The organism is Xanthomonas hortorum pv. cynarae (assembly GCF_002939985.1).
Taxonomy (GTDB): domain Bacteria; phylum Pseudomonadota; class Gammaproteobacteria; order Xanthomonadales; family Xanthomonadaceae; genus Xanthomonas; species Xanthomonas hortorum_D.
Map to the genome: position 1 here is coordinate 57,672 of NZ_MDFM01000010.1, position 57,671 is coordinate 115,342.

The window sequence follows — 57,671 nt, forward strand, 5'->3', positions numbered from 1 at the left end:
CGACCCCATGCCGGTGGTTGAATAGCCAAGGGGGTCTCCATGCTGCTTGCGTGCAATTGCTAGCTGCCTTAAGCGTCGACCCACGAAAAGCAGTCGCGCTCACAACATGAGAAATGCGAAAGCATGAGGCGTGCATCTCAACGAAATATCTTCACGCTGTGGGACACTCGGGGCATCTCCGGACTGGCACCGAGACATGGGAAATGACCGACTGAAGGCCGCCCTGGACCCGTGGATGCGCGTGGAGACGTGGCACACCTTTCATCCGCTCGACGAGCAACGGTTCCATCGAGCCCTGGCCGCCGCCTTCGAGGTGGTGGGTTTACCCGCTGAGAGCTTGGAGTTTGAGACCGCAATGCTGGCGCTCGCGCGCAAGCACCACGGTGAAGTGATGCTGCATCACATTGACGCGATCGATGCTTATGCGCAGCTTGCCGAGGACATCAGCTTCTACCTCTACAACACGCGAGCATGACCGCCGCCGCGAAATGTCTCCGTTTCCCCGCATGGCGACCGCCGCATGCTCCAAATGCTCCTAAGCCCGGGAACAACTCAAGAACTTGTCGTCTGCCACACTGGCGATAGCAAAGAGAGCTAGGATATTTCGGCACATCGAGCGAGCTCCCACTCTAGGAGATACAGCCCTCGCTGCTCGCTCTTGAACAATGCGTGTGTTAAGACGTTCTTGGTAGATCTTCAATCAGCAGCCGCTCAACGCTGCCAAAGACCATTAGACCTCGACAACCCTATTTTATTCATTGGAATTAACATGAAACTAGAGAGTGCCATCGAACTAAGAAACGAACTTATTTCTCAGTTTAAGCTTGAACCAAAACTCACTAGTTCACCATCCATGGGCTTGGGCTTCCGCACTCGACGCCAGGTAGCGCCCCCTAGGATCGCAATAGGAATCTCACCAACAGATGTGCAAAAAGATGATTATTTAATAGCTGTTCGCGATCAACAGCAGGACGCCAGTGCAAGAGAAATAATCGATCAGATCACTTCACGCTGTCTGGGTGAGGTTGATTACCGTCAGATGAGTATCCTTACCCCACGAAGCGTCAACACAGGCTTGATGAGGCCGCTGGTCATTGGAGCGAGCATATCAAATGTGAATGTAACTTCAGGAACCATTGGCCTATTTGTCAAGCGCCCAAACAGCTCGGAGCGTTACCTACTGTCCAACTCTCACGTTTTGGTGGATGATAGCTCTGGTTCTAATCTTGTCATACAGCCCGGATCGAGTGAAAATTTGCCTGGAAACAACCGAGTTGCGACCCTTACCAAATGGATCGCCGTTACCGTTGGCTCGGTTAACTATGTTGACGCGGCGATTGCAGAGATCGATCCGTCGATCAAAGATAGCGGCAACATCCTAGCCTCGGGCCAGCCAATTCAAGGCTTGGCGAAAGTTCAAGGCCCTGGTATTCAGGTATCAAAGAATGGCCGAACTACTGGCTTAACACACGGATTAACCCGAGGATTCGGCCTGGGCAATATTTCAGTAGAGTGGGATAATGGCGTAGCAAGCTTTAGCGATGTTTTCGAAGCTTATTCTGCTAATGGCAATTTCTCAGCAAGCGGGGATAGTGGCTCACTCATCTACGACAAGCAAAACAGAGGAGTAGGACTATTATTTGCGGGCGGTGAAGAATTGAATACAGGGCTCGATATCACTTATGCGATCCCCTTGACAACCGTGCTCAAGGCACTAAACGTAGTGATTTAGGAAATCACCATGATTAACAATATCCTTGACGACCAAATAAAGCGAGTTGAGCAGCTGAAAAATATCGCCCAATCAGAAATTTCCAGACTGGCGCGCGTTAATGGCGTTGGAATAACCTGGCATAATGAGCAAAACTGCTATGCACTTCAAATCAACCTATTTGATAATATTGCTGCAGAGCTACCGAGAGAATTTAGAGGAGTGCCGATTATTTATCACATCATGGGTCCGATCACACTTCGTCGCAGTGAATAGCCGAACCACCCAATTACAAATCAAACAACGCAACGTCTAGGCGATGCTGCGGGCAACCAATTGGTCGTAGCCTAGCGATTTTCTAAGCTGATACATAAAATTATATAGAAGCAAGCAAGGAGTGCCCAAGTTTTCGGGCATCCCTTGCTCTGGCATTTGCAAAACTCAGCCTGGGAAAGCCGGGAACTTCTCATCCGGATGCTTGGCTTTCCATTCCTTGTAAGACGCACTGCCCTGCCAAATGGTGAAGGCCTTAGGCGGGCGACCACGCCCTGACCATGTCTCTTGGTTGTGGGGCAACCAATACTTGGGCGCTACTTCCTTTCTCGTAGAAGCAGCCTTCTTCGGCTTAGCCACACCAGCACCGATCAGAGCCGCAATCTCCGACTTCTGCTTTGCATTGAAATGCTCGGTGTATTGGTCGAGCAGCTTGATGATCTCCGAATAGGCTTCGGACGACTGCTGCTGGCGTAGCTGAGCTTCCTGCTCTTCCAACTTCCGAATTTCTGCTGCCAATTTCTCTTTAGCAGCCGCAAGGGCACTCAAAGACGCGGTTGTCATTCAGGACTATTCCAATCGGTTGATGGTTGATTAGCAAATTATTCGGGAGAAATTTATCGCAGCAAAGCTGTGTCTGGTCAAGTCAGCAAGCTCAACCCTTTGGCTTTAGTAGCATGTTTCCGCAACAGCCTAAGGAACTGGCCGAATAGGCCTAAACGATACAGCTTTCATGCCCCCGTCTGCCCTCAGGCATTTGCGAAGAAGCTCGACGTTCAAGCCGTAATGCAACGACTTCAAGCCAGGAGAGTGCTTGCTCAAGCCGTTGAGCTTTTCTGCGACGGTGAAATCACGGCTATACGTCGCGTGGTGCTCGTCGTCCAATTCATGACCCACGATTTGCGCACGCAACTCCGAAGGGCACCCAGCCCCTTGCAACTCCTGGATCACCGACTTACGAAGTGAATGGAAGCCGCGCTTGGCCTTCGGCCACTCTTTTCCGATCTCGGCAAGATGGCGACTGAACGCCTTGGTGATCCAATTGCCTGCTCCATTCTTGGCGTCTGCCCTCGCTTGGGGGAACAGTCGCTTGTGTCCAGCCGCCTTACAGGTATCGACCCACTCCATAAAACCTAGGGCCAAAAGATCCGGATGCAGCGGCACCGTGCGCAAACTCACTTCTGTCTTGACCTTCTGGTGTTCACCTTCATCCGAAATCCGGATGCACGGAATCTTGCCCTCTTTGAACACATCAGCCACCAACAGCTGCCCGACTTCTGATGCTCGCGCGCCTGTATAGAGACCAATCAAGGCTGCCCATCGGGCATTAGCCGAGAGTCGTTCGAAGTTGACTGGCGAGAAGATCGTTTTGATTTGCTCACGGTCATAGGCTTTGAACCCAAGCTTGCGCCTGGCACGCTTCTCTCGCACGGAGTAGCTCACATGCCCGGATGCGGGGTTGTCGCCTTTGGGGTAGTAGCCAGAGGCAATCGCCCAATCAAAGAAGCCGCCCTTCCCGCCCACATAGCTTTGCTTGTTTGTGAGTGTTGGTGTCGAAGCACCCTTCTCCCGCATGTGCTGATACCAGCGAGCCAAATCAGGTCGCGTGATCGTGTGGAGCTTGGTCTTTGCCCCCAAAAAAGCGACCAGCGAATCAACAGCCGCCATCTTGATCGTATAGGTCTTGGGGAGGGTGCGACTCTTGATGGTTGCCAACCAAGCCTCGCGCGCCTTCGACAAAACAATGACCTCGGCCACCTGCGGCAGAGAAGCTTTCGGTTGAACGATATGACCAGGGTCAAGAGCGCCGATGGCGGCGACTTCTGCCGCATTGGCCCATGTCTGACTCTTGCGGAAGAGCCGAAGATCTTCGTCGTTGTCGATCTGCCAGCGCTCACTGATCGTGCCATCCGGTGCTTGCGTGCGATGCAAGGTGAGCTCACGAAGCGAAGCTCCATGGCCTAGGCGCTCGACCAAGGCTTCCATGTCTTTCTTGCCCAGCTTATCCACACGTCGATCCCTCAACACGTCGAAGGCCTGAGCATAGCCTGCGGCAAGCAGCAATGCGCGCAGACGCGCACTGGCAAGCTCGCTGGTGTGGAGGGTTCGCTTGATGACCTTTTGGTCGAGCACACGTTGCAGATCGACAGGCACGCGCTGACGAAAAGCCCAGTGACCCGTTGGAGAGCGAGTGAGGTGATGAGGGATACGCATCGGGGAGATGTGTCCCGATTTGTGTCCTGCCGAAGACCTTCATCAAGCTAGAAATAATTGTTAAAAATCAACAACTTATTTCCAACTTGGCGGAGAGAGTGGGATTCGAACCCACGGAAGGTTTGACCCTTCGCCGGTTTTCAAGACCGGTGCCTTCAACCGCTCGGCCATCTCTCCGATGCTGCTTTGATTCTGCTCTGCGTGGTCACCGATGGCATCGGTGTATCACACAGGCGCCACGCGCTTTGCGGGTGACGCTGATGCTGACCACCACTTGTGCGGTGTCAACCACCCCCGGGATCGCTCCCGGGCGCGCATTCTCGCATGCCCGGGCGCGCTTTGCTTGTTTACACCGCACTGCTTTTGGCTGGCGCAGCCTGCTGCACCGTCACTCGCGGCAGGCCACTGCATGTTACCGGCCGGCCGCGAGCACCCGAACAAGGATGCAACCTGCCGAACGTTGAAGCGAGCTGACTACCGAGAACGAGCAACTGCCGAATGGCTTGTCAGCCGGCCTCGGCGACCAGGCACAGCCTCAGCCGGCTTCAGCCACAGCCAGCCGCGGTGCAGTGCCGGCCGCACGCTTGAGCTTTTCCGCCAATTCGGCACAGTTGCCGCCGCAATCCAGACGCGAGCGTTCGATCTCGCGCGGCAGGTGTTCGGCCAGGAAGTCGATGAACACGCGCACCGCCGGCAGCAGGCCGCGGCGCGAGGCGAACACCGCGTGGCAGATGCCTTGCGGCAGCGACCAGTGCGGCAGTACCACTTCCAGCTCGCCGCTGCGCACCGCTTGGGCGCACACGGTCTCCGGCAACATGGTGATGCCGAAGCCATCGCGCGCCATCGACTGCAGCAGCGGGAAATCGAAACCGGCCAGACGCGGCTGCAGGTCTACGCGGCGCATCTCGCCGTTGGGGCCGTGCAGTTCCCAGCGCTGATGCGCTTCGTCTTCGCTGGTGCTCATGGTGGTGTGGTTGGCCAGCTCGCTCGGGTCTTTGGGGCGGCCGGCGCGGTCCAGGTACTTGGGGCTGGCCACCAGCAACTCCTGCACCTGACCGAAGCTGCGCATCACCAGGCTGCCGTCGTCGTCCAGCCGCGAGCGCACGCGCAGTGCGATGTCATAGCCCTCGTTGATGACGTCGACGCGACGATTGCTGATGTTGAGCTGCAGCCGCACCTTGGGATATTTGGTTAGAAATTCGGGCAACAACTTGGGCAATTGAATCTGCGCCAGCGAGACCGGAACGCTCACACGCACAAGGCCACGCGGCTCGGCGCTGAGACGATCCACCACCTCGCGCGCGGCCTGGGCTTCGGCCAGCATGGTCTGGGCATGGCGATGCACGCTGGTGCCGACGTCGGTCACCGCAAAGCGGCGCGTGGAACGCTGCAACAAGCGCACGCCCAGGTCGGTTTCGAGCTGGCTGATGCGGCGGCTCAGGCGCGATTTGGGAATCCCGAGCGCACGCTCGGCCGCAGCGAAGCCGCCGTGGTCCACCACCATCGCGAAGTAGTACAGGTCATTCAGGTCGTGCATGGCGCAGGTATCCATGGATAGAACGATAAGTGATATTTAAGCACCTTTATCCCAACAGGGCAACGACCTCACTCGCATCGGGTTTCCGGTTTGGCGGGGTTCCGGGATATGGAATGCTGCGCGCCGAGGACCTCTCGTCTTGCCGCGAAAGCGCGCAGCGCACCGGCGTTGGCGCCAACTGGGCCGCGCCCGCAGGATTCGCAAGGTGGTCTGCCCAGACGAAGCGCATGAGGTCGTCACGTGGAAACGCAAACGGAGCCACTGACGGCCCCGTTTTCTTCAATGTCTTTGGAAGCGGCCAGGTCGCGTACACCTGTCAGCTGCACGGTCGTACCGGCAGCGGCACTTGGAGTACTAGCAAAACGTAGCGAGCACTCGTCGGTGAGTACGGACATCCCGCTCAAAAGTGGCGTGCACGCGTGGCGCTCGCTGCTTCCGAGCAGCGGCCGCGCCCACCTGGCGATGAGCGCAGCCCGCTTTCATCAGCTTCTGTCAGCCGCGCTTAGCCGATCCGCTCGATCCCGCCCATATACGGGCGCAGCACCTCGGGCACATCGATCGAGCCATCGGCGTTCTGGTAGTTCTCCATCACCGCGATCATTGCGCGGCCCACGGCGGTACCCGAGCCGTTGAGCGTGTGCATCAGCTCCGGCTTGCCGCTAGTCGGATTGCGCCAACGCGCCTGCATGCGCCGGGCCTGGAAATCGCCGCAATTGGAACACGACGAAATCTCGCGATAGGTGTCCTGCGAAGGCAGCCACACTTCCAGATCGTAGGTCTTGATCGCAGCAAACCCCATATCGCCGGTGCACAGCAGCACCTTGCGATACGGCAGGCCGAGTTTTTCCAGCACCACCTCGGCGCAGCGCGTCATGCGCTGATGCTCGGCATCGCTGTCTTCCGGCGCGCAGGCGGTGACCAGCTCCACTTTTTCGAACTGGTGCTGGCGGATCATGCCGCGCGTGTCGCGGCCGCCGCTGCCGGCTTCGGCGCGAAAACACATCGAATGCGCGGTCATGCGCAACGGCAAGCGCTCGGCATCAACGATTTCGTCGCGCACGATGTTGGTCAACGGCACCTCAGACGTGGGGATCAGATAGTAAGCAGGCTCAGGATCTATCTGACCAGTGCGCCAATGAGCAACTTCACCAGTTTCTTCGTCAGTTTGAGAGTCATATTCGTCTTCGTAAATCCTGAAGAGATCATCCTCAAATTTTGGCAACTGCCCGGTCCCGTGCATCGACTCGGCGTTGACCAGCAGCGGCACGTTAGTTTCCTCGTAACCATGCTCGCCCACATGCAGATCGAGCATGAATTGCGCAAGCGCGCGATGCAGACGCGCGATCGGTCCGCGCAACACTGTGAAACGGGCGCCAGACAACTTGGCTGCGGTTTCGCCATCCAGCCAACCGTTGGGCGCACCAAGTTCCACATGATCCTTGACCGCGAAATCGAACTGGCGCGGCTTGCCCCAGCGCGATTGCTCGACGTTATCTGCCTCACTTTTTCCAAGAGGCACGTCTGCATGCGGCAGGTTGGGAATCACCGCGTACAGCTTCTCCAGTTTTACCTGAATATCTTTCAGGTGGACTTGAGACTGCAAAAGCTCGTCAGCGAACCCAGCCACTTCCGCCATTAGCGCGGTGACATCCTCACCCTTGGCCTTGGCCTGCCCGATCGCCTTGGACTTGGAATTGCGCAGGCTCTGCAGTTCCTGCGTACGCACTTGCATACGCTTGCGTTCGCTCTCCAGCGACTCCAGCTTCGCAGTGTCCAGGGCGAAACTGCGCGTGCTGCGCAGGCGCTCGGCAAGGTCGGCGGGATGTTGGCGAAGCAGGGCCGGATCTAGCATCGGAAGTCTGTGTGAGTCAGTAGGAAGCGCGAGATTATCGCCTGTTCCGCCACCTGCTGCGATCGATTCACCGCCGCTATGCCAGAATTGACCCGATCCTTCAGGTGAGCCCTATGCCCGCGCCCCGCCCTGCGTCCGATCGCCAGATCGTTCTACGTCTGCCCCGCCACACTCTGAAAATTGCCGGTATCGCCTTCGTTGCCGGGCTGCTGTTGTTCCTGTTGGTGTGGGCCACCGGCCGCAAGGACGACTTTTACAAGGCCTCGCCGGCCCAGCCGAGCGCAGGTGCGCCAGCCACTGACGATATCCAGCCGCTACCCGCGCCGCTGCCGGCCCAGGACGGCGCCAGCGACATGCCGCAGGCCAAGCCGCCCGAAGAAACCCCGACCCTGGTGGACACTGCGCCGCCTGCCACACCCGCGCCGATGCCCTTGCCCGAAGACGCAGGTCCCGGAGCGCCTGGCACCACAGCACCCACAAATACTACGGCAGCCGCAGGCGGCGATCGCCCGGTACCGATGCAGGGCCAGATGCCGCCGCCGCGCTATCCCTCGGCCGCGTTGCGTCGTGGCGATGCCGGCGATGTGGTGGTGCGGGTGGCCGTGGACGCAGCGGGCAAGCCCGGCGGCGTGACACTGGTGCAGCGCAGCGGTTCGCGCGATCTCGACCGCGCGGCGATGGAAGCGGTGCGTCAGTGGCGCTTCCACCCGGCGCAGCGCAATGGCCAGCCGATTGCCGGCAGTGTGGATATCCCGTTCGAGTTCAAGCCTGCGCAGTAAGACCTGCGGACAGAACCGTCGCAGATGGTCCTCAGATGGCCACGCGCAAAGCGTTGACGCATCAGCGCATGCATCGGTATCTCGTCCACCGGGCGCAACACTCCGGCAGCCGCACGGGTGATTTGCCAGTTCGACAAAGCTGAACGCCTGCCGAGTTTTAGCCCTTCATTGGTGCCCTGCCTTAGCTCCCCCTCAGGCAGCGCCGACCAGACTGGCCGTGTCATCCCACAGATGCGCCAGGAGGCCGGCCATGTCCTTCACCTCGAATCCTTCTTCACACCAGACGCAATCGCTGCCGCAACAGGCCGCGCACGTGCGTGAGCGTGTGCGCGAAGACGATGCAGATGGCGCATCGCCGTGGTTGTGGGCAACCCTGCTGGCGGTGCTGGTGGTGGTACCGACCTGGTGGTGGACGCGGCATGGCGACGAATCGTTTGCGCAGGACATGCGCCCGTTGCCGGCGGCAAGCCGCCAGATCCTGCCGACCTCCGAAGGCCCGCGTGCGATGACCATGATTGCGCATCAGCCGGCGCGTACACCGGTCAGCAGCGAAGAAGCCAAGCCGCTGCCGGGCAACGCGATGCCGCGCTATCCAGCCGACATTGCGCAAGCCGGTATCGAAGGCAGCCGCACCGCGCGTCTGCAACTGGATGTGCAGGGCCAAGTGAGCGATGTCACCATCGTCGATCGCAGCGGCAGCGACGACCCGCGTCTGGATGCTGCGGTGATGGAGAGCCTGGGGCAATGGCGCTTTGAACCTGCAACGCGCGACGGCCACGCGGTCGTCAGCAGCGTGCAGGTGCCGGTCGAATTTACCTCCGAACGTTGAGCCCGAAGCCGGCGCCCTGCGCCAAGCTATCGAAACCTGGAAACGAGGTCGCGACATTGGCGACATCGTTCACCTGCACGATGCCGGTCGAAAGCTGACCGGCAATGGCGAACGCCATCGCAATGCGGTGATCGCCGTGGCTTTCGATCACGCCGCTACCGATGCTGCCGCCGTGAATGGTCGCACCATCAGGCGTCTCGTCGACTTGCACGCCAAGCGTGCGTAGCCCGGTGGCCATTGCCGCCAGACGATCGGATTCCTTAACCCGCAACTCGGCCGCCCCAGTCACAATCGTCTGCCCGTTCGCCGCCGCCGCAGCCACGAACAAGGCCGGGAATTCGTCGATCATGTCCGGCACCAGCGCTTCGGGAATTTGCCCGCCCTGCAGCGGTGCGTAGCGTACGCGCAGATCGGCCACTGGCTCGCCGCCATGTTCGGCGTGGTTTTCTTCGACGATATTCGCGCCCATCAGCCGCAATGCAGCGAGCAGCCCGGTACGACGCGGATTCAAGCCCACCGCACGCAGCACCACGTCCGAGCCTGGAATGATGCTGGCGGCAACGATGAAGAACGCTGCCGAGGAAAAATCCGCCGGCACCGCGATATCGGTCGCACCCAGGCGCTGACCACCGCGCAGACGCGCCTTGCCTGGCGAGAAATCGATCTCCACGCCGAATGCAGACAACATGCGCTCGGTGTAATCGCGCGTTGGGTGCGGCTCGGTCACCGAGGTGTCGCCCTGCGCGTACAAACCCGCAAGCAGCACGGCAGATTTGACCTGTGCGCTGGCGACCGGCGAGACGAAGTCGATGCCATGCAAGGCTTGCCCGCCATGCACGCGCAATGGCGGCGTGCCGTCTTCTTCGGTGTCGATGCGTGCGCCCATCTGCGCCAGCGGACCGGTCACGCGCCGCATCGGGCGCTTGGACAAGGAGTCGTCGCCCACCAGCACGCTGTCGAAGCGCTGTGCGGCCAGCAGGCCGGCGAGCAGGCGCATGCCGGTGCCGGCGTTACCGCAGTCCAGCGCCTCGCTCGGCGGCTGCAGGCCATCCACACCCACGCCATGCACGATGCGCTGCGATGCCGACGGCGTTTCGATGCGCACGCCGAGCTTGGCGAAAATGGCCGCAGTGGAGCGCGTGTCTTCGCCTTCGAGAAAGCCATCGATCTGCGAGATGCCATCGGCCAAGGCGGCGAACATCACCGCGCGATGCGAGACCGATTTGTCGCCGGGAATGGCCAGGCTGCCCTGCAGTGCGCTGCCCTGCTGCGCGATCCAATGTTGCGTATTGCTGCTCATGCGTGTGATCCGATTGCTGCGGCACCGCCATGCACGGCAATGCGCTTTGAAGAATGGTGTGATAGCGCCGTCACCTTGCAGATGGCGGCGCGTCAGCTGTTACCGGCTTAGAGGAAAAGCGCTTACGGAATCGCCACCGGATACGAGCCCAGCACCTTGATCTGCGCCGAGTGCGCTTCCAGTTCGGCCAGCGCCTGCTTCATCGCCTCGTCTTCCACGTGGCCGGCCAGGTCGATGAAGAAGCCGTACTCCCACTTGGCCTGATGCGAGGGCCGCGACTCGATGCGATTCATGCTGATGCCATGCCGCGCGAACGGGCTGAGCACGTCGAACAATGCGCCCGGCTTGTCGTGGATGAACACCAGCACCGAGGTGCGGTCGTGCCCGGACGAGGGAAAGATCTGCCGGCCGATCACCAGAAAGCGCGTGGTGTTGTCGTCGTCGTCTTCGATCGACTTCATGATGACTTTCTTCAAGCCATACACGTGCGCCGCGCTCTCGCCGCCGATCGCGGCGGCATCTTCGGCATTGCGGGCGCGGCGCGCACCTTCGGCATTGCTGGAGACCGCAAGCTTCTCGACCTTGGGCAGGTGCGAACGCAACCAGCCGGCCGTCTGCGCGAACGACTGCGAATGTGCGTAGATGCGCTCGATGTCCTCGATCCGGCCGGTGCGCGAGAGCAGGTACTGATGCACGCGCAGCTCGACTTCGCCGCAGATCTTCAGGTTGGAGGTCAGGAACATGTCCAGCGTGACCTGGATGGTGCCCTGCCCGGAATTTTCCACCGGCACCACGCCGAAATCGGCGTTGCCGGCTTCCACTTCCTGGAAGACTTCTTCGATGGTCGCCATCGGCAAGCCCACTGCCGAGCGACCGAAATGCTTGAGCACCGCCTGTTGGCTGAAGGTCCCTTCCGGGCCGAGATAACCGATCTTCAACGGTTCCTGCTGGGCCAGGCACGCAGACATGATTTCGCGATACACGTGCACCAGCACTTCGTCGCTGAGCGGGCCTTCGTTGCGGTCCACCACCATGCGCAGCACCTGCGCCTCGCGCTCGGGCCGGTAGTAATCCACCGCTGCGGCGAGCTTGCCCTTGGCCTTGCCGACCTGATGGGCGAAGTTGGCGCGCTCGGCGATCAGCTCCTGGATGGTGCGGTCGATCTGGTCGATCTTGGCGCGCACGTCGGCCAGCACCGGCGCGGCGACCGCCGGCTTTGCAAGCTTGCCTGCAACTTTTTCCGCAGATTTCTCTACCGATTTACTCGCCGGCTTGGTCTTGCCGCCAGTCGCGGTGGTGGGCTTGTTGGACTTGGGAGCCATCGCTGGGCATTCCTTGAATAACGGCGCATGCGCCTGCGCGGCAGCTGCCGCGGTCGAAGAGAAGACTCAGCCGTGCCGCTGCTGGAAGTCATGCATGAAGCTCACCAGCGCCTGCGCGCCTGCCACCGGCATCGCGTTGTAGAGCGAGGCACGCAAGCCACCGACGGCCTTGTGCCCCTTCAACGCCAGCAGGCCGGCCGCCTTGGATTCGCTGACGAACAACGCGTCCAGCTGCTCATCGGGCAGAAAGAACGGGATGTTCATGCGCGAACGCACGGCGGGCTTGATCAGGTTGCGATAGAAGCCGCCGGAGCCATCGATGGCGCCGTACACCAGCGCGGCTTTCTCCGCATTGCGGCGCGCGAACTCGGCCACCCCGCCCTGCTCCAGCATCCACTTCACGTTGAGGCCGAGCAGATACCAGTTCCAGGTCGGCGGCGTGTTGAGCATCGAATCGCGGGCCGCATGCGAGGCGTAGTTGAAGATATCCGCGCGCGGCTGGCCGGCACGTTCGAGCAGGTCGCGCCGCACGATCAGCACCGAGATGCCGACCGGCCCCAGATTTTTCTGCGCACCGGCGTAGATCAACCCGTAGCGCGAGATGTCCAGCGGCTCGGAGGCGATCGACGAACTGAAGTCGGCGAACAACGGCAACGTGCCCACGTCCGGGGTGTCGCGAAACTCCACGCCATGGATGGTCTCGTTGGCGGTGATGTGCACATAGGCCGAGTGCGGCGACAAGGTCCAGCTGGCAACCGGCGGGATATCGGTGAAGCCTTCCGCCTGGCCGTCGGCAGCGATCCGTGCATCCACATAAGGCGCGGCCTGCTTGATCGCGGTCTTGCCCCAGTGCCCGCTGATCACATAATCGGCGGCCTGACCGGGCGCGGCGAAATTCAGCGGTAGCAGCGCCTGAATGGTGGTGGCGCCACCGGCAGTGAACAGCACTGCGTAGTCGTCGGGAATCGACAACAGGGTGCGCAGATCGGCTTCGGCCGCGGCCGCCACGGCCATGAAATCGGCGCTGCGGTGGCTGATTTCCACGATCGAGGCGCCGACGCCGTTCCACTCGACCATCTCCGCCTGCGCCTGCCGCAGGACCGATTCCGGCAATGTCGCAGGGCCGGCACTGAAATTGAACGCGCGTGTCATGGCACACCTTGTCGAGCTAGCCTTCTAGTATGCCGCAGCGCATCGGCCTTGGCAGCGTTGCAGAAAAGTTGCAGCTGCATCCTTCTCACCGACGCCGACGTATGGTTTTGCAGCGTCCATGGGCAGCACCGTCGCCGTGGTCCGTTATTCTCATCTGCAGCCACTGTCAGGAGCGAGCCATGTCCCTTCGCGATGTCTTGAAGACGCCGTCCAGCGAGATCACCGATGAGGCCGTTTACCGCGACCGGCGCCGGCTGCTGCAGCTGTTCGCGCTGACCCCGGCGCTGGGCGTGGCCGGGTGCGCCGAGGCCGACCCGACGCCTCCGCCCAAGACCGTGGTGACCCCGGCGCAAGCGCGCAGCGGCTTCCGTACCGCCGAGGAACTGACCCGGCTGGAAGACGTCACCAGCTACAACAATTTCTACGAATTCGGCACCGACAAGACCGACCCTTCGAAGGCCGCCAAGACCTTGAAGCTGTCGCCGTGGTCGGTGAAGGTCAGCGGCGAGTGCGAAAAGCCGGGCAGCCTGTCACTGGACGAATTGCTCAAGGGCATCCCTGCAGAAGAACGCATCTACCGGCTGCGCTGCGTGGAAGGCTGGTCGATGGTGATTCCGTGGACCGGCGTACCGCTGGGCGAGGTGCTCAAGCGCTTTGCGCCGACCTCCAAGGCCAAGTACGTGGCGTTCACCACGTTGGCCGACCCGCAGCAGATGCCCGGCGTGCGTTACCGCTCGATCAACTGGCCGTATCGCGAAGGCCTGCGCATCGACGAAGCGATGCACCCGCTGACCCTGCTGGCCACCGGCCTGTACGGCAAGCCGCTGCCGCAGCAGAACGGCGCGCCGTTGCGGCTGGTGGTGCCGTGGAAATACGGCTTCAAGAGCATCAAGTCGATCGTGGAAATCCGCTTCGTCGAGAAGATGCCCGAGACCGCGTGGCACGATCTGCAGCCGTCCGAATATGGATTCTTTTCCAACGTCAATCCGGCGGTGGACCATCCGCGCTGGAGCCAGAAGACCGAGCGCCGTATCGCCGGCACCGCCAGCAAGTTGTTCGCCGAGCGCATCGCGACCAAGCCGTTCAACGGCTATGCGGATCAGGTCGCTTCGTTGTACGCGGGGATGGATTTGAAGAAGTGGTTCTAGGCAACAAACGATCTGATATCGACCTATCGTAGGAGCGCACCCGGGCGCGACGGGCTTTCCTGGTAATGCCCGTCGCGCCCAGGTGCGCTCCTACGATGCAGGCATGGCACCCGCGCGGCATCGCTTCCTTTTCTGAGATCGCATGGCCAAGACATCCACCTCCCTCATCGCTGCCAAAACGCTGCTGCATGCGGCCGCGTTGGCGCCGATCGCATTGCTCGGCTGGCAGTTCTGGCAGGTGTGGCAAACCGGCAGCGATGCGCTGGGCGCCGATCCGGTCGCCGAGATCGAGCACCGCGCCGGGCTATGGGCGCTGCGCTTCCTGTTGATCACCTTGGCAGTCACGCCACTGCGCCAGCTCACCGGCCAGGCGGTACTGATCCGCTTCCGCCGCATGCTCGGGCTGTACGCATTCTTCTACGCCAGCGTGCATCTGGCGGCCTACCTGACATTGGATCTGCGCGGCTTCTGGACGCAGATCTTCGAAGAGATTATCAAGCGTCCTTACATCACCGTCGGCTTCACGGCCTGGTTGTTGCTGCTGCCGTTGGCGATCACCTCCACCCAGGGCTGGATGCGTCGGCTCAAGCGCAACTGGGGCCGCCTGCACATGCTGATCTACCCGATCGGGTTGTTGGCGGTGCTGCATTTCTGGTGGCTGGTGAAATCCGATATCCGCGAGCCGGCGCTGTACGCCGGGATTCTTGCCGTCCTGCTGGGCTGGCGGGTCTGGAAAAAACTCAGCGCGCGCCGAACCACAGCAAGGCGCTCAGCGCCGCCGCCAGCAGCACCGCGCTGAGCAGCAGCCACGGCCAGCGCGCGACCTTGACCGGCGCACGCGTCGGTTCGGTGGTGGCGCGCGGCGGTGGCAACGGCTCGGTGTCGGGGATATCCCAGGTGGTGCCGTGATGGGTACGCGGTACCTCGACGACAAACCGGTGGCGGGCATCGAATACGACCTGGTCGCCGGCCTGCAGCCAGCCGTCGCGCACCTGCACGCCATTGATCCAGCTGCCTTCTTCCGAACCCAGATCGCGGATCAGCACGCGGTCGCCGTGGCGTTCCAGGCGCGCATGCTGGGCCGCAAAGGCCGGGTCGTCGATAACGATGTCTGCGGCCGGGTCGCTGCCGACCAGCCGTGAGCGATCCAGCGTGAAGCTGCGCCCGTGATGACGACCACCCAGCCCGCGCAACAACAGACAGACCTCGCTCAGGCCGGCGTCGTCCTCTGGCACGTCGTTGGCCGGCGCGCTCGACGGCGCACTGCGCAGCAGCATCTCAACGCCGTCGGCGTAGATCGCATCGCCGGGACGCAGCAGTGCCATGCGGCGTACCGGGCGTCCGTTGACATGGATGCCGCGGATTCCGTTGGCCACCTGCAGCCACAGGCCGCGCTGGTCCAGACAGAACTGCGCCAACAACAATGCGCCCTGCGCATCGTCCACCACCCGCACGCTGCCGGAGGCATGACGTACGATCCGGTGGACGCCGGGCTTGAGAGAATGATCCGGCTGCTGCCGGTGAGTGAAATGAACTTGCAGATCGCGCACCCGCCGTAGCCTAGCAGGTCTGCCCCTTGCAGCGGCCAACAACGTGACCGGCGTCCGCCCAACAGGCGCAGTGTTTGCGCGTCGTTCCTGGTCCGCTGCAAGCATGCGCACTTGGAGCCTGGCCCGCGCATGCGCACAATGCGCGCTCCTTTCGTCTCACCTATCCACGCCATGTCCAGCATCGATATCCGCCACGACCATTCCTTGACGCTGGCCCAGGCCCGCGAAGCGATCGACGAGGCGGCACGCAAACTGACCGATCGCTACGGCATCGCTTCGCACTGGGAAGGCGACACCTTGCGCATCGCGCGTGCCGGTGTGGACGGGGCGATCGCCTTGCTGCCGCAGCAGGTGCATGTCACCGCCGAGCTTGGCTTTCTGTTGTCGGCGGTGCAGCCGATGGTGGAATCGGAAATCCGGCGTTTGCTGAGCGAAAAACTCGCCTGAGCAGGCCGGTCTGATCGTCCTTGCCCCAAGCGGGCCAAGCCTGGGGCCTGCGAACTTGAGCAGGCCGCGCTGAAAGTGCCGGCCCTTCAGCGCCAAGTCACCCGCATCGCGCTGGATGCGCGGATGCTTGAAAACGCGTCTCGCGCACACATGACCTAGATAGACGCCAGCAGGCAATGCTTCACCTGCCCGATGCAGCGTCGGCACTAGGGTGAAAGCAACGTCGCTTTAGCAACCTACAGGAGCATCGCATGACGACCGGATACGATCAGAACGGCAACCGCAACAACGCGGCCCATGGGTTCCAGGCGCAGGCAGAGCAGATTTCGCGCCGGCTTGGCGAATCGGCACAGACGGTGTGGCTGGCCGGGCTCGGCGCGCTGGGTCGCGTCCAGACCGAGGGCGGCAAATTGTTCGATTCCCTGGTTCGCGAGGGCGCGGCCTATGAGCGCACGGGCCAGCAGAAGGCCAGCGAAAGCGTCGATGAACTGCGCGAAGAGGTGGAAACCCAGTTCGAGCAGGCACGCGACACCGCCGTGCGTGGCTGGGACCGGCTGGGCAAGGCCTTCGACGAACGCGTCAAGGGCGTGCTGCGCACCCTCAACATCCCCGAGCAGGACGAGCTGGAAAACCTGCGTCGAGAAGTGGAATCGTTGAAGGCCCAGGTGCGCGCCAATACCGCCGCCACCAAGCGCGCCAACCGTACCGCCAATCAAGCGGCCCAGGCTGCCAGCAGCGACACGGCCGGCACTGGATCAACCACGCCAGGCAGTACCTCGACCGGAAACACCGCTGCGTTCGACGGCGAATAAGCGGCACCCGGACAATGTTGCAAAGCAGCATGATTTTCCACACAATCGAGAAGGACCCGCCAGTCCTGTAACACGAAGTCCGTTTGCTCCCCTCCCCTCACGGCTTCGGACTGGCGGGTCTTTCGCTATCTGGATCACGGCTCGTGAGTTCGCCGCGCGCGATCCATTGACGAATCTGCCGCGAGGGATTCTTCTAGGCGCACCATTTCGTTATACGCGCCATAACTTCGTTTGATGCTGATGCCTTCCTGGATTTTGGCGCTGTTGGCCGCCCTCTTGCTGTGGCTGGCGGTGTGCGCTTATGTCTGGCTGGTGCCGCGTCGCGCCGACGAAACCACCGAGGGCGTGCGCGCCCTGGCCGCGATGCATTGGCGTGATTTTTCCGCCCTGGTGCTGCGCGTGCTGCAGGACCAACGCGGTTGGCAACCGACCCGGTTGCCGCAGGACGGCCTGCCCACCGCCGATTTCATGATGCAGACCGACCACGGCACCCGCCTGGTTGCGTGCAAGCACGGGCGCGGTTATCGCATCGGCGTGGCGGCGGTCAACGAGTTGGGCGCGATGGCGCGGCTGGCCGGTGCCGGCGGCGGCGTGATGGTGACCGAAGGCCGCATGGAGCGCGAAGGCATCGCGGCCGCCGACAAGCAATCAATCGAAGTGCTGGACGGCACGCGCCTGTGGCCACTGCTCAAACCCTACCTGCCCGGCGACATGGAAACCGGCGTGGTCGGCATGGCAAGGCGCCGCGCGATCCGCCACAGCGTCATTGCCGGTGTGGCGTTGGCAACCTTGGCGCTGGTCGCTGTGCTGGCACTGCAGCCGGCGCTGCCGGAAGCGGCGCTGACGCAGACTGCAATTACACCGCCCCCACCGGTTGCCGCATCTGTGCGTGCTGCGCCTTCCGCTGCCCCGGCTGCTGCTACGTCGCAGGCAGCGCCGACAACTGCATCGGCCCCGGCAGCCATGCCATTCGCAAGCGGGAAGGAACCGGATGCAGCGACCATGCAAGGCTATCAACGCGAGGTTTCCAAAGCGCTCGCCCAGACGCCCGGTCTACTCCGCGGGATCTGGATCACTCAGGCAACGTTGGCGGTGGACCGCACGGTCGAAGACGCTGCCGCATGGCCGCTGATCTGCCGCGAACTGGAGCGCTACCCGTACCTGCGCACCGTGCGCGTGCAACTCAACCCGCGCACAGGTCTGGACGAACCGGTGCGTTGGCGTCAGTGCACGACGATTTGAGTGGGTGATTGGCGCGTTGGTCAGCCGCTGCGAATCTCAGCGCATTCCTGGCGCAAACCGCGCCACTAGATCGTACGAGCCGCCAAGAAACCACTGACGCACGTAGGTGACCGGTTGATCGCCGCGCCAGGTGTGGCGATCGATCACCAGACATGCGGCGCCATCGTCCACCTGCAGGCGTTGCGCCTGCGCGGCGTCGGCATTGACCGCGCTGATGCGATGTTCGGCGCGCGTCCATGGCACGTTGCGCAACAACCAACTGCCCGGCGCCACATCGGTGAACGATTGCAATAACGCCTCCGGCACCGTGGTGGTATCGATCACGCGTTGCTCCAGCGCGAACGGGCTGCCATCGGCAAGGTGCACGCTTTCCAGCGCCAGGACCTTGCCGGTGCTGCCCAGGGCGCGTTCCTGCGGCACGCGCTGACGCAGGTTGCGCAGTCGCCGCGACAACAACGAAAACCGATAGGCATGGCCGCGCGCGGTCATCTCCACTTCGATATCCGGGATCGACAGCGCCACCTGTTCCAGATGCGGATGCGGCCGCGCCACGAACGAGCCGGTGCGGCGGCGACGTTCGATCATGCCGGCGTCGGCGAGCAGCCCGAGCACCTTGTTGACCGTCATGCGCGAACAGCCGTACTGCGTCATCAACTCGTGTTCGGGCGGCACGCGGTGACCGGGCGGCCAGTCGCCGCTGTGGATGCGTTGTTCCAGATCCTGACGGATGCGTTGATGCAGGGTGCCGGGCGCGGCAATGGGGTGGGCGGTCAAAGCAGGTCTCCGGTCAGACCCGCATTGTGCGCGCATCCGCTCAGTTGCTCAGCAGCGATCGCAAAACGCCGGCAAAACGCGTGGCAATGCGCGCGCGATCCACATGCTGCCCGTCGCGCACCACCTGTTGCCCGGCGCGCCAGACAGTGCGCACGGCGCTGCCGCGTGCGGCGAACAGCCAACTGTCGAGCAAGGCATCGTCGCTGCGCGCCAGCAGCGCCGGATGGGTGAGATACAGCTCAAACAGATCGGCCGAGGCGCCGACACGAATGCCGCTGTGCGCAATACCCAAGGCCTGCGCCGCGCCATCGCCGGCCTGACCGAACAACCAGCGCCCACTGGAAACGCCACCTTGTGCCAGCACATTGCGCGCCTGCAATTGCAGGCGCTGGCCGTATTCGAGCAGGCGCAGTTCTTCGGCCGCATCGATCAAGACATTCGAATCCGAACCCACGCCGAAACGCCCGCCCGCAGCGGCGAATGCCTGCATCGGGAACAGCCCGTCGCCCAGATTCGCCTCGGTGATCGGGCACAGCCCGACCACCGCACCGCTATCGACGATCGCCTGCAGTTCGCCCGCATCCACATGCGTGGCGTGCACCAGACACCAGCGCGCATCCACAGACGCGTTAGCCTGCAGCCACTGCACCGGGCGCATGCCCGACCAGGCCAGACACGCATCCACCTCGCGCTGCTGCTCGGCGATATGGATGTGGATCGGGCCAGTAGTGAGCGGCACCAACGCAGCCAGTTGTTCTGGCGTGACCGCGCGCAGGCTGTGCGGCGCCAGCCCGAGCACCGCATCGGGCAAGGCCTTGAGGCTGCGCGTGCAGTCGTCCAGCAAGCGTGCGAAGCCATCGATGTCGTGGATCAAGCGACGCTGCGCTGTACTCGGCGCGACACCGCCGAAATCCGAATGCGCATAGAACACCGGCAGCAGCGTCAGCCCGATGCCGGTGTTGGCGGCGGCGGCGGCGATGCGCTCGGACATTTCGCCGGCCTGCGCATACGCAGCGCCGCTGGGGCTGTGGTGCAGATAATGAAATTCGCCGACGCGGGTGAAGCCGCTTTCGAGCATTTCCACATAGGCCTGTTCGGCGATCGCCTGCAGGCTGTCCGGGTTTAGCCGGTCGACGAAGCGATACATCAACTCGCGCCAGCTCCAGAAACTGTCGCCGCTGCGCCCGCCCACTTCGGTCAGGCCGGCCATGCCGCGCTGGAACGCGTGGCTGTGCAGGTTGCCCAACCCGGGCAGCAGCACCTCGACACGGGTATCGGTGGCGGCCACTGCAGTATCGGTCTGCACCGAGGCGATGCGCCCCTGCGCCAGCGCGATCCGCACACCGCTGGCCCAGCCATCGGGCAAAAGCGCCCGCGCCGCCCACAACGCCTGCACCTGTTGGTCTGCCACTGGACACCCTCGATTGCCGGTTCTATTGTATATACATATCAGACACCACGAGCCTGCGCCATGCATTGCGACGTCCTCTGGCACAACGCGCAACTGATGACACTGGACGCCGCCGATGGCGGCCTGGGCATCGTGGACGATGGCGTTGTTGCCTGCCAGGAAGGCCGCATCACCTATGCCGGCCCGGCCACACAGGCCCCGGCGCTGGAGCCGGACACCGCGCACGATTGCCAGCGCCGCTGGATCGGCCCCGGCCTGATCGATTGCCACACCCATCTGGTGTACGCGGGCAATCGCGCCAACGAATTCGAGCAACGCCTGCGCGGTGCCAGTTATGCCGAGATTGCCGCAGCCGGCGGCGGCATCGTGGCCACGGTGCGCGCAACCCGCGCTGCCGACGATGCAGCGTTACTGGCCGCCAGCCTGCCACGCCTGGACGCGATGCTTGCCGAAGGCGTGACCACGCTGGAAATCAAATCCGGCTACGGGCTCACGCTGGAGGACGAAACCAAACAGCTGCGCGTGGCACGCCAGCTCGCCGCGCTGCGCAAGGTCGAAGTGGTGCCGACGTTTCTGGGCGCCCATGCGGTGCCACCGGGCAGCGATGCGCAGACCTATATCGACGCGGTCTGCACGCAGATGATTCCGGCCATTGCCGGGCAAGGTCTTGCCGAGGCGGTGGACGTGTTCTGCGAGCACCTGGCGTTCTCGCCCGCGCAGGCCGAACAGGTGTTCGTCGCCGCACAAGCACACGGCTTGGGCATCAAGATTCATGCCGAACAACTGAGCAACCAGCACGGCGCAGCGTTGGCCGCACGCTATGGCGCGCTGTCGGCCGATCACATCGAATATCTGGACAGCGACGGCGTTGCCGCGATGGCCAGCGCCGGCACGGTGGCGGTGCTGTTGCCGGGCGCGTTCTATTTCACCCGCGACACCCAGCTGCCGCCGATCGCTGCGTTGCGCGCCGCCGGCGTGCCGCTGGCCCTGGCCACCGACTGCAATCCAGGCACCTCGCCGCTGACCAGTCCGTTGTTGGCGATGAATATGGCCGCCACCTTGTTCCGCATGACCGTGAACGAATGCATCGCCGGTTTTACCCGCGAGGCGGCACGTGCGCTCGGACGCAGCGAGCGGCTTGGCCGGCTGCGCGCCGGCATGCACTGCGACCTGGCGATCTGGAACATCGACGCGCCGGCCGATCTGGTCTACCGCATGGGCTTCAACCCACTTCATGCCCGCGTCTGGCGCGGGCATTCCTGCTGAATCCGGAGTCGTCATGAGTTCTGTTGTCTTGCAGCCCGGCCAGGTCACCCTGGCGCAATGGCGTGCGTTGTATCGCGGCGCCGAGGTCGTGTTGGACGACACTTGCGCAGCCGCCGTACTGCGCAGCGCGCAGACGGTGGAGGCCATCGTCGCGCGCGGCGAGCCGGTCTACGGCGTCAATACCGGCTTCGGCAAACTGGCCAGCGTGCGCATCGAGCGCGAGGACCTGCAGACCCTGCAACGCAATATCGTGCTGTCGCATGCGGCCGGTGTCGGCGAACCCACACCGGTGCCGGTGGTGCGGCTGATGATGGCGCTCAAGCTCACCAGCCTGGCCCAAGGCGCCTCCGGCGTTCAGCCGGACACGTTGGCGTTGCTGGACGCGATGTTGCGCCGTGGCATCACGCCGGTGGTGCCGTGCCAGGGCTCGGTCGGCGCCTCCGGCGATCTGGCGCCGCTCTCGCATCTGGCGGCGGTGATGATCGGCGTTGGCGAGGCCTTCGTCGGCGAGCAACGCTTACCTGCCGCCGAGGCGCTCGCACAGGCGCAGTTGCAGCCGCGCGTGCTCGTCGCAAAGGAAGGCCTGGCGCTGCTCAACGGTACCCAGTTTTCCACTGCCTGCGCATTGGCCGGTTTGTTCGAGATCGAAACCGTGCTGCAGGCCGCGCTGGTCACTGGCGCCTTGTCGGTGGAAGCGGCAAAGGGCTCGGATACGCCGTTCGACGCGCGCATCCATGCCCTGCGCGGGCAGCCTGGGCAGATTGCCACCGCTGCAGCGCTGCGCGCGCTGATGGCCGATTCGAGCATTCGCGAATCGCACCGGCTCGGCGATGTACGCGTGCAGGATCCGTACTGTCTGCGCTGCCAGCCGCAGGTGATGGGTGCGGCGCTGGACATCATGCGTCAGGCCGCGCGCACGCTGGAGATCGAGGCCAATGGCGTGTCCGATAATCCGTTGGTGTTCAGCGAGACCGGCGAGGCCTTGTCGGGCGGCAACTTCCACGCCGAACCGGTGGCCTTTGCGGCCGACATGCTGGCGATGGCGGTCTGCGAAATCGGCTCGATCAGCGAACGCCGCACCGCGATGCTGGTCGACCCGGCCTTGTCCGGCCTGCCTGCATTTCTCACCCCGCGCCCGGGCTTGAATTCGGGCTTCATGATTCCGCAGGTCACCGCTGCCGCCTTGGTGTCGGAGAACAAGCAGCGCGCGTATCCGGCCAGTGTCGATTCGATTCCGACCTCGGCCAATCAGGAAGATCATGTGTCGATGGCAGCGCACGGCGCACGTCGCTTGTTGGCGATGGCAGAGAACGCCACGCATGTGATTGGCATCGAGCTGTTGGCTGCGGTGCAGGGCTGCGACTTCCATGCGCCGCTACGCTCAAGCGCCGCGTTGGAAGCCGCACGCGCACTGCTGCGCGCGCACGTACCCACGCTGCAGGACGACCGCTACTTCCATCCCGACATGCTGGCTGCCAGCGCGTTGGTACGCTCGGGCGCACTGGCGCATGCGGTGGCGATGGCATTGCCGGGCGTGGAGCAGGACGCATGAATCGGCAGGCCGACAAGACCCAATCGCGCTATCAAGACGTCTCGGCGATTGCACTGATGCAAGGCACGCAACGATGAGCGCCCTGCCATGGCTCGAAGTTCACCGCGGCGATGCGCCACTGATCGTCAGCTTCCCGCATACCGGTACCGAGCTGCCGGACGACGTGGCCGATCGATTCGTGTCGCCGTGGCTGGCGCGCCGCGATGCCGATTGGTGGGTGCATCAGCTGTACGACTTCGCGCAATCGCTCGGTGCCACCACCGTGCGCACCGCGATCTCGCGCTCGGTGATAGACGTCAACCGCGACCCGAGCGGCGCATCGTTGTATCCGGGCCAGAACACCACCGGCCTGTGCCCGCTGACCACCTTCGACAATCAGCCGTTGTACGCAGACGGTGACGCACCTGATCAGGCGCAGATCGAGCGACGCCGCACGCGCTGGTTCGATCCTTATCACGCTGCGCTCGACACCGAGATTGCGCGCCTGCACGCGCAACACCCAAAGATCGTGGTCTATGACGCGCATTCGATCCGCTCGCATATTCCACATCTGTTCGACGGTGAGTTGCCGCAGTTCAACATCGGCAGCAATGACGACCGCAGTTGCGATCCAGACCTGGTCGATGCGGTGGAACGGCTTTGCCGCAGCAGTGGCTCCAGCACCGTGCGCAACGGGCGTTTCAAGGGCGGCTGGATCACCCGCCACTACGCGCAGCCCGAGCGCGGTGTGCATACGCTGCAGATGGAGCTGGCCTGCCGCGGTTACATGCGCGAGCCCGACGACATCACGCCAGACACCTGGCCCACGCCGTGGCATCCCGCGCACGCAGTGGCATTACGCGCCGTACTGCGGCACGTGCTGCTGACCTGCCTGCACTTCGCCAACGCAACACCCCCCTCCTCCGACACCACGCCGCCTGCGGCGCACCGTTGATTGCAAGGAACCCGGCATGACCCGTCACGATGCAACCCGCGTCATCCGCGCCGCCACCGGCACCACGCTCACCGCCAAGAGCTGGCTCACCGAAGCGCCGCTGCGCATGCTGATGAACAACCTGGACCCGGACGTGGCCGAGCGCCCGCAGGAACTGGTGGTGTACGGCGGCATCGGCCGCGCCGCGCGCGATTGGGAATCCTTCGATGCGATCGTCGCCGCACTCACCCGCCTGGACGACGACCAGACCTTGCTGGTGCAATCCGGCAAGCCGGTCGGCGTGTTTCGCACCCATCCCGATGCGCCGCGCGTGCTGATCGCCAACTCCAACCTGGTGCCGCGCTGGGCCACCTGGGATCACTTCAACGAACTCGATAAAAAAGGTCTGGCGATGTATGGCCAGATGACCGCCGGCAGCTGGATCTACATCGGTGCGCAAGGCATCGTGCAAGGCACCTACGAAACGTTCGTGGAGATGGGCCGCCAGCATTACGGCGGCAACCTGGCCGGCAAGTGGCTGTTCACCGGCGGCCTCGGCGGCATGGGTGGCGCGCAGCCGCTGGCCGCAGTGATGGCCGGCGCCTCGTGCCTGGCGGTGGAATGCCGCCGTTCCAGCATCGACATGCGCCTGCGCACCGGCTATCTGGACACCTGGACCGACTCGCTGGACGAGGCGCTGCGCCTGATCGAGGAATCGTGCACGGCGAAGAAGCCGCTGTCGGTCGGCCTGCTCGGTAACGTGGCCGATGTGCTCGACGAGCTGCTGCTACGCGGGATCAAGCCGGACCTGCTGACCGACCAGACCTCCGCGCACGACCCGGTCAACGGCTACCTGCCGCAGGGTTGGAGCGTGGAAGAATGGGACGCAAAGCGCGTGAGCGCGCCCAAGGAAGTGGAAGCAGCCGCGCGCGAGTCGATGGCCAGCCACATCCGCGCCATGCTCACCTTCCACGCGCTGGGCGTGCCCACCGTGGATTACGGCAACAACCTGCGCCAGATGGCACTGGAAGAAGGCGTCGACAACGCGTTCGACTTCCCCGGCTTCGTGCCCGCCTACATCCGGCCACTGTTCTGTCGCGGCGTCGGCCCGTTCCGCTGGGTCGCGCTCAGTGGCGATCCGGAAGACATCGCCAAAACCGATGCCAAGGTCAAGGAACTCATTCCCGACGATGCGCATCTGCATCGCTGGCTCGACATGGCCGCCGAAAAGATCGCCTTTCAGGGCCTGCCTGCGCGCATCTGTTGGGTCGGTCTGGGCGACCGGCATCGACTGGGTCTGGCCTTCAACGCGATGGTGCGCAGCGGCGAATTGAAGGCGCCGGTGGTCATCGGCCGTGACCATCTGGATTCCGGCAGCGTCGCCTCGCCCAACCGCGAAACCGAAGCCATGGCCGATGGCTCCGATGCGGTCTCCGACTGGCCGCTGCTCAACGCCCTGCTCAACACTGCCAGCGGCGCCACCTGGGTGTCGCTGCACCACGGCGGCGGCGTCGGCATGGGGTTCTCGCAGCACGCCGGCATGGTGATCGTCTGCGACGGCAGCGAAGCGGCCGACAAGCGGATCGAACGCGTGCTGTGGAACGACCCGGCCACCGGCGTGATGCGCCACGCCGATGCCGGCTATGCCATCGCCACCGACTGCGCGAAGGAAAAAGGGCTGGATTTGCCGGGAATTCTTGGCTGAGTTCGCCCTCCGACAGCGCGCTATACCGCACGCCGTCGGCAGGCTGTGTGCACTGCTCGCAACCATGCACACCGACCATCCCGACTGGTCCTTGCCCGCCCACCGTCGCGGGACCTTACGCGGCATGGATGCCGCGTAAGAGCCTACACGGACGTACTTGCGGCGTGTCCCGCGGTGGTGGACGGGCAAGGGCCCACCAGCCAAGCTGCAGACATCAGCTCTACAACTGATCTATCCGCCACACTATTCAACCACTCCAGGGACAACCGAGATTTCGGTCGCGGCGGCGGTTAAACGCAGTCAAAAGCTTAGGTCAAAAGCTGGGTCAGTCGAGGGCGCGATGTCCTCACCAGACAGTTTGCTGGTTGCTTTGAGAATAGCTACGCACACCGACCATCCCGACTGGTCCTTGCCCGCCCACCGTTGCGGGACCTTACGCGGCATGGATGCCGCGTAAGAGCTTACAAGGACGTACTTGCAGCGTGTCCCGCGATGGTGGGCGGGCAAGGACACCACAGCCAAGCCACAAATCAACCGCTCTACACGCGTTTTGTTAGCCGCTTTAATCGGCTTTGGTTTCCATCCCTATCTGCTTGCAGGCCGATGCAGCAGCCGCCAGCAATGCGCTGTCATCGAGCAGCGGCACCGCCCCGCTTGCCGGGTAAGAAGCTGCGATCGCCTTCGCCGCGCGATCGGCATCCGCCTGGATATACCACTGCGACGCCATCGGCAACGCACGTCCACGTACCGCGTGTTCAAATCGATACTGCCCCCAGTAAATCGCCAATGGCTCTTCCAGCGTGTTGAGCGGGTTGCGCAAGGTGGCCGCACTCGGACACAGCCGCAAGAAGTTGGCAGCGAGCATGCGTTTGCGCGCGGATGGCTGCCCCGCAGACAAGTAATGACTCAACTCGTGCAACAGGATCGGTGCCCAGTCCATCGATGCCGTGCCGCTGGGCGCATCGTGCTGCGAATAGAGCAGCATCGTGCGTCCACGCACTTTGGCCTGGGTGGTATCCATCTCCGGCCACCACACGAATCGTGCCTCGAATACCGGAGGTTCCGGCACCGCAAAGAAATCACGCATCTGCGATGCCAACCGGGAAACGGCGGGGTTGGACAGCTCCTCGCTCAGCACGCGCATCTGTTGCTCGAAACGGGGTGCAACTGCGATCAAACGACTGGCACGCGGAACGAAGCGCGCAAAATACGCGCGCAACAGTCTCTGGTCATCTGCCGACTGTTCTGCAATGGCGGCGTTCGCTGAGACCTCGAAGTTTTCGCTCCCCAGGAAATGCCGGGAGAACGGATCCGCCTCACGGGTGGCGTCTGGCGCGAAAACACGGTCGACCAACTCCAGATCGTCGTCTTTTGCCAGCCCCGAGGTGCGGCGGCGGAAATCCGCATAGGCGGCAAGCGCGGCAAGGTCCGCCTGATCCAGCCCGCCATGGGCTTCCATGTAGCTGCGGTAGACGGGCACCGTAAAGCCCGGCAACCAGTCCGACAGGTTATCCAGCAGGTTGAACAGATCCGTCGCTTCGCTGTAGCCCACCTGGACGTGCGTCGATGACGTCGATGGCGGTGTGGGTGGCGCGGCATGCGCAGTGGCGCACAACAACATCCAGATCAGTGCGACTGCGCGCATGTTCCGCAGTTTGGTCGGCCAGCAATCACTCCATGTGCGCATGCGGAACTCTGGGCTGGCGAGTACGTTGATTCGAGCATGCAGGGATACCGCTCGCAACGTGTCTTTCGTCAGGGGTGCGCAGACCTGCACGCTGGCGGCCTGCTTTGACGGCAAAACCACCGTAGCCCGTCACATTCTCGACAATTGCCCTCAAGACTGCCGGGATCAGGCCGACAAGGTATGCAACGTTTCGAGGAGCCTCCATGGGCATCCTGATCTACCTGGTGCCTGCATTCGCACTCTGGGCGCTCATCGCCACCGGGCTGGCGTTCGTGCGTGGCCGGCAGCTGCGTGCCGAGTCCGGCCAGCTTGCGGGCACCCAGGACAGTCTTGCCCGCTACCAGGCTGCGCTGTCGCAATTGAAGGCACGCGCGGCCGCCAGCACGCTGGAGCTGGAATCGCTGCAGCGCAGCTACGCGGTGCTCAAACAGTCACTGGAGCAGCAGGAACAGAACGCGGCCGAGCAACAGGCGACCACGGCCCAGGTGATTCCGATGGTGATGGTGCAGCAACTGGACATCGCCAACGAAATCGGCACCTTGTTTGCGCATGTGGCACGCGTTGCGCGCAGCCTGCGTCGCTATAGCGCTTACAGCCGCGGCCACAATGCCCCCGAACCGAACACCGCCCGCTACGACCTGCACTGGTTGGCGGACTGCTTGCACAGCTTCGACCAGATCGGCCACGCGCTGGTGCGTGGTAATGTCGCCGCGTTGATCACGGCCTGCCAGGACCTGCTGTCGATGTACGACCACTATTTGAAAGACGGCTCCGGCTACAACAGCCGCGACACCTTTCAGCGTCTGAGCAGCGATGTGCCACTGTCCGATGCCACCGACGCCATCCGCTCGATCATCGTCAAGGCCACGCTGGCGCAGGACGCGCAGGATGCGGTGATGGAAGAAGCAGTTGCGGCGAATGTGGCTTGATTCGGGATTCGGGATTCGGGATTCGGGATTCGGGATTCGCAAGAGCGCGGGCGCGGTGTTCTGTTAGATCAACACGTAGATGCATGGCTGTCTGACAGCGTATCGATGAGCATCGTTGGCTGAAACGTACATTGCGACTACTCATAAAAAAAGCGCACCACTTACGGTGCGCTTTTTTTGTTTCAAGCCTTAGGAACGGCTAACGAACTCTGGCGAGCAGGTTCGAGAACGGCTCAAATCAAGGCGTTTTCTGCGGCAACGCATACGCCACCACCGCATCGCCCGCAGGCGTTTCCATGAAGTGGTGGCCGCCGGCCATGATCACCAGATACTCGCGGCCGCCGTAGGCATACACCATCGGGTTGGCCTGACCACCGGCCGGCAACTTGGCGTGCCACAGCTCCTTGCCGGTAGACAGATCGATGGCGCGGATCAGGTCGTCGGTGGCTGCGGCAATGGGATCAACCCGCTTGCCGTCACTACCGAACCGCCGTTGTTCGGCGTGCCGATCTCGATCGGCAACCCCGAGCGGATACCGAACGGCCCATTGCCGCGCGCACTGCCGAACGGACGGTCCCATAGCGTCTTGCCGCTGGCCAGATCGATCGCGCGGATGCCGCCATAAGGAGGCTCCTTGCACAGCAACTTGGTGAACGGCAAGCGCCAGCCGGCATTGACGTTGATCGCGTAGGGCGTGCCAGCCTGCGGGTCGCCGGCACCTTCCGCACCGCCCGCATCGCTACGCACTTCGTCGCGCGGTGCCCAGCCCAGTTTGTCGGCCTCGGCTGCGACCCCAGATCGTAATCCCAGGCATCGATATGCGTGGTCTGGAAATTCCACACCGGCTTGCCGGTGGTGACATCCAGCGCCACCAGCGAGGTCGCATTGCGATTCTCCTGCGGCGTACGCGAGCTGCTCCAGTAATCGGCGGTGGAATTGCCCATCGGCAGATAGACATAGCCCAACTGTTCGTCGGCCGCGGCGGTGGTCCACATATTCGGCGTGCCACGCGTCCAGCTCTGGCCCGCCGGCGGTGCGCCGTTCCAGTCCGGATGGGTCATGTCCCAGGCCCAGCGCAACTTGCCGGTCACCGCATCGAAGCCTTCGATCACACCGGACGGCTCGTAACGCTTCTGCCCATCCAGCACCTGATGCCCGGTGACCACCACCCCGCGCACAATCGCCGGTGGCGAATTGATCGACACATAGCCCGACGGGGTCTCGCCCATTCCCACGGTGATGTCGACCTGGCCGTTGTTGCCGAAGTCCGCGCACGGCGTGCCGCTGCGTGCATCCAGTGCGATCAGGCGACCATCCAGCGTGCCTTCGATGATGCGCGTGCGGCACATTGCCGAAGCATCCGATGCCACCGCTCCTGCGCCATCGTTGGCTGCCGCCGGCATCTCGTAATACGACACGCCGCGGCAGGCGGCCGTGTACGGAATCGCCTCGTCCTTGACCTTGGGATCGTAGCGCCAACGCTGCTTGCCGCTGGATGCATCCAGCGCGATCACCTGATTGCGCGCAGTGCACACATACAGGCTGTCGCCCACTTTCAACGGCGTGGTTTCCGCGCCCCAGCGCTTGCTTGGCAGGTCGCCGGTGTGAAAGAGCCAGGCCTGCTTCAACTGCGCAACGTTATCGCGATTGATCTGCCGCAGCGGCGAATAACGCAGCCCGGGCTGGCTGCGCCCATACGCGGCCCAGTCGTCATCGACAGGCGCATTTGCCGGCTGTGCGCCAGAAGACGCAAGCGACGCTGGAACGTTGCGATTGACCAGGCTCGCGGCAACACCGGCCGCATGCGCCAACGCGCCATCGGCTTCGGTCACCCCAACGGCACGAACGCCAGCGCGAAGGCCACCACAAACACCGCCGCCAGTACGCCGGCCACGCTGCGCGACAGCGCGCGCGACACCGGGCGCTCCAACTTGGGCAGCAGCAGCGCCAGCACGAACGCCAGGCCGACGATCAAGCCCGCACGCGGCACCCAACGCCAGTAATCACTGCCCGACTCCCACCATGTCCACAGCAACGACGCCACCACCACTGCAGCAAACCACCACGCGCCCGCATTGCGACCGCGAAACAGCAGCACGCCGGCAACCAGCATGGCCGCGCCCGCAGGCGCGTAGTACCAGGAGCCGCCCAGCGCGGCCAACCACACGCCGCCTGCAAGCAGCACAGCGCCGAGCACTCCAATCACGCCTCCCAATGTCGCCAGCGCCCAATGGCCGCGACGGGAAGGAGATGCACGATCGTCATCAGTTGTTCCTCTTCGATTCTGCGGCGACGCAACGCCGCCGCACCGCCAACCACCTTCGACCCGCAACGGTGAAAGAGCCGCGTTCTTTGCGGCCCTCGTCGAAAAAAACTGCGTTGCAGTTGCAGATGTCACCGCGTGCAATAAAAAACGCCGGCTGTACGCCGGCGTTTTTCTTCAACTGCGTTACTCGCTATGCGTGATCACGCTTCGGTCGGCGGCAACTCGCTGGTGCTTGGCGCCGGTGCGACGGCTGCGTCGTCCACCACGTCTTCCACTTCATCCAGCGAGGCATCCAGACGTTCCACCGCCTGCAGCTTTTCGCCCTTGGACAGACGGATCAGCGTCACGCCCTGCGTGTTGCGACCCACGCGCGAGATCTCCGAACCGCGGGTGCGCACCAGCGTACCGCCGTCGGAAATCAGCAGCACTTCGTCGGTGCCGCCCAGCAACACTGCACGCACCAACTTGCCGTTGCGCTCGGTGGTCTGGATGCCGATCACGCCCTGCGTACCACGTCCCTTGCGCGGATACTCGGCCAGCGGGGTGCGCTTGCCGTAGCCGTTCTCGGTGGCGGTGAGGATATAGGCCGTGTCGTCGTTTTCGGCGACCTCGATCACTGCCGCATCGGCCACGTCCGTGGTCTCCACGACGTCCTCTACGCTCTCTTCCTCGACATCGCTTTCGACGCCCGCAGCACGCTCGGCCACGATCAGGCTGACCACCTCTTCGCCCTTGGTCAGACGGATACCGCGCACGCCGGTGGCGGTACGGCCCATCGAACGCACGGTGGATTCGCCAAAGCGCACGGTCTTGCCGTTGGAGGCGAACAACAGCACGTCGCGGTCGCCATCGGTCAAGGCCACACCGACCAGCGCATCGCCCTCATCGAGGTTGATGGCGATCTTGCCGCGCGCCAGGCGGAACGCGAATTCGCTCAGCGGAGTCTTCTTGACCGTGCCGTTGCGCGTGGCGAAGAACACATAGCGGTTATCGGCGTATTCGCGCACCGGCAGCACCGCCTGCACGCGCTCGCCTGGTTCCAGCGGAATCCAGTTGATGATCGGACGGCCGCGCGCATTGGAGCCGGCCTCCGGCAACTGATACACCGGCAGCCAGAACACCTTGCCGCTGCTGGTGAAGGTCAGCAGCGTGTCGTGCGTGTTGACCAGCCACAGCTGATCGATGAAGTCCTCTTCCTTGGTCGCCGCGGCAGAACGACCACGGCCGCCACGGCGCTGCGCACGATACGCGCTCACCGGCTGGCGCTTGGCATAACCGGCGTGCGACAGCGTCACCACCACGTCTTCCGGCGAAATCAGATCGAGAATATCCAGATCTTCTTCGCTGTGGCGGATTTCGGTGCGGCGTTCGTCGCCGTACTCTTCGCGGATATTGATCAGCTCGTCGCGTATAACCTGCAGCAGCACGTCGGGATTTTCCAGGATGCGGATCAGGCCCTGGATGACCTCGAGCAACTGCTTGTACTCGTCGGTCAGCTTTTCCTGCTCCAACCCGGTCAGGCGATGCAGACGCATTTCCAGGATCTGCGAGGCCTGCACTTCGGTGAGCTGGTAAAAGCCCTTGATCAGGCCCACGCCCGGCGGCAGATCTTCCGGCTTGGAGGCTTCGGCACCGGCTGCGCCCAGCAAGGCGCCGACCAAGCCCGGTTCCCAGGTCTTGGCCAGCATGCGCTCGCGCGCTTCCTGCGGATTGGCCGAGGTCTTGATCAGCTCGATCATCTCGTCGATGTTGGCCAACGCGACGGTCAGGCCTTCCAGCACATGCGCACGCGCACGCGCCTTGCGCAGTTCAAAGATGGTGCGGCGGGTGACCACTTCGCGGCGGTGGCGGATGAATGCCTGCAGCATCTGCTTGAGGTTCATCAACTGCGGGCGGCCGTCGATCAGCGCCACCATGTTGATGCCGAACACCGACTCCATCTGGGTCTGTTGATACAGGTTGTTGAGCACAACCTCGGCCGACTCGCCGCGCTTGACCTCGATGTAGATGCGCATGCCGTCCTTGTCGGACTCATCGCGCAGCTCGCTGATGCCCTCGAGCTTCTTTTCCTTGACCAGCTCGGCGATCTTCTCGATCAACCGCGCCTTGTTCACCTGATACGGGATCTCGGTGACGATGATCGCTTCACGGCCGTTGTCGGCCACTTCCACGTCGGCCTTGGCGCGCATGCGCACCCGGCCACGGCCGGTGCGGTAGCCGGCGGCAATGCCGGCGGTGCCGTTGATGATGCCGGCAGTGGGGAAATCCGGGCCCGGGATGTACTCCATCAGGCCTTCGACATCCAGCTCCGGCGTGTCGATCAAGGCGATGCAGGCGTTGATCGCTTCGGTCAGATTGTGCGGCGGGATGTTGGTGGCCATGCCCACCGCGATACCGGCCGAGCCATTGACCAGCAGGCTCGGGAACCGGGTCGGCATGACCGTCGGTTCCAGTTCCTTTTCGTCGTAATTGGGCTGGAAATCGACGGTTTCCTTGTCGATGTCGGCCATCAGCTCATGCGCCAGACGCGACATGCGCGACTCGGTGTAACGCATCGCCGCGGCAGAGTCGCCATCGACCGAACCGAAGTTACCCTGGCCGTCGACCATCATGTAGCGCAGCGAGAACGGCTGCGCCATGCGCACCAACGTGTCGTATACCGACTGGTCGCCGTGCGGATGATATTTACCGATGACGTCGCCGACGATACGCGCCGACTTGAAGTACGCCTTGTTGCTGTGCGCGCCCAGCACGTGCATGGCAAACAGCACGCGGCGATGCACAGGTTTGAGGCCATCACGGGCATCGGGGAGTGCGCGGCCCACGATCACGCTCATCGCGTAATCGAGATAGCTCTTGCGCATCTCGTCTTCCAGATTGACCTGGATGATTTCCTTGGCGGTTTCTGCCATTCGGGTTCCGTAATTTTGAGGTGGCGGGCGAGCCGGAAAGCCGCGTCGGGAGCACCCTGCAACAGGCTGCCGGCCCCACGCTCCCGCCGATCGATTCAAGCCCCGGATTGTACCACGAAGGGGCAGCCCGATGCCGCCGGTTTACCAGCCAGAAACAAGCACTTGCAGGACGTTTGCGTGGTGTTGGCAGCGTTATCGCACCGCGCCGGGCTCAGGCGCCGAATGCGGCCTGCATCTGCGCCAGGTCGGGCTGCGCAATCACCCCACGCTCGGTGACGATGGCATCGATCAAGCTGCCGGGGGTGACGTCGAACACCGGGTTCCAGGCATGGATGCCATCGGCCACCGTCCTGACCCCGCCCACCCCGAACAATTCGCCCGGGTCGCGCTGCTCGATCTCGATCTGCTCGCCGCTGGCGGTCGCCATGTCCACCGTCGACGACGGCGCCACCACCATGAACTTGACGCCGTGGTGGCGCGCGGCGATGGCCAGCTGATAGGTGCCGATCTTGTTGGCGGTATCGCCATTGGCGCAGATGCGGTCGGCGCCGACGATCACCCATTGCACCAGGCCGGATTTCATCAGGTGCGAGGCGGCCGAATCGGCAATCAAGGTCGCGTCGATGCCATCCTGCTGCAGCTCCCACACGGTCAGGCGCGCGCCCTGCAACCACGGCCGGGTCTCGCCGGCAAACACCTTGCCGATGCGCTGCTGCGCCATGCCGGCACGGATCACGCCCAGCGCAGTGCCGAAACCGGCGGTGGCCAGCGAGCCGGTATTGCAATGGGTCAGCACGCCACTACCCGGCGCGATCAGCGCAGCGCCCAGCGCGCCCATGTGCCGATTGGCGGCCAGATCTTCATCGGCGATGGCCTGCGCCTCGCGCGCGATCACCGCGCGCCAGTCGGCGCCGGCAGCGCCCAGCACGCGACGCATGCGCATCAGCGCCCAGGCCAGATTGACCGCGGTCGGACGCGCGGCATTGAGCCGCAATAGCGCCGGTTCGAGCTTCTGCAGTGCCGCGCTGCCGTCATCGGCATCGATCTCGCGCGCCGCCAACACCACGCCCCACCCGGCCGCAATCCCGATCGCCGGGGCGCCGCGCACCGCCAGCGAATGGATCGCCTCGGCCACCGCATCGCTGCTCTCGCAACGCACATGCTCCACCACGAAGGGCAGCTTGCGTTGGTCGAGCAATTCCAGGGCATCGCCGGTCCACAGCAATGGGCGGATGTGGTCGTAGCGGGCGTAATCGATGTGGGCGCTGTCGTTCATGGCGCTATTGTAAGGCGCGCGGGCAGCCCAGTCAGTGGACCTGCCGTGTTCGGCCCGTCGTCCGAGCGCTGCAACACATTCAGGTGTAAAAGCCTGGTTGGTCGAGCGCGCAGTGCCCTCACCGCTCGCGGGACACGCCGCAAGTACGTCCATGTAGGCTCGGTGGCGGCATCCATGCCGCCACACGGTCCCGCAAGCGGCGAGGGCACCGCACCAGAGAGTTAGTCGGCTGTTGGGTGAAAAGCGGCCGTCTAGCGGGTGCTTTAGCGTTCTGGTGCGGGGCATACAACTTCATGAGAGCAAGCCAATAGAAGCAGCTAAAGCATTGCTTGCAGCATGCACACCGACCATCTCCACTGGTCCTTGTCCGCCCACCGTCGCGGGACCTTACGCGGCATGGATGCCGCGTAAGAGCCTACACGGACGTACTTGCGGCGTGTCCCGCGATGGTGGGCGGGCAAGGGCCCTGCAGCCAAACCGCAGATCGGCCGCCCAGCAGCGAAGTCCAAGGTCCTACGCCATGCAATAGACAAACGCGCAACAGGCTTGTCAGCCGCTCTCAGTCGACGATGAACTCGGCACGGCAGCCGTCGTTCACCCACACCCCGTCGCGGCTCCAGCCCCAGGTCTGGCCTTCCACGCATTCTTTTTTGGAGATCTGCCGGCCCACACGCACCTGGCGCTCCACCGATACCCCACAGGTGCGGCGCGAGCTCTTCTTCGACTCGCAGGTGATCATGCGCGGCACGGCCACAAAGCCGGAACCATCTTCGGCACCGACTTCGAACTCGCCATCGCAACCGCGTGACACCCAGATCTCGTTACGGCGGGTGCCCCACGTGCGGCCCTCCTTGCACGGCCACATCGATCGTTGACGCAACAAGCGCACTGGCGCACCACGCAGGATCACCGGGCAGGCCACTTTGCCGCCGTTGGAGTCGCAGCGCACCACGCGGCGCATCTGCGGAGAGGCTGACACGCGTGCAGAGGCAAACTCCGCACGGCAGCCCTGCTCGACCCACACGCCGTCGCGTTCTACATCCCACTCGCTGCCGCGAATACAACTGGTTTCGGATAATTGGCGCACCAGTTGCACACCATGTTCGGTGTCCATCGCACAGTGCGTGCGCGCCATGTCCTTGGACTCGCAACGCACCACGCCTGAGGCGCGATCCGAAGCACGCGCGTCGGCGAGCATCAGCAGCGGCAAGCACCACAAACCGCATAAGCTGACCAGCCACTTCATGCCGACACTCCTCACCCAAACACACTCTGCGCCGCGCCCCCGTGGACGTGAGGATGAGAGCATCATCGATGTGAAGAAAGCAATACGGTGCCGATGACAACTGGATGGCACTTCGTGCCTGCGATCCGCCATGGAGTCGGCGGCACAGCCCGAGCAGGCTGCGTCGGCGCTAGGCGCGGGCGAACTCGAACGCGAGCACATCCGCTATCTGCGCGGTGCCACGCAAGGCCATCAACAAGCGGTCAACGCCGACCGCCACACCGGCGCAATCAGGTAGCTGCGACAACACCGCGAGCAAGCGTTCATCCAATGGCAACTGCTGCAACCCGCGCGCGGCACGCACCGCGTTGTCGCGCAGGAAACGCGCACGTTGCTCCTGCGCATCGTTGAGCTCGTGATACCCATTGGCCACCTCGTAAGCGCCCAGATACAGCTCGAAGCGCTCGGCCACCGGCGGGCTGTCGTGGCGGATGCGCGCCAATGCGCATTGGCTGGCCGGCCAGTCGTGCACCACAGTCAAGGTGTCGCTGGCGAAGCTGGGCTGGATGCGATGGGTCATCAGCAGGTCCAACCAATCGTCGCGGGTCAGGCCGGCTGGATCGATGGCGATGTCGTGTAGCGGTGCGCGCAGCGTTTCGATGGGGTCGAGCAACGGGTCGATACCCAACTGCTGCAGGAACAGGTCGCGATAGCTCAGCGCCTGCACGCGCGCCTGGCGCTGGACCAACGCAAGCGCCTGCTGCACCAACGCGATGGTCTCCTGCGCCAAGGCGCGATCGTCCCAGCCCACCCGGTACCACTCGAGCATGCTGAACTCGGGATTGTGGCGGCCGCCGGCTTCGCCATTGCGGAACACCCGCCCCAGCTCGTAGCAATCGCCCACGCCGGCCGCGAGCAGGCGCTTGAGCGGATATTCCGGCGAGGTGCGCAACCAACGTAGCGGTGCGCCGGCATCCACATGGCCGCTGAAGCGCGTGCTGAAACTGTCGATATTCGGCTCGGTGTTGCCGGCCTCCGAGAGCACCGGCGTTTCCACTTCCAGCACGCCACGCTCGGCGAAGAACGCGCGGATCACCGCATTGAGCCGCGCGCGTAACTGCAACGCGGCCAGATCGATCTGCGCCGCCCTCATGGCTGCTGGCCGTGCTCGCCGAGAAACGCCAGCAGCCGCGCTTCGTCCCAGATCTCCACGCCCAGCGACTGCGCCTTGTCGAGCTTGGAACCGGCTTCTTCGCCAGCCACCAGAAACGCGGTTTTCTTGGAGACGCTGCCGGCGACTTTCGCGCCCAACGCTTCCAGGCGCTGCTTGGCGGCATCGCGCGTCAATGCGGCCAAGGTGCCGGTGATGACCACGGTCTGGCCGTCGAGCGGACCGGTCTGCAGCGCATCGGCTTCGGGCAGGCGCGAGAGCACCGTTTCCATCGCCTGCTGCGCGTCGCTGGCCAAGGCCGCGTTTTCCGGCCGCTCCAGCCACTGCTGCACCGAGGCAACGACCGGCGCGGGGACGCCGGCCTGCAGCAAGGCATCGGCACCGGCGCTGCGCAACGCATCGAACGAGTCCACTGCGGCGGCCAGTTGCTGCGCACGCACCGGCGTCACCTTGGGGATATCCATGTCTTCCAGCACGCTGGCAAAACTCAGCGCGTCGCGCAGCTTGGGCGAAGGCGGATGTGCATCGCCGATGCGCACGCCACGTTGCAGCAGATCGTCGATGGCCTGCTGATTGCCGGGCTGATCCAGGAAGTGCCCGAGCGAGCGCGCCACCTCGCCACCGATATCGGGCACGCGCTTGAACAGCGGCCACGGCAGGTGGCGGATCAGTTCCAGATCGCCGAACCAGGCCGACAACGCCTTGGCCGTGCTCTCGCCGACATGTTCGATGCCCAGCGCAAACAGGAAACGTTCAAGCGTGGTGTCCCGCGATTTTTCGATCGCCTCGATCAGGTTTTCCGCCCACTTGGTGGCGATCTTCTTGCGGTTCCAGTCGAAGGCCGGCAAGCCGGCGCGCAATAGATCGGCCTGCCAGGTCTGCGGCACCTCGCGCTCGCCAGCCAGATCCACACCGATACTGACTACCGTGTTTTCCAGCTGCGCATACGCCCCGGTGGCCAGATGCTCGCGCGCTTCACGCAAGAACGCATGCGGACTTTCGGCGGTGCTGATCAGACGCAACTGCAGCAGCTGATCGACTGTGAGCAAATACAGATCGGCAACGCCCTGCACCACGCCGCTATCGACCAGCACCTCGATGAATTTTTCGCCCAGGCCATCGACATCCATCGCGCGGCGCGAGACGAAATGCCGGAACGCTTCCTTACGCTGCGCCGGGCAGGTCAGCTCGCCGGAGCAACGCCACACCGCTTCGCCCTCCTCGCGCACGATCTCCGAGCCGCACACCGGGCATTGCGTGGGCATCTGCCATGGCTGCGTGCCGGGTGGCCGTTGATCGGCGACCACGCCGGCCACTTCCGGAATCACATCGCCGGCGCGCCGCACGATCACCGTATCGCCCACGCGCACATCCAGCCGCGCGATCTGGTCGGCGTTGTGCAGCGTTGCGTTGGTGACGATCACCCCGGCCACATGCACCGGCTTCAGCCGCGCCACCGGCGTGGCCGCACCGGTACGCCCGATCTGGATCTCGATCGCTTCCACCGTGGTGGACTGCTCCTGCGCCGGGAATTTATGTGCAATCGCCCAGCGCGGCGCGCGCGAGACAAAGCCCATCTCACGCTGCCCGGCCAGATCGTCGAGCTTGTAGACCACGCCATCGATATCGAATGGCAGCCCGTCGCGCGCGGCACCAATGCGCTGGTAATACGCCAACAGCCCGTCACTGCCCTGCACTACCTCGACCAGGGCGCTGACCGGGAAACCCCATTCGCGCAGCTGCGCCAGCATTGCTGAATGGGTTGACGCAACACTTTGCGGGATCTCTTCGAAGAGGTCCTGTTCTACTTGAATAAGTCCTACCCCATATGCAAAGAAAGAAAGCGGACGCTGGGCTGCAATACGGCTATCTAGCTGACGTAAAGAACCTGCCGCTCCATTTCTCGGATTAGCGAGAAGTTTTTCACCCCGAGCCATAGCCCGCTTATTAAATTCAGCGAATCCATTCCGTGGCATGTAAACCTCGCCCCGAACTTCCAAAACGGCTGGAACGTTACTGCCCCTTAGCCTCAATGGAACTGACCTTATTGTTCGAATGTTCTCACTAACATCTTCACCCACAACGCCATCACCACGAGTCACACCTTGAACAAATTCACCTAATTCGTAACGCAAGCTGATTGCTAGACCATCGAACTTTGGTTCGACAGAAAATTTGAGTGGGCTTGAACTACCTATACGACGAAAAATTCGATCGACAAAGTTATTCACCTCGACCTCATCAAATGCGTTCGCTAAAGAAAGCATGGGGATTGAGTGTCTAACTTTTACAAATGATCTTCGAACGGCGCCACCAACTCTCATGGATGGTGAGTCAGCCGTGATCAGCTCTGGATACTTCTGTTCCAGTTCCTGTAGCTCCCTAAAGAGCTGGTCGTACTGCGCATCTGTAATTTCAGGATCTGCGAGCTCGTAATACCGGTGGTCAGCATTCTCGATACGCCGCCGAAGCTCTCGTGCCCGTTCGATCACACTTTGTTCCATCGTCTAAACCAATTGCCTATTCGAGATCTCTAATTCTATCGTTCTACAGGGGCATCGGCGTGTACTGATGACATTGATAGAGGCGTGTAGTTGGCTGGCACAGGACGCACTTCTGCCTCAGTCGTCGGACACTGCAGCGTCTTTGTTGATGGCGGTGGCGGTGGCGCCATCCAATGCAAGACAAGTACGCACCTGAAATCAGCCTCTCACCCTAGTTTTCAGCGAAGGCAGCAAGCCCTACGGGTATTTCCCGATAGGCAGACAAGCACAAACCCGATAGCGTGGCGCCCTCTGCCGCCCACCCGTCTGGAGTTCACCCGTGTCGTTGCCCGTCTCGCGCCGTTCGTTTCTCAGCCTCGCCAGCGTTGGCGTGGCGGTGTCCGCATTGGGACTGGCACCTGCGGCAGAGGCAGCCCGCAAGCGCGCAGCCGCAGCGGCAGCGGCAACGCCCAGCGTGGCGCCGGCCGCCGGTGCGGTGTATCTCAACCTCAACGAGCATCCGCTCGGGCCGGCGCCGGCCGCGCTGGATGCCGCGACGCGCTCGCTGGCGCGTTCGGGCCGCTACCTGTTCGAGATGGAGCAGGACCTGCGCAATCTGATGACCGGCGAGTTGCAACTGCCCAACGACCATCTCGCGTTGTTTCCCGGTTCCAGGGATGCATTGAATCGTGCCGGCAGCCTGTTCACCTCGGCGCGTGCCGGGCTGGTGGTGGCCGACCCGAGCTTCGATCCGATCGTCGACAGCGCCACCGCGCGCGGCGTGCCGGTGCGCAAGGTGCCGCTGCGGGCCGATGGCGCGCACGACGTCAAGGCGATGGCCAAGGCCGACCCAACCGCCGGCCTGATCTATCTATGCAACCCCGGCAACGCCACTGGCGCCATCACCCCGCGTGCCGACATCGAATGGCTGCTGGCAAACAAGCCGGCCAGCGCAGTGCTGGTAGTCGACGAAGCCTACATCCACTACAGCAACGAACCGTCGGTGGCCGATCTGGTGCGTCAGCGCCAGGACCTGATCGTGTTGCGCAGCTTCTCCAAGCTCTACGGCATGGCCGGCCTGCGCCTGGGCGCTGCGTTGGCGCCGCCGGGGCTGCAGACCAAGCTCGCCAGCTTGGGCAGCAACCCGTTGTCGGTCCCGGCAATGGCCGCCGGCATCGCCAGCCTGCGCGACCCGCAACTGCTGCAGACCCGGCGCGCGGAAAATGCGCGCGTGCGCGACGACACCGTCGCCTGGCTCAAGACCAAGGGCTACACCTGCCTGCCCACGCAGGCCAACTGCTTCCTGCTCGACGTCAAGCGCGACGCCAGCGTGTTCGCCGATTCGATGCAGAAACAGGGCGTCATCGCCGGCCGCAGCTGGCCGATCTGGCCCAAGCGCGTGCGCATAAGCGTCGGCACCGAGGCAGAGATGCTGCGTTTTCGCGAGGCGTTTGCCAAGGCGAAGCGTTGAGCACTAAGCACTGAGTGGCAATCCCTTCTCCCCTCGGGAGAAGGTGCCCCGAAGGGGCGGATGAGGGTGCGAGCGAAGCCTCGTGCAGTTGGAACCACACCAGGGCTTCGCGCCGTACCCTCACCCCAACCCCTCTCCCGCAGGAGAGGGGCTTTGATTCCCTCTCCTGCGGGAGAGGGAATCACCAGCGCGGCGACTTGGTTAGCGGCGGCGCCTGATGCTGGCGATCGTAGGCGCGCAGCTCATCGCGGATATGCGCCACACGTTGACGGCCCAGCGCATTGCGGCTGTCGTCCAGCACCACGCCATCGAGTAGTTCGGCCATGCGCTGCACGGTCGGCAGCATTTTTTCCCAGGCATCCAGCGCAGTCATCGGCGCCGGCAGCGTGAGGAAAAATGCGATCGCCGGGGTCTGCATCTCGCGGATGTTGGCCATGTCGAAACTGCCGGGCTTGAGGATGCTGGCCATGCTGAAGATCGGCCCGCGCTCCGGGTGCCCTTCCACCAAGCGGTGGAAGACATTCATGTGGCCGAACACCAACCCGGTCTTCTCTGCAGCCACCACCACGTCTTCGCCACGCAGCACTTGGCCGGCCTTGGCTGCGACGAACAGCGAGACGATCTTGTCGAAGTCCTGATTCGGACGCTTGCCGACATCGTTACCGCCGGCCGCATCGGCATCGTCCAGATTGAGTTCGCTCTGCTCGGCACCTTCAGTGCGCTCGAACGGGTCGCCCTCCACGCCCGGCTCGCCGGAAATCACCGGCTCGCGGCGTTCGCGCGGTTGCCCGTCGTCCTTGTCGACCCGGCGCCCTTGCGGCGATTTTTTCGGGCGACCAAACAGAAAGATGGCCGCGACCAGCAGCAGTCCAGCGATCAGGATCCCGATCCGGATCATGGCCATGTCGGACATTCAGCGTGCCTCCGCATAAGAGTGACAGGTGTCGATATTCCAACAAGCATGGCACGTCATGCCGCACCCGCCAAACGTGCGGCTTCTTCCAGGTCAACGCTGACCAGACGGCTGACGCCCGGCTCGCGCATGGTCACGCCGGAGAGCTGACGCGCGGCCTCCATCGTCGCCTTGTTGTGGCTGACGAACAGGAACTGCACTTTCTCGCTCATCTCCCGAACCATGTTGGCCAGGCGGCCGACATTGGCCTCGTCCAGCGGCGCGTCCACCTCGTCGAGCAGGCAGAACGGCGCGGGATTGAGCTGGAAGATCGCAAACACCAGCGCCACGGCGGTCATCGCCTTTTCGCCACCGGACAGCAGCGAGATGCTGGACACGCGCTTGCCCGGCGGGCGCGCCATGATGGTCACGCCGGTGTCGAGCAGGTCTTCGCCGGTGAGTTCCAGATAGGCATGCCCGCCGCCGAACAGCCGCGGATACAGTGCCTGCACGCCGGAATTGACGCGGTCGAAGGTGTCCTTGAAACGGCCGCGGGTCTCGCGGTCGATCTTGCGGATCGCTTCTTCCAGGGTTTCCAGCGCGGTGTTGAGATCGAGATTTTGCGCGTCGAGATATTCGGAGCGTTGCGCCGCTTCGCCGTATTCCTGGATCGCGGCCAGGTTGACCGGTTCCAGCCGCCGCATGCGCCCATCGATCTGACCGACCGCCGCCTCCCACTCGGCCAGATTGGCCGATTCGGGCAAGCCGTTGACAACATCTTCGAGCACGAAGCCGGCCTTCACCACCGCAGCCTCCAACTGTTCGGCGCTGAGCACCAGGGCTTGCTGATCGAGCTTGCGCTGCGAGATGCGCTCGCGCTGGCCCAGTGCCTGTTCGTCGCGCTGCTGACGGGTCTGTTCGTAGCTGCGCAGTTCGCCGTCAACACTCTCCAGCATGGTGCGCGCTTCGCTCAGTACGCGCTCGGTGCGCACACGCTCGCTCAAGGCGGCCTGATGCTCGTGCTCCAGCGTTTCCACCGGCGAATCGCCTTCGCTGAGCTGGGCGACCAGGTCTTCCAGGCGCGTATCGAGCTGGCCGCGCTGGCTGTCCATGCGCTCCAGTGTCTGGCTGAGCGAGGTGATTTGCGTGCGTTGCGATTCAAGCGTAAGCGCCAATGCGTGCATCGCATCGCGCACGCCACGTGCGGCATCGCGGGCCTGGTCGCGCGCATCGGTGAGCTGACGGCGTTCGTTTTCCAACGCCGCGCGGGTGCCCTGCAGATCGCCCATGAGGGTGACCGCGTCTTCGAGTTTGGCGCGCGCTTCGCGTGCCTGCTCACGGCTGGTATCCAGTGTTTCCAGCAGCTGCGACAATTCGCTTTCAATGCGTTCGATGCGCGTGCGTGCGGCATCGACCTTGCCTTGCTGACTCTGCAGCTGACCGGCCAGTTCGGAGACGCTGCGGTGCGCCATGTACAACTGACGCTGTGCATCTTCGCGTTGCTGCTCGGCAGCCAGCAACTGCTCGCGGAAGCTGCCCAGGCGCTGCTCAAGGTCGGCTTCGCGCTCCTGCAAGGTTTCGATCTGCGCGCGTAATTCTTGAATCTCGCGCTCGCGCAACAAGGCGCCCTGCTTGGCGGCGCCGGAACGCGACACGCGCACCCAGCCCTCGCCCAGCCGCTCGCCATTGCGGGTGATGACCGAATCGCCCTCGGGCAGGCTGCGCTGCAGCGTGCGTGCAGCATCCAGATCCTCGGCCGCGTGCAGGCGCGCGAGCAGGCGACGGATTGCGATCGGCCCCTGCACCTTGGCCGCCAGCGAGGTCGGTGCGAAGTTGGCGTTGTCGCTGGCACTGGACACCAGCGCGATGCGGCCGTCACCCAACTCGCCCAGCGCATCGACCAGTTGCTCCGGCGCATCCACCAGCACGCCTTCGATCAACTGCCCCAGTGCACCTTCGACCGCATTTTCCCAGCCGCCTTCGACCGTGATGCGCTCGCCGACGCGCGCCGCCGAATCCAGACCGCGCGACTTCAGCCACGCCACCGCCGCGCCCTGCTCCTGGCCGAGCGCGGCCTGCTGCAAGGTTTCCAGCGACGACAGCCGACCACGTGCGGCCTGCGCCTGCTTGCGCACCTCGGCCAGTTCGCCCTGGCTTGCCCGTTGCTGTTCCTGCAGCCCGCCGAGCGCGTGCTTGCGCGCTTCGACCTGCTCGGTCAACCCGTCCAGCGAGGTCTTCTGGGTTTCGTGGCGTAGCTCGATCTGCTCGAACGCTTCGGCCAGCGCATCCAGATCCAGCCCGGCGCGCTCGTTGACCAGTGCTTCGCGGCGGCGGTCGGCTTCCAGCGACTGGCGATCGAGATAATCGACACGCGTGCGCTCCACTTCGCCGGCACGCGAGGCTTCGCCGGTGTCGCGGTTGTGGGTTTCCCAGCGCTGCTGCCAGTCGGCCAGGCGCGCTTCGGCTTCGCGTAGCGATTCCTGACGGAATTCGTGGTCTTCGCGCAGCTGTTCCAGCTGCGGTTCGGCCGCGGCCACCGCCTCGCGCAGCACCGCCAATCTGGCCGAGTCGCCGCTGATATGCTGGGTCAGTTCCTGCAGCTGGCTCTGCGCCTCATCGCGCGCCTTGTGCAGGCGGTGCGAGAGTTCGCGCTGATGCTGGATCTGCTGCTCGATGCGCGCCAACGCACCACCGACCTGATAGACATCGGCCTGCGCCTTGGCCACCGCTTCGGCGGCTTCCTCGCGACGCACACGGCCGGTTTCGATGCGCGCTTCGGCATCGCGCTGTTCGGCGATCAACTGCTGCAGGCGGGTCTCTTCCTGATTCAATTTTTCGCGCAGGCCCTGCAGCCGGCCATCCAGGCCGCGGTATTCCAGCGCCTTCCATTCGGCGTCCTTGATCCGGCGCTCTTCCTGCAAGGCCTGATACTGCTCGGCCTGGCGCGCCTGGCGCTGCAGATGCGCCAGCTGCTTGGTGATTTCTTCGCGCAGATCGCCCAGGCGATCGAGATTTTCGCGAGTGTGGCGAATGCGTGTTTCGGTTTCCTTGCGGCGTTCCTTGTACTTGGAAATGCCGGCGGCCTCTTCCAGATACACGCGCAGGTCTTCCGGGCGCGCCTCGATGATCTGGCTGATCATGCCCTGCTCGATGATCGAGTAGCTGCGCGGGCCCAGACCGGTGCCCAGGAACAGGTCGGTGATGTCGCGGCGTCGGCACTTGGTGCCGTTGAGGTAATACGCACTGGTGCCGTCGCGGCTGACCAGTCGCTTGACCGAGATCTCGTTGAACGAGGCGAACTCGCCGGTGATGGTGTGATCGGAGTTGTCGAAGATCAGCTCCACCGTCGCCTGCGACACCGGCTTGCGCGCCGAGGAACCGGAGAAGATCACGTCGGTCAGCGAGTCGCCGCGCAGGCGGCTGGCCGAGCTTTCGCCCATCACCCAGCGCACCGCATCGATGATGTTGGACTTGCCGCAACCATTGGGGCCGACGATGCCGGTCATGTTGGTGGGCAGATGCAACGTGGTCGGGTCGACGAACGACTTGAAACCGGACAGCTTGATCGTGGACAGGCGCATGGGACTGGAGGTTCCGGGCACCGCGCGGACGAAGCCGGCAGGCGCTTTTTCCTGTGAAGCCAGTCCCTAAACCCTTGATCCACAAGATCAGCAGGCCGTGGAACCGGCAATGGAGCATGAGTATAACGGGCCGGCCATCGCTGGCGGCGGCGCCATAAAGACGAAGGGCGCCTAACAAGGCGCCCTTCGGATACAGCGTGCGGCGTGGATCAGGCGTCGGATTCGACGATGACCTTGACCGAGGTTTCCACATCGGCGTGCAGGTGCAGCACAACGTCGTACTCGCCGACATTGCGGAATGCGCCTTCGCCCAGGATCACTTCGCTCTTTTCCAGCGGCAGGCCGGCGGCGGTGAACGCCTCGGCGATGTCGCGCGGGCCGACCGAACCGTACAGCTTGCCTTCGGTGGACGCATGCGCACCGATGGTGACGCTGGCGCCTTCGAACTTAGTGGCGCGGCTCTGTGCATCGGCCAGAATGCTGTTGGCCTTGGCTTCGTAATCGGCACGCTTGGTTTCGAACGCTTCCACGTTCGCAGCGGTGGCCGGCACGGCCTTACCCTGCGGCACGAGGAAATTGCGGCCGTAACCCGGCTTGACGCTGACCTTGTCGCCCAGGTTGCCCAGGTTGGTCACTTTCTGCAGAAGAATCAGATCCATGGTGGTGCTCCGTTATTCGTTAGCGCCGGCACTTGGCTGGCGCAACGGGTGCTGTCCGAAAAGACGGGGATTCGGGAATCGGGATTTGGGAATCGCAAGAGCACGATCAACACCGCATCTCGAATGACCGGCCTCTATATTCTAATAACCCGCACATGGATGTGCGGGCTCTTCCGAGGGACTCGGATTAGACGTCGTGATTGTCCGTGTACGGAATCAGCGCCAGGAAACGCGAGCGCTTGACGGCCGTCGCCAGCTGACGCTGGTACTTGGACTTGGTACCGGTCACGCGGCTCGGCACGATCTTGCCGTTCTCGGTGAGGTACTGACGCAGGGTGTTGAGATCCTTGTAATCGATCTCTTTCACGCCTTCGGCGGTGAACTTGCAGAACTTGCGACGACGGAAGAACTTGGACATGACAGCGCTCCTTAAGCGGCTTCGGCGTTGTCGCCGTCGGTATCGGTGGCGGCAGGTGCAGCATCGCCCTCATCGTCATCACGACGACGACGCTCGCTACGCTCGGGCTTGTCGCCCTTCTCGTCCTTGCTCTTCATGATCAGCGACTGCTCGGTGTCCGGGCCATCGCGCTTGACGACCAGGTGACGCAGCACCGCATCGTTGAAGCGGAAGCTTTCCACCAGCTCGCTCAGCACGGCCTGGTCGACTTCGATGTTGAGCAGCACGTAGTGCGCCTTCACCAGGTTCTGGATCGGGTAGGCCAGCTGACGACGGCCCCAGTCTTCCAGACGGTGGATGGTGCCGTTACCGCCCTCGATCAGCGACTTGTAGCGCTCGATCATGGCCGGGACCTGCTCGCTCTGATCCGGATGGACCAGGAACACGACTTCGTAATGACGACTCATGTTGTTATTACCTTTCGGATGTGGCCACGTGGGCCGGACAGCTCCCCGGTGAACCGCGCAAGGCGGCCGGTGGAGCAAGGGCTCCTGCCCGGAACCGGGTAGGAAGCAGGAAAGTATCGCAGTTCAGGCGCTTAGCCGCAACCGGCTGTGCCGGCGACCAGGCATTACGAATGTGATGTCTGCGCAGTGACTGCTTAAGCCCCTCTCCCGCCGGGAGAGGGGTTGGGGTGAGGGTACGGGGCAAAGCCACTCATGTCGTTCAGCCACGCGAGGCTTCGCCCGTACCCTCATCCGCCCCTTTGGGGCACCTTCTCCCGGTGGGAGAAGGAAACACTCCGGCGCCGCTTGGCTCAGGTCGCGCTCAGCGGTGCTCGGCTGCCGTCGTGAAGCTCTCGCCGCAGCCGCACTCGGCGGTGGCATTGGGATTGCTGAAGGTGAACGTCTCGCTCAGGCCGTGCTTGCCGAAGTCGATGCAGGTGCCATCCACCAGCGGCAGGCTGGTCGGGTCCACGAAAATGCGCACCCCGTCCTGCTCGAACACCGCATCGTCATCGCGCTGGTCGCGCGCCAGGTCGGTGATATGGCCCCAGCCCGAGCAACCGGTCTTGGTCACGCCGAAGCGCAACCCCAGCGTCCCCGGGGTCTGCTGCACGAAACGCTGCACGCGCTCCAGCGCGGCGGGGGTGAGGCTGATGGCCATGGAGGCGCTCCGAAAAACAATGGTGGCAAGTATAGCGAGGCCGCAACAAACGAGGCGGCGTCCTCAGCTGCGGCACCTCCCTCAGATGGGGACGCAGCAAGCCTGCAACAAGCACCTCGACCCACAAGCGGTTCAGATGCTCGCGCCAGCGCGCCCGCAGCCAGTAAACTCGCAGACCATTCAAAGTCGCTACGGCGAGGACAAGTCATGACGGTGGTCAGCGTTGAACATGCGCTTGCGGGGAAACTCCCCGAAGGCGGCGAAGTCACGGTACGGGGGTGGGTGCGCACGCTGCGCGGATCTGCCGGACTGGCCTTCATCAACGTGACCGATGGCTCGTGCTTCGCTCCGATCCAGGTAGTGGCCAACGACACGTTGCCCAATTTCGACGAGGTCAAGCGTCTGACCAGTGGCTGCTCGCTGATCGCCAAGGGCGTGCTGGTCAAGTCGCAGGGCAAGGGCCAGTCGTTCGAGATCCAGGCCAGCGGCGTCGAGATCGTCGGTTGGGTCGAGGACCCGCTGACCTACCCGATCCAGCCCAAGCCGATGTCGCCGGAGTTCCTGCGCGAAGTGGCGCATCTGCGCCCGCGCACCAATCTGTTCGGTGCGGTCACGCGTATCCGCAACTGTCTGGCGCAGGCGGTGCACCGCTTCTTCCATCAGAACGGCTTCAACTGGATCAGCACCCCGATCGTGACCACGTCCGACGCCGAAGGTGCCGGGCAGATGTTCCGCGTCTCGACCCTGGACATGGCCAACCTGCCGCGCAACGAGAAGGGCGAGGTCGATTTCAGCCGCGACTTCTTCGGCAAGGAAACCTTCCTCACCGTGTCCGGCCAGCTCAACGTGGAGGCGTATTGCCTGGCGCTGAGCAAGGTCTACACCTTCGGCCCGACCTTCCGCGCCGAAAACAGCCATACCACGCGCCATCTGGCCGAGTTCTGGATGATCGAGCCGGAAATCGCCTTCGCCGATCTGGCCGAAGACGCGCGCCTGGCCGAGCAATTCCTCAAGTACCTGTTCCGCGCGGTGCTGGACGAGCGCGGCGACGATCTGGCCTTCCTGGCCGAGCGCGTAGAAAAGAACGCAATCAGCAAGCTGGAAGCCTTCATCAATGCCCCGTTCGAGCAGATCGATTACACCGAAGCGGTGAAGCTGCTGCAGAACTCCGGCAAGAAGTTCGACTTCCCGGTCGAATGGGGCCTGGACCTGCAGACCGAACACGAACGCTGGCTGACCGAAGAACATATCGGCCGTCCGGTGGTGGTGACCAACTATCCAGAGCACATCAAGGCCTTCTACATGCGCCTGAACGACGACGGCAAGACCGTTGCGGCGATGGACGTGCTGGCACCGGGCATTGGCGAGATCATCGGCGGCAGCCAGCGCGAAGAGCGCCTGGATGTACTGGATGCACGCATGGCGCAATTCGGCCTGGATAAGGAGCACTACAGCTGGTACCGCGATTTCCGTCGCTATGGCTCGGTGCCGCATGCCGGCTTCGGCCTGGGGTTCGAGCGGCTGGTGGTGTATGTGTGCGGGCTGAGCAATATCCGCGATGCCATCCCCTACCCGCGCGCGCCGGGCAGCGCCGAGTTCTGATGTGACCACTGCTGCGTCCCTGGCGATCAGGCACCGTCCACCAGGGACGCAGACGTGCGTGGCCCACCTCACTGCACGTATCAGCCGCTTCGACGCCCCGCCCCAGGAGCACTCCACATGACGCTGTTCTTCGCACTGTGTTTTGTCGGTGTCGCAGTGGCCGGGCTCACCGCGTTGCTGATCTTCTGGCCGCTGACGCTGGTGCATATGCGCGACCGTCACCCGGAGGCATTGGCCAGCTTCGGCGACCCGGCCTTCATCAGTCCCACCGCGCTGCGCTGGTTGCTGACGCGGCGCTACCGCAGCCACCGCGACAGCGCGCTGTCCGGTCTGGCCACTCCCGCCTGGCTGTCGCTGCTCACCATCTTTTTCGGCCTGGGCATGGCGGCCCTGCTCGGCCTGCTTTCCAAGGTAATGCAATGAATACGTACGAAGACACTGCCCAGGGCGAACAGGATTCCTGGTGGCTGGCCACGATCGGCCGTACGCTGATCTGGGCACGCCTGCGCGTCAATGAGGCAGGCACCGCCGAGGTGCTGGATAGCGACGGCAAGACGCTGCCCTACGACAGCGAAGACAGCGCCCGTGCGGCCTTGTTCGATGCCGAATTCGTCTCGCTCGACGGGTTGGACGAAGAAGACGCGCTGATGCGCGGTTTCTCGCTCAACGAAGTCTCGCCGCCGCGCGGCGAAGACGATGCGGATCTGCGCGAACGCATGGTCGTGACCCTGGGTGGCCGCGCCTGACATGTACGCCCCACGCGCGTTTGTGCAGACCGATCTGGCCTTGCTGGACTGGCTGATCGCGCGCGACCCGTTCGTCACTCTGATCAGCCAGGGCGAGGACGGCCAGCCGGCAATCACGCATCTGCCGGTGCTGTACCAACGCGATGCGCAGGCCGTGATCATCGAAGGCCACTGGGCGCGCCCCAACCCGCAGGCACGCCAGTCCGGCGATGCGGTGATCGTGGTGCAGGGACCGCACGCCTACGTGTCGCCCAGCTGGTATCTGGACAAGGAGCCTGCCGCGCGCGTGCCGACCTGGAATTACGCGGTAGCGCATCTGCATGGCCGTTGCAGCCAGATCACCGATGAGCGGGAAGTCGGCGATCTGATCGGCCGCATGAGCGCGCATTTCGAACAGCGTGTGGGCAGTGATTGGTTGTTCGAGATGGAGCGCGACAGCCACCGCCGGCAACTGCGCGGCCTGGTCGGTTTTCGCTTCGTGCCCAGCCGCATCGAGCTCACCTTCAAGCTCAGTCAGAACCATCCGGCCGGTAATGTCGCTGCGGTCAGCGATGCGCTGGAACAACAAGCCTCCAGCGAGTCACGCGAGCTGGCCACGCTGATGCGCGATGCCTTGCGCGCACGCGATGGCACCGCCTGACCGGCACGGCACACAGTCGATTTCTGCACCACCGCTTTATGGCTCCTCTCTCGAACACACTCTGCCCTCTTTCCTCTGGAATACTGCGCGCATGAACGAGCTCAACCATTTACTCGCAAACAACCAGGCCTGGTCCGAGCGCATCCGTCGCGAAGACCCGGAATTCTTCTCCAAGCTGTCCACCCAGCAGACGCCGGAATATCTGTGGATCGGCTGCTCGGATTCGCGCGTGCCGGCCAACCAGATCATCGACATGGCGCCGGGCGAGGTATTCGTGCACCGCAATATCGCCAACGTGGTGGTGCACACCGATCTGAATTGCCTGTCGGTGATCCAGTTCGCCGTGGACGTGCTCAAGGTCAAGCACGTGCTGGTGGTGGGCCATTACGGTTGCGGCGGCGTCTTCGCCAGCCTCACCCAGAAGCGCATGGGCCTGGTCGACAACTGGATCCGCCACGTCACCGATGTGGCCGACAAGCATGAAGTCTGTCTGCACGATGCCGGCGACTTGCCGGCGCAGCACGCACGGCTATGCGAGCTCAATGTGCTGGAACAGGTGGTCAATGTCTGCCGCACCACCATCGTGCGCGATGCATGGGAACGCGGCCAGGACCTGTGCGTGCATGGCTGGGTCTATAGCCTGCGCGATGGCCGCGTGCACGATCTGGGCATGTCGATCGACCGCTCCGAGCTGCTGCAGGAGCGTTACGACACGGCGCTGGCGCAGATACAGGCCGATCACACCGAACGCTGAGTCGCACCTCGCGCCTCACCCACCACGGCGGCGCCCATCGGCGCCGTCGGTTGGCTATGCTGGAGGTCTTCTTTGCCGAGGAACGTCCATGCTGGTCCCGCCGATCAACCTGCATGCCTGGATCGAACAATACCGCCACCTGCTCAAACCGCCGGTGGGCAACAAGTGCATCCAGCAGGACGGCTTCATCATCATGATCGTCGGTGGGCCGAATGCGCGCACCGATTATCACTATGACGAAGGCCCGGAGTGGTTCTTCCAGCTCGAAGGCGAGATGGTGCTGAAGGTGCAGGACGAAGGCGTGGCACGCGACATTCCGATCCGCGCCGGCGAAATCTTTCTACTGCCACCGAAGGTGCCGCACTCGCCGCAGCGCGCGGCCGGCTCGATCGGTCTGGTGATCGAGCGCGAGCGCTTGCCCAACGAGCAGGACGGCTTACAGTGGTATTGCCCGCAGTGCAATCACAAACTGTACGAGGCGATGTTTCCGCTGCAGAACATCGAAACCGATTTTCCGCCGGTGTTCGATCATTTTTACCGCTCGCTTGCGCTGCGCACCTGCACCCAGTGCGGGCACGTGCATCCGGCGCCCGAGCGTTATGCCGCAACTGAGGCGTAAGTGGCGCAGAGGGTGACGATGCAGAACACGCGTAGCGGGAGGCGCTCGACAGCGCTCGAACGACAGTGGCCGATGCGCGTGCCGTGCAGCGAGGCTGCAATGGCAGGCGACGCAGCGACCGCACGCCGGCCAACAACACGCCTGTCTTTCATCCGCACAACTGTCATCCGCGCAGACGCGCAACGTGCCTGCCGATCGAACGCACTGCCACCGATGCCATGCTGCGCGCACTGATCGACCTCAAACCACGCGACGTGCCGCTGCGTGTCGCGCTCCGCAACACCGCCGCAGTGGTGCTGCCGCTGGCGGTGGGCGTGGCCACCGGGCATGTCGCTGCGGGTCTGGCGGTGTGCACCGGCGCGCTCAACACCATGTTCACCGACCAGCCCGGCCCGTATCGCGCGCGCCTGCAACGCATGTTGATGGCCGCGCTGGCCGCCGGTGCGGCCGCATTGCTGGGCATCTGGGTCGGCCACAACACCCCTGCCCTGGTGGTCGCCGGCCTGTTGCTCGGCCTGGGCGGCGGGCTGCTGGTGGCGCTCGGCCCGGTGGCGGCGCGCGTGGGCCTGACCAGCATGATCCTGCTGGTGGTCAGCGCCGATATGCGCTTGCCGATCGCGCAGGCACCGGGCGTAGCCGCGCTGATCTTCGCCGGCGGCCTGCTCCAGGTCGTGCTGGCATTGGCCGCGTGGCCGCTGCAACGCTATCGCCCGGAACGCTTCGCACTGGCCGATCTGATGCGCCAGCTGGCAGGCATCGCACGCCAGCGCCCCGAAGCCAGCGCCGCGCCGCCGGCAACGCAGGAAGTGCTCGATGCGATGGTGATGCTGCACGGCGAACATCGCTCGCGCGCGATCGCCGTGCAGAGCTTTCGCATCATTGCCGAGCTCTGCGATCGGGTACGGCTGGAGCTGCTGTCGCTGGCCGATGCCGACACGCGCCTGACAGATTCGCAAGCACGTCCTGCGATCGAGCGCGTGCTCGAACGCAGCGCCATCGTGCTGGAACAACTCGCACACGCAATGACGGTGGGCGAAGACCCGTTAGCGGCGGATTCCTCGATGACCGGCTTCGACGATCTGGTCGCGGCCCTGGCGCAGTTTCAGCACGACAACGCCGACACCCGCGAACGCCGGCTGGTGCGTGTGGCGGTGGCGCGCGCGCAAGGCCTGGGCGGTCAGTTGCGTGCCCTGATCCGCAATGCGCACTGGGCCAGCAGCCGTGGCGAGATCCAGGCGCAGTTGGCCGAAGCGCGTTTACCTGCGGCACTCAGGCCCGCCGCAACCTTGGCCACCTTACGCGCAAATCTGGATCTGTCCTCGGTGGCGTTTCGGCATGCGTTGCGTTGCGGCGTGTGTCTGGCACTGGCGATCGCCTTCCAGCGTTGGCAGCAGATTCCGCACGGCTTCTGGATTCCGATGACCACCGCCATCGTGCTCAAGCCGGATTTCGGCGGCACTTTCAGCTTCGGCGCCTTGCGTGTGGCAGGTACCTTCGTCGGCTTGTTGGTGGCCACGTTACTCGCCCATTTTGCGATGGATGGCGCCAGCATCCGGCTGGCGTTGCTGGCGCTGTTTTGCCTGGGTTTCCGCTTGTTGACGCAGGTGAATTACGGTATCGGCGTCGCGTTTCTGACCGGCATGCTGGTGCTGTTGCTGTCGTTCGAAGGCCTGGCACCGGGCGACGCCATCGGTGCGCGTCTGCAGGCAACGGTGGCCGGCAGCGCATGGGCGTTGATCGCCTATGCGTTGTGGCCCACGCGCGAGCGCCGGCATATCCGCGCATCGCTGGCGCAACTGCTCAGCGCGTATCGCGATCATCTGCGCCATCTGTTGCTCGGCCAGATGGAGGATTTAAGCGATACCCGCGCCGCCGCACGTGTGGCACGTACCAATGCGCAGGCCTCGATCGAACGTCTGCGCGGCGAGCCACGCAGCCGGCGCAATCTGCACGAACTCAAACTCGCCGAATCGCTGCTGGCCAACGGCAACCGGCTGATCCGCGCCACCTTGTCGCTGGAAGCGGTGCTGCGCGATGGCCACCCTTTACCCACGCTGGCGGCATTGCCTGCATTTGCAGAACAGGCCGATCAGGCGCTGTCGGACCTGATCGACTGCCTGATCCACGGCGGCATCCCCGCAGCGGCTACCTTGCGCAGCGCCGAGCGCCGTTTGTCCGATGCGTTGGCCGCGCTGCCCGACAACTCGCCCACCACCGCTGCACTGGCCGACACCGTCGACCGCATCACCGACAGCATCGGCACGTTGACCCATCTGTTGCGCCCGGCCCGACCAGCGTCAACCGGTGCCTCTGCAGAGGCACCGACCGTGCATGACGGCGCACCCACCGCCGGCGGGTAAACTGACCTCACCGACCCGCGCTGCGAGCCTTGACGATGACCGACCCGCTGTCCCGCGCCCATGCCCTTGCACTCGACGCCGCCGACCCGCTGCGCCGCCTGCGCGATGCGTTCGTGTTCCCGCAGCATGGCGGCCAGGATCAAACCTATTTCGTCGGCAATTCGCTGGGCCTGCAGCCGCGCGCCGCGCGCGTAATGGTCGCCGAAGTGCTCGACCAGTGGGGCGCACTCGCAGTGGAAGGCCACTTCACCGGCCCCACCCAGTGGTTGACCTATCACCAGCTGGTGCGCGATGGTCTGGCGCGCGTGGTCGGCGCACTGCCCGGCGAAGTCGTCGCGATGAACACGCTGAGCGTCAATCTGCATCTGATGATGGCCAGCTTTTACCGCCCCACGCCCGAGCGCGGCGCGATCCTGATCGAAGCCGGTGCGTTTCCGTCCGACCGCCATGCGGTGGAATCGCAACTGCGCCTGCATGGGCTGGATCCGGCCACGCACCTGATCGAAGTGGAAGCCGATGAGCCAAACGGCACCTTGTCGATGGCGGCGATTGCCGAAGCCATCGCATTGCATGGCCCGCGTCTGGCGTTGGTGCTGTGGCCCGGCATCCAGTACCGCACCGGCCAGGCCTTCGACCTGGGCGACATCGCGCGTTTGGCGCGCGCGCAAGGCGCCGCGGTGGGTTTCGATCTGGCGCATGCGGTCGGCAATATCGCGCTGACGCTGCACGACGACGGCGCGGATTTCGCGGTGTGGTGCCACTACAAATATCTCAACGCAGGGCCCGGTGCGGTGGGCGGTTGTTTCGTGCACGAACGCCACGCCAACAGCGACCTGCCGCGCATGGCCGGTTGGTGGGGGCACGAACAGCAGACCCGTTTTCGCATGGACCCGCAGTTCGTGCCCTCGCCCGGTGCCGAAGGCTGGCAGCTGAGCAATCCGCCGGTACTGGCGCTGGCCCCGCTGCGTGCGTCGCTTGATGTGTTCGACAAGGCCGGCATGCCTGCGTTGCGTGCGAAATCCGAGCAGCTCACCGGCCATCTGGAACAGTTGATCCACGCACGCGTGCCGCAGGTGCTGCAGATCGTCACCCCGTCCGACCCTGCGCAGCGTGGCTGCCAGCTGTCGCTGCGGGTGGCCGGCGGGCGCGCGCAAGGGCGCTCGCTGTTCGAGTATCTGCAGTCGGTCGGCGTGCTTGGCGACTGGCGCGAGCCGGACGTGATCCGCATCGCACCGGTGCCGCTGTACAACCGCTTCTGCGATCTGCACCGGTTGGTCGAGCAGGTGGAAACCTGGGCCGCTGCCTGAGCACGTACAGCACAGACTGTGCCATCGAACAGATCCGCGCGTGAGCCGGAACCGGCACACGCGCACGTACACTCCAAGCCCGCACCTGGCTGACCGGCTTGCGCTGTTGTCAGCCGCTTCATTTTCTTCCTCTTCGCCGGCACCCGCGTCCGGCCGCTGCCGGATACCGCATTGAGCGCAGTCTCTCCTCGTTCCCTGACACTGATCGGCGCTGGACTGGCCGGTTGCCTGCTGGCCATCCTGTTGTCGCGTCGCGGCTGGCAGGTCACCGTCTATGAGCGCCGCGGCGATCCGCGCATCAAGGGCTACGAGTCCGGCCGCTCGATCAACCTGGCGCTGGCCGAACGCGGCCGCCACGCGCTACGCCAGGCCGGCGCCGAAGACGCAGTAATGGCCAAGGCGGTGATGATGCGCGGGCGCATGGTGCATCCGCTGGTTGGCGAGCCGCAGCTGCAACGCTACGGGCGCGACGACAGCGAAGTGATCTGGTCGATCCACCGCGCCGCATTGAACGTCGCATTGCTGGATCTGGCCGAACAGGCCGGTGCACGTGTGCATTTCTACCGCCGCCTGCACACGGTGGACTTCGATGCCGGCTACGCGCGTTTCATCGACGACCGCGACGACCAGCCGCACGAGATCCACTTCCAGAGCCTGATCGGCAGCGATGGCGCCGGCTCGGCACTGCGCGCGGCGATGCAGCGCAAATCGCCATTGGGCGAGCGCATCGAATTTCTGGATCACTCGTACAAGGAGCTGGAAATTCCGCCGTTACCAGGCGGCGGTTTCCGCATCGAACGCAACGCGCTGCACATCTGGCCACGCGGGCGTTACATGTGCATCGCGCTGCCCAACGATGGCGGCACCTTCACCGTCACGCTATTTCTGCCCAACACGGGCGAGCCGAGCTTTGCCACCACGCGCACCGGCGACGAAGCGCTGGCCTTGTTCGCGCGCGACTTCCCGGATGCCTTGCCGCTGATTCCGCAGCTCAAGGAGCATTGGGAAGAACATCCGCCCGGGCTGCTCGGCACCTTGACGCTGGACCGCTGGCATCTGGACGGCCGCGCATTGCTGATCGGCGACGCCGCGCATGCGATGGTGCCGTTCCACGGCCAGGGCATGAATTGCGCCTTCGAAGACTGCGTGGCATTGGCGGAGCAGCTGGACGCGCACGACGATCTCGAAACCGCGTTTGCCGCGTTCGAAGCGGCGCGCCGCGACGATGCGGCAGCGATCCAGCAGATGGCGCTGGAAAACTATCTGGAAATGCGCGACCGCGTCGGCGATGCCGCGTTCCTGCTGCAACGCGCGCTGGAACAGGAACTGCAGACACGCTGGCCCACCCGCTTCGTGCCGCATTACACCATGGTGACCTTCCTGCGCACGCGCTATTCGATCGCCCTGGCGCGCAGCGAGATCCAGCGCGAGATCCTGGTCGAAGCCACGCGCGGGCACACCGATCTGTCGCGCATCGACTGGGCCGCGCTGGAAGCGGTCGTGCATGCGCGTCTTGAGCCATTGGAAGGCGCGCACTGATCCCTTGCACTGATCGTCGCGCACAGGCCTGCGTCAGCGAGCCGGCGTGCGGATGAGAGATACTAGCCAGCACTGGCGGCGCCCTCCGCAGCGCGCCGCGGATCTGGATTTGATACGGCATGCCTGACAGCTTTCTCTTCTACGACCTGGAAACCTTCGGCCAGGATCCGCGCCGCACGCGCATCGCGCAGTTCGCCGC

At 63.8% G+C, this 57,671-nt stretch carries 49 protein-coding genes, 1 tRNA gene and 1 pseudogene (1 of these 51 only partly in view); 27 read left to right on the plus strand and 24 right to left on the minus strand.

What is annotated here, in order from left to right; translation table 11 throughout:
• Positions 1-196 precede the first annotated feature (196 nt).
• The 3 genes from XcyCFBP4188_RS08935 (at position 197) to XcyCFBP4188_RS22555 (ending at position 1,987) form a co-directional block, all read left to right on the plus strand.
• Positions 197-475: a hypothetical protein gene (locus XcyCFBP4188_RS08935; protein WP_104591967.1), complete on the plus strand. Its 279-nt coding sequence runs from the start codon at positions 197-199 to the stop codon at positions 473-475.
• Positions 476-769: 294 nt separating this feature from the next.
• The gene (locus tag XcyCFBP4188_RS22550) at positions 770-1,732 is read left to right on the plus strand and encodes a chymotrypsin family serine protease (RefSeq protein ID WP_146094039.1); all 963 of its coding nucleotides are present in this window, start codon (positions 770-772) and stop codon (positions 1,730-1,732) included.
• A 9-nt stretch (positions 1,733-1,741) separates the two neighbouring features.
• Positions 1,742-1,987 (plus strand): hypothetical protein, encoded by a 246-nt coding sequence (locus XcyCFBP4188_RS22555; protein WP_146094040.1) that lies wholly within the window; start codon positions 1,742-1,744, stop codon positions 1,985-1,987.
• A gap of 165 nt (positions 1,988-2,152) precedes the next feature.
• On the opposite strand, the gene XcyCFBP4188_RS08940 is transcribed toward XcyCFBP4188_RS22555, so the two are convergent.
• The 5 genes from XcyCFBP4188_RS08940 to serS all read right to left on the minus strand — a co-directional run bounded on the left by XcyCFBP4188_RS08940 (position 2,153) and on the right by serS (position 7,587).
• Positions 2,153-2,548 (minus strand): H-NS histone family protein, encoded by a 396-nt coding sequence (locus tag XcyCFBP4188_RS08940; protein WP_104591968.1) that lies wholly within the window; start codon positions 2,546-2,548, stop codon positions 2,153-2,155.
• A 129-nt stretch (positions 2,549-2,677) separates the two neighbouring features.
• Entirely contained in the window at positions 2,678-4,198 is a 1,521-nt protein-coding gene (locus XcyCFBP4188_RS08945; RefSeq protein ID WP_104591969.1) for a site-specific integrase, read from the minus strand.
• A gap of 87 nt (positions 4,199-4,285) precedes the next feature.
• Positions 4,286-4,375: transfer RNA gene (locus tag XcyCFBP4188_RS08950), tRNA-Ser, on the minus strand.
• Positions 4,376-4,733: 358 nt separating this feature from the next.
• A complete protein-coding gene (locus XcyCFBP4188_RS08955; RefSeq protein ID WP_006451085.1) occupies positions 4,734-5,750 on the minus strand; it encodes a LysR family transcriptional regulator in 1,017 nt (338 codons plus the stop codon).
• A gap of 487 nt (positions 5,751-6,237) precedes the next feature.
• Complete coding sequence (gene serS, locus XcyCFBP4188_RS08960; protein ID WP_006451086.1) at positions 6,238-7,587, minus strand: serine--tRNA ligase; 1,350 nt, start codon at positions 7,585-7,587, stop codon at positions 6,238-6,240.
• Between the two features lie 113 nt (positions 7,588-7,700).
• On the opposite strand from serS, the gene XcyCFBP4188_RS08965 reads away from it, so the two are divergent.
• Both XcyCFBP4188_RS08965 and XcyCFBP4188_RS08970 read left to right on the plus strand, forming a co-directional pair.
• The gene (locus XcyCFBP4188_RS08965; protein WP_167393518.1) at positions 7,701-8,366 is read left to right on the plus strand and encodes an energy transducer TonB; all 666 of its coding nucleotides are present in this window, start codon (positions 7,701-7,703) and stop codon (positions 8,364-8,366) included.
• A gap of 361 nt (positions 8,367-8,727) precedes the next feature.
• A complete protein-coding gene (locus tag XcyCFBP4188_RS08970) occupies positions 8,728-9,195 on the plus strand; it encodes an energy transducer TonB (protein ID WP_043909286.1) in 468 nt (155 codons plus the stop codon).
• Here the strand turns inward: XcyCFBP4188_RS08970 and aroA are convergent.
• The 3 genes from aroA to serC all read right to left on the minus strand — a co-directional run bounded on the left by aroA (position 9,179) and on the right by serC (position 12,969).
• Entirely contained in the window at positions 9,179-10,495 is a 1,317-nt protein-coding gene (gene aroA, locus XcyCFBP4188_RS08975; protein WP_006451089.1) for a 3-phosphoshikimate 1-carboxyvinyltransferase, read from the minus strand. The two genes, XcyCFBP4188_RS08970 and aroA, sit on opposite strands and share 17 nt — an antisense overlap.
• Before the next feature lie 122 nt (positions 10,496-10,617).
• A complete protein-coding gene (gene pheA, locus XcyCFBP4188_RS08980; protein WP_006451090.1) occupies positions 10,618-11,817 on the minus strand; it encodes a prephenate dehydratase in 1,200 nt (399 codons plus the stop codon).
• Between the two features lie 66 nt (positions 11,818-11,883).
• Positions 11,884-12,969: a 3-phosphoserine/phosphohydroxythreonine transaminase gene (gene serC, locus XcyCFBP4188_RS08985; protein WP_006451091.1), complete on the minus strand. Its 1,086-nt coding sequence runs from the start codon at positions 12,967-12,969 to the stop codon at positions 11,884-11,886.
• A 179-nt stretch (positions 12,970-13,148) separates the two neighbouring features.
• Between serC and msrP the strand changes: the two genes are divergently transcribed.
• Both msrP and msrQ read left to right on the plus strand, forming a co-directional pair.
• Complete coding sequence (gene msrP, locus XcyCFBP4188_RS08990; protein WP_006451092.1) at positions 13,149-14,117, plus strand: protein-methionine-sulfoxide reductase catalytic subunit MsrP; 969 nt, start codon at positions 13,149-13,151, stop codon at positions 14,115-14,117.
• 142 nt (positions 14,118-14,259) lie between these two features.
• Complete coding sequence (gene msrQ, locus XcyCFBP4188_RS08995) at positions 14,260-14,916, plus strand: protein-methionine-sulfoxide reductase heme-binding subunit MsrQ (protein WP_104591971.1); 657 nt, start codon at positions 14,260-14,262, stop codon at positions 14,914-14,916.
• Here the strand turns inward: msrQ and XcyCFBP4188_RS09000 are convergent.
• The gene (locus XcyCFBP4188_RS09000) at positions 14,858-15,667 is read right to left on the minus strand and encodes an FHA domain-containing protein (RefSeq protein ID WP_023903666.1); all 810 of its coding nucleotides are present in this window, start codon (positions 15,665-15,667) and stop codon (positions 14,858-14,860) included. The genes msrQ and XcyCFBP4188_RS09000 overlap by 59 nt on opposite strands.
• 171 nt (positions 15,668-15,838) lie before the next feature.
• On the opposite strand from XcyCFBP4188_RS09000, the gene XcyCFBP4188_RS09005 reads away from it, so the two are divergent.
• The 3 genes from XcyCFBP4188_RS09005 (at position 15,839) to XcyCFBP4188_RS09015 (ending at position 18,168) form a co-directional block, all read left to right on the plus strand.
• On the plus strand, positions 15,839-16,114 hold the full coding sequence (locus XcyCFBP4188_RS09005; RefSeq protein ID WP_006451096.1) for a polyhydroxyalkanoic acid system family protein: 276 nt from the start codon (positions 15,839-15,841) through the stop codon (positions 16,112-16,114).
• Positions 16,115-16,365: 251 nt separating this feature from the next.
• Positions 16,366-16,926 (plus strand): phasin family protein, encoded by a 561-nt coding sequence (locus tag XcyCFBP4188_RS09010; RefSeq protein WP_006451097.1) that lies wholly within the window; start codon positions 16,366-16,368, stop codon positions 16,924-16,926.
• A gap of 234 nt (positions 16,927-17,160) precedes the next feature.
• Entirely contained in the window at positions 17,161-18,168 is a 1,008-nt protein-coding gene (locus XcyCFBP4188_RS09015; RefSeq protein WP_167393519.1) for a restriction endonuclease, read from the plus strand.
• A 36-nt stretch (positions 18,169-18,204) separates the two neighbouring features.
• On the opposite strand, the gene hutC is transcribed toward XcyCFBP4188_RS09015, so the two are convergent.
• A complete protein-coding gene (gene hutC / locus XcyCFBP4188_RS09020; RefSeq protein ID WP_074065984.1) occupies positions 18,205-18,978 on the minus strand; it encodes a histidine utilization transcriptional repressor HutC in 774 nt (257 codons plus the stop codon).
• A 4-nt stretch (positions 18,979-18,982) separates the two neighbouring features.
• Positions 18,983-20,353 carry a formimidoylglutamate deiminase gene (locus tag XcyCFBP4188_RS09025; RefSeq protein ID WP_104591972.1) on the minus strand — a complete coding sequence of 457 codons (1,371 nt, stop codon included), beginning with the start codon at positions 20,351-20,353 and terminating at the stop codon, positions 18,983-18,985.
• Positions 20,354-20,413: 60 nt separating this feature from the next.
• On the opposite strand from XcyCFBP4188_RS09025, the gene hutI reads away from it, so the two are divergent.
• From hutI to hutU, 4 genes are all read left to right on the plus strand, one after another.
• Entirely contained in the window at positions 20,414-21,619 is a 1,206-nt protein-coding gene (gene hutI, locus XcyCFBP4188_RS09030; RefSeq protein ID WP_006451101.1) for an imidazolonepropionase, read from the plus strand.
• Between the two features lie 13 nt (positions 21,620-21,632).
• Positions 21,633-23,171 carry a histidine ammonia-lyase gene (gene hutH / locus XcyCFBP4188_RS09035; RefSeq protein WP_428977235.1) on the plus strand — a complete coding sequence of 513 codons (1,539 nt, stop codon included), beginning with the start codon at positions 21,633-21,635 and terminating at the stop codon, positions 23,169-23,171.
• A 73-nt stretch (positions 23,172-23,244) separates the two neighbouring features.
• A complete protein-coding gene (gene hutG, locus XcyCFBP4188_RS09040) occupies positions 23,245-24,105 on the plus strand; it encodes an N-formylglutamate deformylase (protein ID WP_104591974.1) in 861 nt (286 codons plus the stop codon).
• Positions 24,106-24,121: 16 nt separating this feature from the next.
• Entirely contained in the window at positions 24,122-25,789 is a 1,668-nt protein-coding gene (gene hutU, locus XcyCFBP4188_RS09045) for a urocanate hydratase (RefSeq protein WP_104591975.1), read from the plus strand.
• 562 nt (positions 25,790-26,351) lie between these two features.
• Here the strand turns inward: hutU and XcyCFBP4188_RS09050 are convergent.
• Positions 26,352-27,434: a hypothetical protein gene (locus XcyCFBP4188_RS09050; RefSeq protein WP_104591976.1), complete on the minus strand. Its 1,083-nt coding sequence runs from the start codon at positions 27,432-27,434 to the stop codon at positions 26,352-26,354.
• Between the two features lie 245 nt (positions 27,435-27,679).
• Here XcyCFBP4188_RS09050 and XcyCFBP4188_RS09055 point away from each other — a divergent pair, with 245 nt between their 5' ends.
• Positions 27,680-28,405, plus strand: a complete 726-nt coding sequence (locus tag XcyCFBP4188_RS09055) for a hypothetical protein (protein ID WP_006451499.1) — start codon at positions 27,680-27,682, stop codon at positions 28,403-28,405.
• Between the two features lie 238 nt (positions 28,406-28,643).
• Here XcyCFBP4188_RS09055 and XcyCFBP4188_RS09060 read toward each other — a convergent pair.
• Positions 28,644-30,611, minus strand: a pseudogene (locus tag XcyCFBP4188_RS09060) (outer membrane protein assembly factor BamB family protein).
• Between the two features lie 44 nt (positions 30,612-30,655).
• Here XcyCFBP4188_RS09060 and XcyCFBP4188_RS23040 point away from each other — a divergent pair.
• Positions 30,656-30,871, plus strand: coding sequence for a hypothetical protein (locus XcyCFBP4188_RS23040; RefSeq protein ID WP_167393521.1), 216 nt, complete (start codon positions 30,656-30,658; stop codon positions 30,869-30,871).
• Here the strand turns inward: XcyCFBP4188_RS23040 and gyrA are convergent, their stop codons facing one another.
• The 5 genes from gyrA to ligA form a co-directional block, all read right to left on the minus strand.
• Positions 30,872-33,583, minus strand: a complete 2,712-nt coding sequence (gene gyrA, locus XcyCFBP4188_RS09065) for a DNA gyrase subunit A (protein WP_006451503.1) — start codon at positions 33,581-33,583, stop codon at positions 30,872-30,874.
• Between the two features lie 211 nt (positions 33,584-33,794).
• On the minus strand, positions 33,795-34,859 hold the full coding sequence (gene mtnA / locus XcyCFBP4188_RS09070; protein ID WP_006451504.1) for an S-methyl-5-thioribose-1-phosphate isomerase: 1,065 nt from the start codon (positions 34,857-34,859) through the stop codon (positions 33,795-33,797).
• Between the two features lie 559 nt (positions 34,860-35,418).
• On the minus strand, positions 35,419-36,105 hold the full coding sequence (locus XcyCFBP4188_RS09080) for a DUF3011 domain-containing protein (RefSeq protein WP_006451577.1): 687 nt from the start codon (positions 36,103-36,105) through the stop codon (positions 35,419-35,421).
• A 169-nt stretch (positions 36,106-36,274) separates the two neighbouring features.
• Complete coding sequence (gene epmA, locus XcyCFBP4188_RS09085) at positions 36,275-37,237, minus strand: EF-P lysine aminoacylase EpmA (protein WP_006451578.1); 963 nt, start codon at positions 37,235-37,237, stop codon at positions 36,275-36,277.
• A complete protein-coding gene (gene ligA / locus XcyCFBP4188_RS09090; RefSeq protein ID WP_043909662.1) occupies positions 37,234-39,759 on the minus strand; it encodes an NAD-dependent DNA ligase LigA in 2,526 nt (841 codons plus the stop codon). Before ligA ends, epmA begins: the two co-directional genes overlap by 4 nt.
• Before the next feature lie 319 nt (positions 39,760-40,078).
• On the opposite strand from ligA, the gene XcyCFBP4188_RS09095 reads away from it, so the two are divergent.
• Positions 40,079-41,209 (plus strand): pyridoxal phosphate-dependent aminotransferase, encoded by a 1,131-nt coding sequence (locus tag XcyCFBP4188_RS09095; protein WP_104591977.1) that lies wholly within the window; start codon positions 40,079-40,081, stop codon positions 41,207-41,209.
• Between the two features lie 181 nt (positions 41,210-41,390).
• On the opposite strand, the gene zipA is transcribed toward XcyCFBP4188_RS09095, so the two are convergent.
• The 6 genes from zipA to XcyCFBP4188_RS09125 form a co-directional block, all read right to left on the minus strand.
• A complete protein-coding gene (gene zipA / locus XcyCFBP4188_RS09100) occupies positions 41,391-42,122 on the minus strand; it encodes a cell division protein ZipA (protein ID WP_006451582.1) in 732 nt (243 codons plus the stop codon).
• Positions 42,123-42,178: 56 nt separating this feature from the next.
• Positions 42,179-45,682, minus strand: a complete 3,504-nt coding sequence (smc, locus tag XcyCFBP4188_RS09105; RefSeq protein ID WP_104591978.1) for a chromosome segregation protein SMC — start codon at positions 45,680-45,682, stop codon at positions 42,179-42,181.
• A gap of 209 nt (positions 45,683-45,891) precedes the next feature.
• Positions 45,892-46,341, minus strand: a complete 450-nt coding sequence (gene rplI, locus XcyCFBP4188_RS09110) for a 50S ribosomal protein L9 (RefSeq protein WP_006451584.1) — start codon at positions 46,339-46,341, stop codon at positions 45,892-45,894.
• 187 nt (positions 46,342-46,528) lie between these two features.
• The gene (gene rpsR, locus XcyCFBP4188_RS09115; RefSeq protein WP_005991243.1) at positions 46,529-46,759 is read right to left on the minus strand and encodes a 30S ribosomal protein S18; all 231 of its coding nucleotides are present in this window, start codon (positions 46,757-46,759) and stop codon (positions 46,529-46,531) included.
• Positions 46,760-46,770: 11 nt separating this feature from the next.
• Complete coding sequence (gene rpsF / locus XcyCFBP4188_RS09120) at positions 46,771-47,205, minus strand: 30S ribosomal protein S6 (RefSeq protein ID WP_006451585.1); 435 nt, start codon at positions 47,203-47,205, stop codon at positions 46,771-46,773.
• A 361-nt stretch (positions 47,206-47,566) separates the two neighbouring features.
• Positions 47,567-47,905, minus strand: coding sequence for a HesB/IscA family protein (locus XcyCFBP4188_RS09125; protein ID WP_006451586.1), 339 nt, complete (start codon positions 47,903-47,905; stop codon positions 47,567-47,569).
• A gap of 207 nt (positions 47,906-48,112) precedes the next feature.
• Here XcyCFBP4188_RS09125 and asnS point away from each other — a divergent pair, with 207 nt between their 5' ends.
• From asnS to sbcB, 10 genes are all read left to right on the plus strand, one after another.
• Positions 48,113-49,507 (plus strand): asparagine--tRNA ligase, encoded by a 1,395-nt coding sequence (gene asnS / locus XcyCFBP4188_RS09135; RefSeq protein WP_006451588.1) that lies wholly within the window; start codon positions 48,113-48,115, stop codon positions 49,505-49,507.
• Positions 49,508-49,624: 117 nt separating this feature from the next.
• The gene (locus XcyCFBP4188_RS09140) at positions 49,625-49,930 is read left to right on the plus strand and encodes a hypothetical protein (protein ID WP_006451589.1); all 306 of its coding nucleotides are present in this window, start codon (positions 49,625-49,627) and stop codon (positions 49,928-49,930) included.
• Entirely contained in the window at positions 49,927-50,253 is a 327-nt protein-coding gene (locus tag XcyCFBP4188_RS09145) for a hypothetical protein (RefSeq protein ID WP_006451590.1), read from the plus strand. Before XcyCFBP4188_RS09140 ends, XcyCFBP4188_RS09145 begins: the two co-directional genes overlap by 4 nt.
• Before the next feature lies 1 nt (position 50,254).
• Entirely contained in the window at positions 50,255-50,893 is a 639-nt protein-coding gene (locus XcyCFBP4188_RS09150) for an FMN-binding negative transcriptional regulator (RefSeq protein WP_043909668.1), read from the plus strand.
• Positions 50,894-50,984: 91 nt separating this feature from the next.
• On the plus strand, positions 50,985-51,647 hold the full coding sequence (gene can / locus XcyCFBP4188_RS09155; protein WP_046932819.1) for a carbonate dehydratase: 663 nt from the start codon (positions 50,985-50,987) through the stop codon (positions 51,645-51,647).
• 88 nt (positions 51,648-51,735) lie between these two features.
• A complete protein-coding gene (locus XcyCFBP4188_RS09160) occupies positions 51,736-52,266 on the plus strand; it encodes a 3-hydroxyanthranilate 3,4-dioxygenase (protein WP_006450277.1) in 531 nt (176 codons plus the stop codon).
• A gap of 218 nt (positions 52,267-52,484) precedes the next feature.
• Positions 52,485-54,626, plus strand: a complete 2,142-nt coding sequence (locus XcyCFBP4188_RS09165) for an FUSC family protein (protein WP_046932821.1) — start codon at positions 52,485-52,487, stop codon at positions 54,624-54,626.
• A gap of 35 nt (positions 54,627-54,661) precedes the next feature.
• Positions 54,662-55,933: a kynureninase gene (gene kynU / locus XcyCFBP4188_RS09170; protein ID WP_006450279.1), complete on the plus strand. Its 1,272-nt coding sequence runs from the start codon at positions 54,662-54,664 to the stop codon at positions 55,931-55,933.
• A gap of 171 nt (positions 55,934-56,104) precedes the next feature.
• Positions 56,105-57,472, plus strand: coding sequence for an FAD-dependent oxidoreductase (locus tag XcyCFBP4188_RS09175; protein WP_006450280.1), 1,368 nt, complete (start codon positions 56,105-56,107; stop codon positions 57,470-57,472).
• 119 nt (positions 57,473-57,591) lie between these two features.
• A protein-coding gene (gene sbcB, locus XcyCFBP4188_RS09180; protein ID WP_104591979.1) for an exodeoxyribonuclease I crosses the window boundary here: on the plus strand, positions 57,592-57,671 show its beginning. The gene runs 1,366 nt beyond the window's last position; only the first 80 of its 1,446 coding nucleotides appear in the window; the start codon lies at positions 57,592-57,594; its stop codon lies beyond the right edge, outside the window.

Bases quoted from the DNA above. Each gene is read 5' to 3' on its own strand.
- XcyCFBP4188_RS08935 (WP_104591967.1), top strand. From the start codon at position 197: ATGGGAAATGACCGACTGAAGGCCGCCCTGGACCCGTGGATGCGCGTG.
- XcyCFBP4188_RS22550 (WP_146094039.1), top strand. From the start codon at position 770: ATGAAACTAGAGAGTGCCATCGAACTAAGAAACGAACTTATTTCTCAG.
- XcyCFBP4188_RS22555 (WP_146094040.1), top strand. From the start codon at position 1,742: ATGATTAACAATATCCTTGACGACCAAATAAAGCGAGTTGAGCAGCTG.
- XcyCFBP4188_RS08940 (WP_104591968.1), bottom strand. From the start codon at position 2,548: ATGACAACCGCGTCTTTGAGTGCCCTTGCGGCTGCTAAAGAGAAATTG.
- XcyCFBP4188_RS08945 (WP_104591969.1), bottom strand. From the start codon at position 4,198: ATGCGTATCCCTCATCACCTCACTCGCTCTCCAACGGGTCACTGGGCT.
- XcyCFBP4188_RS08955 (WP_006451085.1), bottom strand. From the start codon at position 5,750: ATGGATACCTGCGCCATGCACGACCTGAATGACCTGTACTACTTCGCG.
- serS (WP_006451086.1), bottom strand. From the start codon at position 7,587: ATGCTAGATCCGGCCCTGCTTCGCCAACATCCCGCCGACCTTGCCGAG.
- XcyCFBP4188_RS08965 (WP_167393518.1), top strand. From the start codon at position 7,701: ATGCCCGCGCCCCGCCCTGCGTCCGATCGCCAGATCGTTCTACGTCTG.
- aroA (WP_006451089.1), bottom strand. From the start codon at position 10,495: ATGAGCAGCAATACGCAACATTGGATCGCGCAGCAGGGCAGCGCACTG.
- pheA (WP_006451090.1), bottom strand. From the start codon at position 11,817: ATGGCTCCCAAGTCCAACAAGCCCACCACCGCGACTGGCGGCAAGACC.
- serC (WP_006451091.1), bottom strand. From the start codon at position 12,969: ATGACACGCGCGTTCAATTTCAGTGCCGGCCCTGCGACATTGCCGGAA.
- msrP (WP_006451092.1), top strand. From the start codon at position 13,149: ATGTCCCTTCGCGATGTCTTGAAGACGCCGTCCAGCGAGATCACCGAT.
- msrQ (WP_104591971.1), top strand. From the start codon at position 14,260: ATGGCCAAGACATCCACCTCCCTCATCGCTGCCAAAACGCTGCTGCAT.
- XcyCFBP4188_RS09005 (WP_006451096.1), top strand. From the start codon at position 15,839: ATGTCCAGCATCGATATCCGCCACGACCATTCCTTGACGCTGGCCCAG.
- XcyCFBP4188_RS09010 (WP_006451097.1), top strand. From the start codon at position 16,366: ATGACGACCGGATACGATCAGAACGGCAACCGCAACAACGCGGCCCAT.
- XcyCFBP4188_RS09015 (WP_167393519.1), top strand. From the start codon at position 17,161: ATGCTGATGCCTTCCTGGATTTTGGCGCTGTTGGCCGCCCTCTTGCTG.
- hutC (WP_074065984.1), bottom strand. From the start codon at position 18,978: ATGCGCGCACAATGCGGGTCTGACCGGAGACCTGCTTTGACCGCCCAC.
- hutI (WP_006451101.1), top strand. From the start codon at position 20,414: ATGCATTGCGACGTCCTCTGGCACAACGCGCAACTGATGACACTGGAC.
- hutH (WP_428977235.1), top strand. From the start codon at position 21,633: ATGAGTTCTGTTGTCTTGCAGCCCGGCCAGGTCACCCTGGCGCAATGG.
- hutG (WP_104591974.1), top strand. From the start codon at position 23,245: ATGAGCGCCCTGCCATGGCTCGAAGTTCACCGCGGCGATGCGCCACTG.
- hutU (WP_104591975.1), top strand. From the start codon at position 24,122: ATGACCCGTCACGATGCAACCCGCGTCATCCGCGCCGCCACCGGCACC.
- XcyCFBP4188_RS09050 (WP_104591976.1), bottom strand. From the start codon at position 27,434: ATGCGCGCAGTCGCACTGATCTGGATGTTGTTGTGCGCCACTGCGCAT.
- XcyCFBP4188_RS09055 (WP_006451499.1), top strand. From the start codon at position 27,680: ATGGGCATCCTGATCTACCTGGTGCCTGCATTCGCACTCTGGGCGCTC.
- XcyCFBP4188_RS23040 (WP_167393521.1), top strand. From the start codon at position 30,656: ATGCACGATCGTCATCAGTTGTTCCTCTTCGATTCTGCGGCGACGCAA.
- gyrA (WP_006451503.1), bottom strand. From the start codon at position 33,583: ATGGCAGAAACCGCCAAGGAAATCATCCAGGTCAATCTGGAAGACGAG.
- mtnA (WP_006451504.1), bottom strand. From the start codon at position 34,859: ATGAACGACAGCGCCCACATCGATTACGCCCGCTACGACCACATCCGC.
- XcyCFBP4188_RS09080 (WP_006451577.1), bottom strand. From the start codon at position 36,105: ATGAAGTGGCTGGTCAGCTTATGCGGTTTGTGGTGCTTGCCGCTGCTG.
- epmA (WP_006451578.1), bottom strand. From the start codon at position 37,237: ATGAGGGCGGCGCAGATCGATCTGGCCGCGTTGCAGTTACGCGCGCGG.
- ligA (WP_043909662.1), bottom strand. From the start codon at position 39,759: ATGGAACAAAGTGTGATCGAACGGGCACGAGAGCTTCGGCGGCGTATC.
- zipA (WP_006451582.1), bottom strand. From the start codon at position 42,122: ATGTCCGACATGGCCATGATCCGGATCGGGATCCTGATCGCTGGACTG.
- smc (WP_104591978.1), bottom strand. From the start codon at position 45,682: ATGCGCCTGTCCACGATCAAGCTGTCCGGTTTCAAGTCGTTCGTCGAC.
- rplI (WP_006451584.1), bottom strand. From the start codon at position 46,341: ATGGATCTGATTCTTCTGCAGAAAGTGACCAACCTGGGCAACCTGGGC.
- rpsR (WP_005991243.1), bottom strand. From the start codon at position 46,759: ATGTCCAAGTTCTTCCGTCGTCGCAAGTTCTGCAAGTTCACCGCCGAA.
- rpsF (WP_006451585.1), bottom strand. From the start codon at position 47,205: ATGAGTCGTCATTACGAAGTCGTGTTCCTGGTCCATCCGGATCAGAGC.
- XcyCFBP4188_RS09125 (WP_006451586.1), bottom strand. From the start codon at position 47,905: ATGGCCATCAGCCTCACCCCCGCCGCGCTGGAGCGCGTGCAGCGTTTC.
- asnS (WP_006451588.1), top strand. From the start codon at position 48,113: ATGACGGTGGTCAGCGTTGAACATGCGCTTGCGGGGAAACTCCCCGAA.
- XcyCFBP4188_RS09140 (WP_006451589.1), top strand. From the start codon at position 49,625: ATGACGCTGTTCTTCGCACTGTGTTTTGTCGGTGTCGCAGTGGCCGGG.
- XcyCFBP4188_RS09145 (WP_006451590.1), top strand. From the start codon at position 49,927: ATGAATACGTACGAAGACACTGCCCAGGGCGAACAGGATTCCTGGTGG.
- XcyCFBP4188_RS09150 (WP_043909668.1), top strand. From the start codon at position 50,255: ATGTACGCCCCACGCGCGTTTGTGCAGACCGATCTGGCCTTGCTGGAC.
- can (WP_046932819.1), top strand. From the start codon at position 50,985: ATGAACGAGCTCAACCATTTACTCGCAAACAACCAGGCCTGGTCCGAG.
- XcyCFBP4188_RS09160 (WP_006450277.1), top strand. From the start codon at position 51,736: ATGCTGGTCCCGCCGATCAACCTGCATGCCTGGATCGAACAATACCGC.
- XcyCFBP4188_RS09165 (WP_046932821.1), top strand. From the start codon at position 52,485: ATGCTGCGCGCACTGATCGACCTCAAACCACGCGACGTGCCGCTGCGT.
- kynU (WP_006450279.1), top strand. From the start codon at position 54,662: ATGACCGACCCGCTGTCCCGCGCCCATGCCCTTGCACTCGACGCCGCC.